This window comes from Pseudomonas mosselii (assembly GCF_019823065.1).
GTDB lineage: Bacteria > Pseudomonadota > Gammaproteobacteria > Pseudomonadales > Pseudomonadaceae > Aquipseudomonas > Aquipseudomonas mosselii.
The window spans coordinates 5,418,196-5,475,866 of sequence record NZ_CP081966.1; the positions used below are offsets into that span (position 1 = coordinate 5,418,196).

Annotated in this window: 42 protein-coding genes, 1 other RNA gene and 1 pseudogene (2 of these 44 only partly in view); 21 read left to right on the forward strand and 23 right to left on the reverse strand. The window is 59.9% G+C overall.

What is annotated here, in order from left to right:
* From K5H97_RS25210 to K5H97_RS25225, 4 genes are all read right to left on the reverse strand, one after another.
* Positions 1-79 carry the 5' portion of a DUF6482 family protein gene (locus tag K5H97_RS25210; protein WP_028691181.1) on the reverse strand. The gene continues 227 nt to the left of window position 1, outside the view, so the window shows 79 of its 306 coding nt (coding positions 1-79); the start codon lies at positions 77-79; the stop codon falls past the left edge of the window.
* A gap of 165 nt (positions 80-244) precedes the next feature.
* Complete coding sequence (locus K5H97_RS25215; RefSeq protein ID WP_023631146.1) at positions 245-733, reverse strand: TIGR00645 family protein; 489 nt, start codon at positions 731-733, stop codon at positions 245-247.
* Positions 734-976: 243 nt separating this feature from the next.
* Positions 977-1,315 carry a PA4575 family protein gene (locus K5H97_RS25220; RefSeq protein ID WP_023631147.1) on the reverse strand — a complete coding sequence of 113 codons (339 nt, stop codon included), beginning with the start codon at positions 1,313-1,315 and terminating at the stop codon, positions 977-979.
* A 163-nt stretch (positions 1,316-1,478) separates the two neighbouring features.
* Entirely contained in the window at positions 1,479-3,917 is a 2,439-nt protein-coding gene (locus K5H97_RS25225; protein ID WP_028691182.1) for a Lon protease family protein, read from the reverse strand.
* Positions 3,918-4,171: 254 nt separating this feature from the next.
* Here K5H97_RS25225 and K5H97_RS25230 point away from each other — a divergent pair, with 254 nt between their 5' ends.
* The 4 genes from K5H97_RS25230 to K5H97_RS25245 all read left to right on the forward strand — a co-directional run bounded on the left by K5H97_RS25230 (position 4,172) and on the right by K5H97_RS25245 (position 7,628).
* The gene (locus tag K5H97_RS25230) at positions 4,172-4,660 is read left to right on the forward strand and encodes a DUF3015 domain-containing protein (RefSeq protein WP_028691183.1); all 489 of its coding nucleotides are present in this window, start codon (positions 4,172-4,174) and stop codon (positions 4,658-4,660) included.
* Positions 4,661-4,738: 78 nt separating this feature from the next.
* Entirely contained in the window at positions 4,739-6,592 is a 1,854-nt protein-coding gene (locus K5H97_RS25235) for an Lnb N-terminal periplasmic domain-containing protein (RefSeq protein WP_028691184.1), read from the forward strand.
* Positions 6,593-6,704: 112 nt separating this feature from the next.
* On the forward strand, positions 6,705-7,061 hold the full coding sequence (locus K5H97_RS25240; RefSeq protein WP_028691185.1) for a hypothetical protein: 357 nt from the start codon (positions 6,705-6,707) through the stop codon (positions 7,059-7,061).
* Between the two features lie 69 nt (positions 7,062-7,130).
* Complete coding sequence (locus tag K5H97_RS25245; RefSeq protein ID WP_028691186.1) at positions 7,131-7,628, forward strand: GreA/GreB family elongation factor; 498 nt, start codon at positions 7,131-7,133, stop codon at positions 7,626-7,628.
* A gap of 40 nt (positions 7,629-7,668) precedes the next feature.
* On the opposite strand, the gene pbpC is transcribed toward K5H97_RS25245, so the two are convergent.
* Entirely contained in the window at positions 7,669-10,017 is a 2,349-nt protein-coding gene (gene pbpC, locus K5H97_RS25250) for a peptidoglycan glycosyltransferase PbpC (protein WP_028691187.1), read from the reverse strand.
* A gap of 68 nt (positions 10,018-10,085) precedes the next feature.
* Here pbpC and K5H97_RS25255 point away from each other — a divergent pair, with 68 nt between their 5' ends.
* Positions 10,086-10,379 carry a hypothetical protein gene (locus K5H97_RS25255; protein ID WP_028691188.1) on the forward strand — a complete coding sequence of 98 codons (294 nt, stop codon included), beginning with the start codon at positions 10,086-10,088 and terminating at the stop codon, positions 10,377-10,379.
* Positions 10,380-10,490: 111 nt separating this feature from the next.
* On the opposite strand, the gene K5H97_RS25260 is transcribed toward K5H97_RS25255, so the two are convergent.
* Positions 10,491-15,395 carry an alpha-2-macroglobulin gene (locus K5H97_RS25260; RefSeq protein ID WP_028691189.1) on the reverse strand — a complete coding sequence of 1,635 codons (4,905 nt, stop codon included), beginning with the start codon at positions 15,393-15,395 and terminating at the stop codon, positions 10,491-10,493.
* Positions 15,396-15,577: 182 nt separating this feature from the next.
* Between K5H97_RS25260 and K5H97_RS25265 the strand changes: the two genes are divergently transcribed.
* The gene (locus K5H97_RS25265; RefSeq protein ID WP_028691190.1) at positions 15,578-16,915 is read left to right on the forward strand and encodes an MATE family efflux transporter; all 1,338 of its coding nucleotides are present in this window, start codon (positions 15,578-15,580) and stop codon (positions 16,913-16,915) included.
* Between the two features lie 128 nt (positions 16,916-17,043).
* Here the strand turns inward: K5H97_RS25265 and speA are convergent, their stop codons facing one another.
* The 4 genes from speA to K5H97_RS25285 form a co-directional block, all read right to left on the reverse strand.
* Entirely contained in the window at positions 17,044-18,957 is a 1,914-nt protein-coding gene (gene speA / locus K5H97_RS25270) for an arginine decarboxylase (RefSeq protein ID WP_028691191.1), read from the reverse strand.
* Between the two features lie 153 nt (positions 18,958-19,110).
* Entirely contained in the window at positions 19,111-19,482 is a 372-nt protein-coding gene (locus K5H97_RS25275) for a translation initiation factor Sui1 (protein WP_028691192.1), read from the reverse strand.
* Between the two features lie 241 nt (positions 19,483-19,723).
* Positions 19,724-20,260 carry an NUDIX hydrolase gene (locus tag K5H97_RS25280; protein WP_028691193.1) on the reverse strand — a complete coding sequence of 179 codons (537 nt, stop codon included), beginning with the start codon at positions 20,258-20,260 and terminating at the stop codon, positions 19,724-19,726.
* A 1-nt stretch (position 20,261) separates the two neighbouring features.
* The gene (locus K5H97_RS25285; RefSeq protein WP_028691194.1) at positions 20,262-21,329 is read right to left on the reverse strand and encodes a DUF2333 family protein; all 1,068 of its coding nucleotides are present in this window, start codon (positions 21,327-21,329) and stop codon (positions 20,262-20,264) included.
* 249 nt (positions 21,330-21,578) lie between these two features.
* On the opposite strand from K5H97_RS25285, the gene K5H97_RS25290 reads away from it, so the two are divergent.
* The 8 genes from K5H97_RS25290 (at position 21,579) to ssrA (ending at position 30,775) form a co-directional block, all read left to right on the forward strand.
* Positions 21,579-23,195, forward strand: a complete 1,617-nt coding sequence (locus K5H97_RS25290; protein ID WP_028691195.1) for a diguanylate cyclase — start codon at positions 21,579-21,581, stop codon at positions 23,193-23,195.
* 395 nt (positions 23,196-23,590) lie between these two features.
* Positions 23,591-25,336, forward strand: coding sequence for a methyl-accepting chemotaxis protein (locus K5H97_RS25295; protein WP_390898248.1), 1,746 nt, complete (start codon positions 23,591-23,593; stop codon positions 25,334-25,336).
* A 128-nt stretch (positions 25,337-25,464) separates the two neighbouring features.
* Positions 25,465-27,222: a protein-disulfide reductase DsbD gene (locus K5H97_RS25300; protein ID WP_028691197.1), complete on the forward strand. Its 1,758-nt coding sequence runs from the start codon at positions 25,465-25,467 to the stop codon at positions 27,220-27,222.
* Between the two features lie 177 nt (positions 27,223-27,399).
* On the forward strand, positions 27,400-27,852 hold the full coding sequence (gene aroQ / locus K5H97_RS25305) for a type II 3-dehydroquinate dehydratase (RefSeq protein WP_011535870.1): 453 nt from the start codon (positions 27,400-27,402) through the stop codon (positions 27,850-27,852).
* Positions 27,853-27,952: 100 nt separating this feature from the next.
* Entirely contained in the window at positions 27,953-28,420 is a 468-nt protein-coding gene (gene accB / locus K5H97_RS25310) for an acetyl-CoA carboxylase biotin carboxyl carrier protein (protein ID WP_028691198.1), read from the forward strand.
* A gap of 17 nt (positions 28,421-28,437) precedes the next feature.
* The gene (gene accC / locus K5H97_RS25315; RefSeq protein WP_028691199.1) at positions 28,438-29,793 is read left to right on the forward strand and encodes an acetyl-CoA carboxylase biotin carboxylase subunit; all 1,356 of its coding nucleotides are present in this window, start codon (positions 28,438-28,440) and stop codon (positions 29,791-29,793) included.
* 190 nt (positions 29,794-29,983) lie between these two features.
* Entirely contained in the window at positions 29,984-30,277 is a 294-nt protein-coding gene (locus K5H97_RS25320; RefSeq protein ID WP_028691200.1) for a hypothetical protein, read from the forward strand.
* A 105-nt stretch (positions 30,278-30,382) separates the two neighbouring features.
* Positions 30,383-30,775: a transfer-messenger RNA gene (gene ssrA / locus K5H97_RS25325) on the forward strand.
* 67 nt (positions 30,776-30,842) lie between these two features.
* Here the strand turns inward: ssrA and K5H97_RS25330 are convergent.
* The 5 genes and pseudogenes from K5H97_RS25330 to dbpB (K5H97_RS25345) all read right to left on the reverse strand — a co-directional run bounded on the left by K5H97_RS25330 (position 30,843) and on the right by dbpB (K5H97_RS25345) (position 35,438).
* A complete protein-coding gene (locus tag K5H97_RS25330; RefSeq protein WP_028691202.1) occupies positions 30,843-31,079 on the reverse strand; it encodes a hypothetical protein in 237 nt (78 codons plus the stop codon).
* A 557-nt stretch (positions 31,080-31,636) separates the two neighbouring features.
* Positions 31,637-33,190, reverse strand: a complete 1,554-nt coding sequence (tnpC, locus tag K5H97_RS25335; RefSeq protein ID WP_036986168.1) for an IS66 family transposase — start codon at positions 33,188-33,190, stop codon at positions 31,637-31,639.
* A 66-nt stretch (positions 33,191-33,256) separates the two neighbouring features.
* Positions 33,257-33,568: pseudogene (gene tnpB, locus K5H97_RS29805) on the reverse strand (IS66 family insertion sequence element accessory protein TnpB); the annotation flags it as partial.
* Positions 33,569-33,913: 345 nt separating this feature from the next.
* Complete coding sequence (locus tag K5H97_RS25340; RefSeq protein ID WP_155952692.1) at positions 33,914-34,351, reverse strand: hypothetical protein; 438 nt, start codon at positions 34,349-34,351, stop codon at positions 33,914-33,916.
* 31 nt (positions 34,352-34,382) lie between these two features.
* Positions 34,383-35,438, reverse strand: a complete 1,056-nt coding sequence (gene dbpB / locus K5H97_RS25345) for a DGQHR domain-containing protein DpdB (RefSeq protein WP_211258415.1) — start codon at positions 35,436-35,438, stop codon at positions 34,383-34,385.
* A 543-nt stretch (positions 35,439-35,981) separates the two neighbouring features.
* Here dbpB (K5H97_RS25345) and K5H97_RS25350 point away from each other — a divergent pair.
* Genes K5H97_RS25350 through K5H97_RS30130 form a run of 7 tightly spaced genes read left to right on the forward strand, consistent with a single transcriptional unit; the run spans position 35,982 to position 41,821 of the window.
* The gene (locus K5H97_RS25350) at positions 35,982-36,554 is read left to right on the forward strand and encodes a hypothetical protein (RefSeq protein ID WP_155952693.1); all 573 of its coding nucleotides are present in this window, start codon (positions 35,982-35,984) and stop codon (positions 36,552-36,554) included.
* Positions 36,551-37,672, forward strand: a complete 1,122-nt coding sequence (gene dbpB / locus K5H97_RS25355) for a DGQHR domain-containing protein DpdB (RefSeq protein WP_028691205.1) — start codon at positions 36,551-36,553, stop codon at positions 37,670-37,672. The genes K5H97_RS25350 and dbpB (K5H97_RS25355) overlap by 4 nt, the downstream gene beginning before the upstream one ends.
* A complete protein-coding gene (gene dpdA / locus K5H97_RS25360) occupies positions 37,669-38,967 on the forward strand; it encodes a tRNA-guanine transglycosylase DpdA (protein WP_081791584.1) in 1,299 nt (432 codons plus the stop codon). Before dbpB (K5H97_RS25355) ends, dpdA begins: the two co-directional genes overlap by 4 nt.
* Entirely contained in the window at positions 38,964-40,019 is a 1,056-nt protein-coding gene (dbpB, locus tag K5H97_RS25365; RefSeq protein WP_028691206.1) for a DGQHR domain-containing protein DpdB, read from the forward strand. The genes dpdA and dbpB (K5H97_RS25365) overlap by 4 nt, the downstream gene beginning before the upstream one ends.
* A 28-nt stretch (positions 40,020-40,047) precedes the next feature.
* On the forward strand, positions 40,048-40,752 hold the full coding sequence (gene queC, locus K5H97_RS25370) for a 7-cyano-7-deazaguanine synthase QueC (protein ID WP_028691207.1): 705 nt from the start codon (positions 40,048-40,050) through the stop codon (positions 40,750-40,752).
* Positions 40,749-41,381: a 7-carboxy-7-deazaguanine synthase gene (gene queE / locus K5H97_RS25375; protein ID WP_028691208.1), complete on the forward strand. Its 633-nt coding sequence runs from the start codon at positions 40,749-40,751 to the stop codon at positions 41,379-41,381. Before queC ends, queE begins: the two co-directional genes overlap by 4 nt.
* 50 nt (positions 41,382-41,431) lie before the next feature.
* A complete protein-coding gene (locus K5H97_RS30130) occupies positions 41,432-41,821 on the forward strand; it encodes a 6-pyruvoyl trahydropterin synthase family protein (protein ID WP_081791587.1) in 390 nt (129 codons plus the stop codon).
* Between the two features lie 135 nt (positions 41,822-41,956).
* Here the strand turns inward: K5H97_RS30130 and dpdD are convergent, their stop codons facing one another.
* The 8 genes in view from dpdD to dpdE are tightly spaced (at most 11 nt apart) and all read right to left on the reverse strand, a layout consistent with a single transcriptional unit that may run on beyond the window.
* Positions 41,957-44,140, reverse strand: coding sequence for a protein DpdD (gene dpdD / locus K5H97_RS25385; protein WP_162175265.1), 2,184 nt, complete (start codon positions 44,138-44,140; stop codon positions 41,957-41,959).
* The gene (gene dpdK, locus K5H97_RS25390; protein ID WP_081791585.1) at positions 44,137-44,664 is read right to left on the reverse strand and encodes a phospholipase D-like domain-containing protein DpdK; all 528 of its coding nucleotides are present in this window, start codon (positions 44,662-44,664) and stop codon (positions 44,137-44,139) included. Before dpdK ends, dpdD begins: the two co-directional genes overlap by 4 nt.
* 9 nt (positions 44,665-44,673) lie before the next feature.
* A complete protein-coding gene (gene dpdJ, locus K5H97_RS25395; RefSeq protein WP_211258417.1) occupies positions 44,674-49,095 on the reverse strand; it encodes a protein DpdJ in 4,422 nt (1,473 codons plus the stop codon).
* Positions 49,096-49,106: 11 nt separating this feature from the next.
* Positions 49,107-49,865, reverse strand: a complete 759-nt coding sequence (locus K5H97_RS25400; protein ID WP_028691211.1) for a hypothetical protein — start codon at positions 49,863-49,865, stop codon at positions 49,107-49,109.
* Positions 49,858-52,938: a protein DpdH gene (gene dpdH, locus K5H97_RS25405; RefSeq protein WP_051555690.1), complete on the reverse strand. Its 3,081-nt coding sequence runs from the start codon at positions 52,936-52,938 to the stop codon at positions 49,858-49,860. The genes K5H97_RS25400 and dpdH overlap by 8 nt, the downstream gene beginning before the upstream one ends.
* Positions 52,935-53,819, reverse strand: coding sequence for a protein DpdG (gene dpdG, locus K5H97_RS25410; RefSeq protein WP_051555691.1), 885 nt, complete (start codon positions 53,817-53,819; stop codon positions 52,935-52,937). Before dpdG ends, dpdH begins: the two co-directional genes overlap by 4 nt.
* 2 nt (positions 53,820-53,821) lie before the next feature.
* Positions 53,822-56,287 carry a protein DpdF gene (dpdF, locus tag K5H97_RS25415; RefSeq protein ID WP_051555692.1) on the reverse strand — a complete coding sequence of 822 codons (2,466 nt, stop codon included), beginning with the start codon at positions 56,285-56,287 and terminating at the stop codon, positions 53,822-53,824.
* Positions 56,284-57,671: the 3' portion of a protein DpdE gene (gene dpdE, locus K5H97_RS25420; RefSeq protein ID WP_315902438.1), read on the reverse strand. The gene runs 1,186 nt beyond the window's last position; 1,388 of the gene's 2,574 nt are visible here — the last part of the coding sequence; the start codon falls outside the window, past its right edge; the stop codon is at positions 56,284-56,286. The genes dpdF and dpdE overlap by 4 nt, the downstream gene beginning before the upstream one ends.

The window sequence follows — 57,671 nt, forward strand, 5'->3', positions numbered from 1 at the left end:
CACCGCCTTCGATGGCGATCAGGTTGAGTTCGTCGACATGGCCAGCCCTGGCCTCGGTATTGAGCTGATGCAGGTTCATGGGCGCACCTCGCTGCGGGAACCAGGCATGAGTGCTCATTTTTTGTACGGCAACGGCGAAAGCACAAGCTGCCGCTGGTCAGAAAGATCGCGGGGCAAGCCCGCTCCCACGCAACCTTAAGGCCTGCGTGGGAGCGGGCTTGCCCCGCGATAGCGCCCAAACGAATCAGTGTTTGGTAATGCGATCCAGGTAACCCATGACGAATGCCGAGATGACGAAGGTCATGTGGATGATCACGTACCACATCAGGTAGTCGGTGGAGATGTTCTGGGCATCCATGAACACCCGCAGCAAGTGAATCGAGGAGATGGCGACGATGGACGCGGCGACCTTCATCTTCAGCGACGAGGAATCCATCTTGCCCAGCCAGTTGAGCTTTTCCTTGCTCTCGTCGATATCCAGTTGCGAGACGAAGTTCTCGTAGCCGGAGATCATCACCATCACCAGCAGGCCGCCGACCAGCGACATGTCGATCAGCGACAGGATCACCAGGATCAGGTCGGCCTCGGCGAGGGTGAAGACGTTGGGCAGGACATGGATGATTTCCTGGAAGAACTTCAGGGCCAGTGCCAGCAGGCCCAGCGAGAGGCCGAAGTAGATTGGGGCGAGCAGCCAGCGCGAGGCATACATCGCGTTTTCGAGGATACGTTCCATGGACAGTAGGGGGACTCGTGAAGTGACTGGAAAAGCGATCGCGAGTATAGCCAGCCACCTGTGACAGCAAAAGCCTGCGGCTGGTTGCCGCAGTGCATCGTGCGAGCAGACTTTGTGGAGGCGACTTCGTGGGAGCGGGCTTGCCCCGCGATGGCGCCAGCCGCCCTGTCACAATGGCCAGGCCGGGCCTTTATCGCGGGGCAAGCCCGCTCCCACGGGAACCTGGTTCCACAGGAAAAACGCTCAGGTTTCCGGATGGAACTGATAGTCCCCAAGATTGCGGCACCGCTCACCGTTGATCCGGCGCAACTGCGCCTGCAGGTGCAGGCACCAGATCTGCGGGTCTTCCGCGACCTGATAGCCATGAAGGGTGAGGCTGTCGACGATGGCGTTCATCACCGACTCGGCCACCATCGGCCCGTGGAACGGGCCCTGGGCCTTGATCGCCGAGGGTTGTTCACCGGCCATGCCGGCGGCGAACAGCAAGGTCCACATGCCGTTGTCCCCGGCCAGCGGACGGATGCTGCATTCGATGCGGGTCACCAGGCCCAGGCACTGGCGGGTGAGGCTGAGGTTGCGCATGGCGGCGTCCCCTCTGTAAAGCCCTGTTCAGCCTGAAACCCTCAGGCTGTTTCCATCCTGAACCCTGACAACGTCCTTAAGTTCCACTTTAGCCGACCTGAGGAAAAAGTTGGAAAACCGGCGCTGAACGGTAGCACATGGCCGCCAGCGCCGATTTTTTGACTCAGGCAGGCTTGGCCTGGGCGATGACCTCCTCCATACGCTCCTTCTCGGCCTCCTTGATCTCTTCCTCGCTGATCATCTCGGCGATCACCCGCAGGCGCTCGACCACCCGGGCGTTGACGCTGCCCTCGGCAAACTCGCCCTTGTCGTCGACCGCGCCGGCTTCCTCGCCGACCAGCAGGCTCAGCGCCTCGTCGGCCTGGCTGACGGCGTAGACATGGAAGCGCCCGGCCTCGACCGCCTGCACTACCCGCTCGTCGAGCATCAACGTAGCGACGTTGGCCCGCGGGATGATCACGCCCTGCTCGCCGGTCAGGCCACGGGCCTCGCAGAGGCGGAAGAAGCCTTCGATCTTCTCGTTGACCCCGCCGACCGCCTGCACCTCGCCGAACTGGTTGATCGAGCCGGTGATGGCGAAGCACTGCTTGAGCGGGGTGCGCGACAGCGCCGAGATCAACGTGCAGGCCTCGCCCAGCGAGGCGCTGTCGCCGTCGACGTAGCCGTAGGACTGCTCCAGGGCGATGCTCGCCGAAATCGCCAGGGGAAACTCCTGGGCATAGCGGCTGCCCAGGTAGCCGGTGAGGATCATCACCCCCTTGGAGTGGATCGGCTGCCCGAGGTTGACCTCGCGCTCGATGTCGACGATGCCGCTGCCGCCCGGATAGACCGTGGCGGAAATCCGCGCGGGCATGCCGAACGCCGAATCACCGACCTCGAGCACGGTCAGGCCGTTGCACTTGCCGATTGCCGCGCCTTCGGTATCGATCAGGATGATCCCGGCGAGCATGTCGTCGAGCACCCGCTGCGAGACCCGCCCGGTGCGCTGGGCCTTGGCCTTGAGCGCCCGCTCGATATGGCCGGCGTCGGTCATGGCCTCGTTGGCCAGCTGGCGGATGAAGTCCGCCTCGCTGACCAGCTGGAACAGGTCGCCGATCCGCGCCGACAGCCGCGACTGGTTCTCGGCCAGGCGCGCGCTGTAGGTGGCCAGGCGCGCCACCGCGTCGCTGGTCAGCGGCGCCATGCCCTCTTCGTTGGTGCGGGTGCGCAACAGCTGGGCAAACTGCTCCAGGTTCTCGTCGACCATCGGCATGTCTTCGTCGAAGTCCACCAGCACCCGGAACATCTCCTGGAAGTCCGGGTCGTGGTCCTGCAGCGCGTAGTACAGCTGGCGCGAGCCGATGATCACCAGCTTGACGCTGAGCGGGATAACCTGCGGCGTCAGGCTGACGGTGGCGACGCGGCCCAGTTCGCCCAGCGGCGACTCCATCTTCAGCTTGCGCGATTGCAGCGCGCGCTTGAGGGCGTCCCAGACGAACGGCTCGCCGAGCATCTTCTCCGCTTCCAGGATCAGGAAACCGCCGTTGGCGCGGTGCAGCGCTCCCGCGCGCAGCTGGCGATAGGAGGTGTACAGCGCGCCCTGGTCGGTGCTGTATTCGATGCGGCCGAACAGGTTGTCGTAGGTCGGATGCGGCTCGAACACCACCGGCGCCCCGCCCTTGCCGGGATGGCCAACCACCAGGTTGGGCGCGTACTGCTCTTCGAGCATCTTGCGCGCCACGGCGTCGGTCTTGCTGTCGTCGACCAGCTGTTCGACCACGGTGCGCAGCAGGTTCAACTGCATCGATTGCAAGTAGGCGCACACCGCGGCGTTTTCCGCGTATTTCTCCGACAGCGGCGCCAGCAGCGGCTGCAGGGCGAGGGTGATGGTCTCTTCATTGAGCTGGCGCAACTGGTTGCTCGACTCGCGCTTCCACTGCGGCAGGCTGGACAGTTCCTCGTTCAGGCGGTCCTCGAGCGCGGCGATGTCTTCATGGAAGCGCTCGCGCACCTCCTCCGGCAGTTGGGCAAACTCGGCCTCGTCCAGCGCCTTGCCGTCGGCCATGGGGGTGAAGGCGACGTTGCTGCTGTCGCGGTACAGCGCCACGTCCTTTTCCAGCGAAGCCCGCTCGATCACGTCCAGCGCCCGGTCGTAGCGCTGGTTGAAGGCGCGGTCGATGGCGCTCTTCTTCTGCTGGTACGACGGGTGTTCGAACACTGCCGGGAAGGTAGCCAGCAGGTTGTCGATCAGCCCGTTCATGTCGTTGATGAACTCATGGGCGCTGCCGGACGGCAGCTCGAGGGCGCGCGGCTCGCGGGAGTCCTCGAAGTTGTTGACGTACAGCCAGTCGGCCGGGGTGTGCTGGCGCTTGCCTTCGGCCTTGAGGTAACGCTTGACGAACGAGAAGCGGCCCGTGCCGGGCTCGCCCATCACATACACGTTGTAACCGGGGCGCGGCATGGCCACGCCGAACTGCAGGGCCTCGACGGCACGCTCCTGGCCCAGGACGCCACGAAACGGCTCCAGGTCGTCGGTGTTGGAGAAAGCGAACTGTTCAGCGGAGAAACGCCGGGTCAGGGCTTCGGGCGCGAGACGCAGGCGCGAGGCGACAGGATCGGGCATTGGGTTTCCTTACTTCGGCGGGGCGGATGAAAGGCATTCTGGCGCTGCCAGCGCGCAGCGGCAAGGCTCCGTGGGACTTTATGTCACAGCCCAACATGACCGATCACGCAAGCAATTTTTCGCAATAAACAACGCAACCTTTGGATCGTGCCTAAACTCCAAGCTGCGCAGGGGGATGGAAATCCTCCCGCCCTGGCAACCGCGTTGCCAGAACCCTGACCATTGGTATGTCACTTGAGAAAGAGAACAACGCTATGAAACGGATTCTTCTGGGTACTCTGTTCGCCGCTGTCTCGATCAACGCCATGGCCGAAGCGCCGGGCGGCCCGAACTGCGGCTGGGGCAACTTGCTGTTCGAGGGCCAGCGCGGCACACCGGCCCACTTCCTGGCCTCCACCACCAACGGCACGTCCGGCAACGCAACCTTCGGCATGACCTCGGGCACCAACGGCTGCTCGACCAAGGCCGCGCTCACCTATGGCGGCAAATCCTGGTTTGCCATGAACGGCATGATGAACGAGCTCTCCGAAGACATGGCCCAGGGCCAGGGCGAAGCCCTGACCACCTACGCCGTGGTCCTCGGTGTGGCCCCTGAAGACCGCGCGCGCTTCGCCGCCGTCACCCACGAGCACTTCCAGCAGATCTTCAGCAGCGCCGACGTGACTGCCGAAACTGTCCACTCCAACACCCTGGCCGTGCTCAAGAGCGACCCACAACTGGCCAAGTACGCCACCGAGGCTTAAGTACCACGCCTCCCGCCCCGGCAGCGGGGCGGGCTTGGCGCTTCACCTTCCGGCATCATCAGGATGTAGTTGCCCGACATGTTCAAACGCCTCGCTCCCCTGGCGCTGCTCGTCAGCGCACCGATTCATGCCGCGCCACAGCTCGACCCGGCCCGCGTCCAGCAGTTGGCGGCCACGCCCTACTGGATCGCCCTCGGGCACTACGAAACCGCCAAGCTCGGCGGCTGGCGCAGCTATGTGGACGACAAACGCTTTTTCCTCGCCGAGGATGGCGCCCACCATCCCGACCAGGAGCTGCAGGCCACCGTCGCCGCCCTGTACGCCCCAGCCAGCCTGGGCGACAAGCATGCCCAATGCGTGTTCCCCGCGCGTACCCGCTGGCTGCGCGAACAGCTGAACCTCAGTGACCTGCCGAGCCCGGACTGCCAGGAGTTCAAGACCTGGTACACATCCATCGACCCGCACAGCGCGACGCTGATCTTCCCGGCGGCCTATCTCAATAGCCCGTCGTCGATGTTCGGCCACACGCTGCTGCGTATCGACCAGTCCAACACCCGTCGCGACGACACCACGCTGCTGAGCTACGCGATCAACTTCGGCGCCTATATCGAAGGCAGCGACAACAGCATCCTCTACGCCTGGAAAGGCCTGATGGGCGGTTATCCCGGGCTGTTCGCGATGATGCCCTACCAGGAGAAGCTGTCCGAGTACCGCAGCCTGGAAAACCGCGACCTTTGGGAATACCAGTTGGACCTGACGCCCGAGGAGACCGGACGCATGGTCGAGCACGTGTGGGAGCTCAAGCAGATCAAGTTCGACTACTTCTTCTTCGACGAGAACTGCTCCTACCGCCTGCTGGAACTGCTGCAGGTGGCGCGCCCGAGCCTGGACCTGACCTCGCAGTTCCCGCTGACCGCCATTCCCACCGACACGGTCAAGGCGGTCAAGCAATCGGGGTTGGTCTCCGATGTGCGCTACCGTCCCTCCCGCGAGCGCGAACTGCTGGCCCGCGCCGAGCCGCTGGACCATGAGGAAAAACAGCAGGTGCTGGCCATCAGCGCCGATACCGCTCAGTTGCAGAGCCCCGACTTCACCGCCCTGCCCCGCGAACGCCAGGCGCTGGTGCAGGATGCCGCCTATCGCCTGGAGCGCTACCGGGCCAACGGCCAGGAACGCGACCCGGCCCAGGCCGCGCGCAGTTTCGAGCTGCTCAGGGCGATCAACCGCAACCCGCCGCCACCGCTGGTGATCGAGCGCCCAGGCCTGCCCGAGGACGGCCATCAGTCGCGCACCTGGCAACTGGGCGTCGGGACCCGCGAGGACCGCGCTTACGCCGAGTACGGCCTGCGCATGGCTTATCACGACCTCAACGACAACCTGTATGGCTTCCCGCTGGGCGCGCAGATCGAGATCCTTCAGCTCAAATTGCGCCAGTACGAGGGCAACGACTGGCAGGTGCAGCGCCTGGACCTGGCCACCATCCGCTCACTGACCCCGCGCAATGAGTTGCTCAAGCCCTGGTCGTGGCAGGTTGCCGGGGGCCTGGAGCGGGTGCCTGGCAAGCACGACGACGAGGTGCTGGTCAGCCACGTCAACGGCGGCGCCGGCGGAACCTGGCAGTTGAGCGACGACCTGCTTGGCTTCGCCCTGGGCACAGTGCGGGTGGAACACCACAACGACTTCGCCGAGTTCATCTCGCCGGCAGCCGGGTTCAATGGCGGGCTGCTGTGGCGCAATCCGCTGGGCAACCTGACGCTGGAAGCCAAGGGTGATTACTTCACCAATGGCGAGGTACGCCGCAGCGTGAGCCTGAACCAGCAGTGGGAGATCAGCCGGGACCTTGGGCTGCGGTTGAGCGCCTCCCGGCAGTTCAGCCATCTGGCCACGGCGCAGAACGAGGTGATGCTGGAGCTGAAGTGGTACCAATACTGATCAACGTGGCCTTCCTCGTGGGAGCGCGTCGCGATCCTTCGACAGCGTTTTGACATCGCGCCGACAATTCACCACCTAGACTTTCCACCATTACGCTAAAGGTCTTGTGGATATGTCGCGGTATTGGTTGGGCGTGTGTGTCGTATTGCTGCTGGCCGGTTGTGAAACCACCCACGAACAGATGGTCAACCAGGGCTATCCCCCCGCCTACGCCGACGGCTTCCAGGACGGCTGCAGCAGCGGTCGCCAAGCCGCCGGGCTGATGGCCGGCGACTTTCGCAAGGATGTCCCGCGCTACCTGCACAACCGCCAGTACGAAAGCGGCTGGGACGATGGCTTTCGCCAGTGCCACGCGATGCAGTCCAACGAAGACCTGCGCGAGTACCGTGAGCGCTACTGGGACGAGCGCGACCGCGACTGGCAGCAGGAAAAGGACCAGGGCGCCGCCCGCGCCTATCGCCGCAAATGACGTCGCAATCGGACAATCATTGAAACCCGCGACCTGCCACCATGGTCTCCAGCACAAAGGAGGCCGCCCATGAGCCGAGCATTCGTCAACGAAGACCAGGCCGCCGCCCAGGCCAGCCAGCCGGTGGAGCGACGGGTCAGCGACCAGCCCAACTACGTCACTGCCACCGGCCTCGCCCAGTTGCAGCAGCGGCTGGCCATGCTCACTGCGCTGCGCAGCGAACTGCAGGCCCAGGGCGAGCGCGCCGACCGGCAGCGGCTGGCCGATACCGAGCGCGACCTGCGCTACTTCAGCGCCCGCGTGCAGAGTGCGCAGGTGGTACCGACCGCCACGTCCACCGAAAAAGTTCAGATCGGCAGCCGAGTGCGGTTCGTCGATGAGGACAACCAGGAGCATCAGGTGCAACTGGTGGGCGAGGACCAGGCCGACGCGGTACACGGGCTGGTCAACTGGGGCTCGCCGCTGGGACGGGCGCTGCTGGGCGCCGGACCTGGGGATGAGGTGCTGTGGCGCAGGCCGGCGGGGGATCAGATGATCGAGGTGGTGGCCATTCTGGGGGAGGTCTGAAACCCTCGACTGGCGTTGCGGCCCTTTCGCCCCAGCAGGATTACTCGCTGACCTGAAACGCCACCCGCGCCGTCTCGCCACTTTCATCCAACGCACTCAACTCGATGCTGCCCGCCTGTTCGAAACGCACCGGCAAGCTGTCCTGCCCCTGGGTTTCGCCCAGCGGCTGACCATTAAGGAACCACCAGCGCCGCCCCGCGCCGCCCAGGGCCGACACCCGCAGTTGCAACGGCTCGTGACTGGTGGCCGGGCGGCGCAGGTTGTCGCCGGCGCGCACGCCGACGATCGACAGCGGCGGCGCGCTGACCACCTGCTGTGGCGGGCAGGCCGGGTCCACCGCGGGCAACCGCGCGGCGCGGCGCTCGGCCCTTGGCAGCCAGGGTTCCAGCGGGGCCGGCCACAAGGCGACGTCGTGGGCCTTGGCCCCGGGGCAAGCGGCATCGACGCGCAGTCCCTGGTCGTTGAGCCACACCGTCTCGCGCAATCCCAGACCCAGGGGCTGGTCGGCCGCCAGCAAGGTCGGCGGGGTGGTGCCGTCCAGGGTCCAGGCAAAGCGCTGGCGGCGGCAGTTGGTGTCCTGGCGGTTCATCGGCTGGCCCAGGGGCCAACAGATGGCCGCCACGCCTACCGAGGCGGGCACAGGCTCGACCGGCACCTCGATGCCGCGCTGGCTGTCGCGATTGCTCAGCAGGTCGTGCACCTGCAGCATCAGCGGCGCCGCCGAGGCCAGGCCGAACTGGCCCGGCACCGGGGTGCCATCGGGACGGCCGATCCATACGCCGATCAAGTAGCGCGGACCGACCCCCACCGACCAGGCATCGCGAAAGCCGTAGCTGGTGCCAGTCTTCCAGGCCAGTTGCGGACGCTGCACCAGTTCGGCATGAGGGTCGCGGTCCGGCCGGGCCAGGCCGCTGAGGATACGCCGGGTGATCCAGGCCGAGCCCGGCGACAACAGGCGGCGCTCCACCAGCGGGTCCTGGGGCTGCAGGCGAATCTTCGCGCTGTTGCCGCCACGGCCGAGCGCGGCGTAGCCACCGACCAGGTCCTCCAGCCGGCTGCCCGCGCCACCCAGAATCAACGACAGGTTCGGCTCGGCCAGCGGTGGCAGCACCAGCGGCATGCCGCCCATGCGCATCTGCGCGGCGAAACGTTTCGGCCCGTAGGCCTCGAGCAGCTGCACCGCCGGCAGGTTGAGCGACAGCGCCAGCGCCGAGCTGGCCGACACCGGGCCGCTGAAGCCCATGGAGAAGTTGCCGGGGCGGTAGTCGCCATAGCGCCGGGGCACATCCTGCAGCAACGATTCGGAATGGATCAGGCCGTCGTCCATGGCCATGGCATAGAGGAATGGCTTGAGGGTCGAGCCGGGCGAGCGCAGGGCGTGGATCATGTCCACATGGCCGAAGCGACGCTCGTCGCTCAGGTCGATGGAACCGAGATAGGCGCGCACCGCCATGCTCTGGGTTTCCACCACCAGCAGCGCCGCCGAGGTGCGCTCGGGCAGGCGCGCGCGCCAGCCCATCAGCAGGTCTTCGAGGCGTCGTTGCAGGGCGGCGTCGATAGTGGTGCGGATCAGCGGCGGGCTGTCCGGCGTGTTCAGCCGCCGAGCCAGCAAGGGCGCCAGTGCCGGTTCCTGGCGCGGCGCCAGCAGCAGCGGCTCTTCGCGGGCCTCATCGATGCGTTGGGCCGGCCACACCTGATACTCGGCCAGGCGTTGTAGCACCTTGTCCCGGGCGCGCTGGGCACGCTCGGGATGACGGTCCGGACGCAGGCGGCTCGGCGCCTGGGGCAGCACGGCGAGCAGCGCGGCCTCGGCCGGGGTCAGGTGTTTCGGCGACTTGCCCAGGTAGGCCCAGCTGGCCGCGGCCACGCCCTGCAAGGTACCGCCGAACGGCGCCCGATTGAGATAGAGCTGCAGGATCTCGGCCTTGGACAGGTGCCACTCCAGCTGCGCCGTGCGCCACAACTGGCGCAGCTTGCCGGCCAGGGTGCGGTCGTGCGGATCGAGCAGGCGCGCCACCTGCATCGACAGGGTGCTGCCGCCGGACACCACCCGCCCGCCGCGCAGGTTGAGCCAGGCCGCCCGGGCCAGGGCCATGGGGTTGACCCCAGGGTGGTGATAGAACCAGCGGTCCTCGTAGGCGAGCAAGGCTTCAAGGTACAGCGGCGAGACTTCGTCCGGGCTGACCGGGTAGCGCCACACGCCGTCAGCATCGGCGAAGCGCCACAGCGGCGTGCCGTCCTCGGCCAGCACCACCCGCGCCAGGTCGTCGCCCGGCATGGGCAACGGCCAGATGCGGTCGGCCAGCCACAGCAGGACCATGACCGCCAGCACGGAGGCGGCGACACGCCGCAGCAGCTTGAGCAGACCTGGGCGCGCTAAGCTTGGCATCGGGAACCGACCGGGCCAGGTGATGGCCAAAGGCTGGGAATCGCCGATTCGTTGATCAGGAAGCGACTATGCATGTAGAAGGTTTTTTCGAGTGGCTGGGCCAGGTACTGGGTTCGGTGATCCGTTTCATCGTCGACGGCCTGAGCGGGTTGTTCAACCTGCTGGCCAACGCCGGCGGCAATTTCATCGATGGCCTGGCGCGCACGCTGGGCATGGACACCTCGCTGGTCAGCATCCTGGCGCTGATCGTCGGCCTGATGCTGCTGTACTCGGCGATACGCGCGTTCATGCGGGCGTCGATCATCCTCGGGATCATCTGGGCATTGCTGGGGTTGTGGGTGTTGAGTTGGGTCGTTCACTGAACCTCGTGGGAGCGGGCTTGCCCCGCGATGGCGTCCGTACGGTCGGCATTGCTGCCTGACCTGACGCTATCGCGGGGCAAGCCCGCTCCCACGAGTCGCTTCCTGCGTTGCCTAGCGGGCGCGTACCACCATTTCACCCTGGCTCTCGCCGATCGCCTGCAGGTTCGGCCGGTACATCGACTCCACCTGCGGCGGCGGGATGCGGTAGCTGCCCGGGGTCACGGCACGTGCCAGGTACAGCAGGTGGGTGGTGCCGTAGCTGTCGAGCTTGAGCGCAGCCACGTAGCGGTCGTCACGGTACTCCTGGTGCACCACGCTGGCATTCTGCATCGACTCGCGCCACTGCTTCACCGCGCTGCTGGCGTTGTCCAGGCTGGCGGCGCTCTGCGCCAGGTTCTGGTTCTCCAGCTCCAGGCCCGCCGGCAGCAGGTCGACCACCAGGGCATCCGGCACCTGATCCTGCGCCTTGAGCGCCAGGTGCACCAGCACCAGGTCACCGCTGCGCAGGTTGCGTACATCCAGCGCCTGGCCGTTCATGCCCAGGTACTCGCGGCGGATCTCCATGCCGTTGCCGCTGGCGGCCGGGGCCTGGCGCGGGTAGCCGGACAGGGTCAGCTGCTGGTACAGGGTGTCGCCGCCCTGGTTCTGCACGGTCAGCGGCGAGGCCAGCAGCGGGCCTTCGAGTTTCATGCCCGAGTCGTTGTTGTCGAACTCGCGCACTTCACCGGCGCTGTCCAGGCGAGCTTTCCAGTTGCCTTCCGGTTTGCCCAGCAGGCCACGGCCGGCGAGGAACAGCGCGTTGCGCTCCTGAGTGGACAGCCAGCGATTGGCGGCCAGCTCGTCGGACAGGCCAAACAGACGCTGGTCGACCTGGTTGCCGGCGAGGTTGTTCTCCTGCAGCAGGGCGAGGATCAGCGCCTGGTCACGCAGGGCACTGCCGTAGTCGGCCATCCAGCCTTTGCTGCGAGTCACGGCCAGGCCTGCCTGCAATGCCTGCTGCGAACGCTGCTTGTCGCCCATCTTGTCCAGCGCCACCGCCAGTTGCACCAGCGGCAGGCCGGAGCGGGCGTCGGCGCGGCGTTCAAACAGGCTGCGCAGGGCGCCCAGCGGCGCCTGTTGGCTCCGCGCCAGCACCAGGCCAGCGTAGGCCTGCACGGCGAACCGGGTGTGGTCGGCGTTCTGGCTGTAGTCGACTTCGATCAGGTTGCGCTCCTGCACATACCGCAGCAGGCGCTCGCTGGCCTTCTTCAGCACTTCGGCGGGTACACCGTAGCCTTGCTCACGGGCGCGCAGCAGGAAGTCGGTGACGTAGGCGGTCAGCCAGTACTCCTCCTCGCTGTCCGAGCTCCATAGGCCGAAGCTGCCGTTGTAGCGCTGCATGCCCAGCAGGTGCTCGATGCCCATCTCGATCTTGCGCTTGCGCACATCGGCCGGCTCGCCCTTGATGCCCAGGCGCTTGAGGCTGTCGGCATCGGCGTACAGCGACGGGTACAAGCCACTGGTGGTCTGCTCCAGGCAGCCGTAGGGGTAAGCTTCCAGGGCGCGGATCTGCTCGCCCAGGTTGAGCGGCGGGCGGCTCGACAGTGCAAGGCTGGCCTCGAGGCCCGCCGGTTCGAACTCGGCCAAGTCGCTCTCCGGCAGGCTCCAGGGCTGGTCCTTGAGGGCCACGCGGTAGTGCTTGAGCATCGCCGGGTAGGCCGGGCGCACACCGAGGGTCCACTCGCGCTCGAAGGTGTTGGCCGGCTCGCCCGGCAGCTGCAGGCCATTGACCTGCACCCGCACCTTGCCCTGTCCCAGGCCGCCCTGGGCCTGCACTGGGATCATCAGGGTGGTGCGCTGGCCTTCGGCCAGGGTGAAATTCTGCTGGGCACCACCGACCAGGCTCAGCTGGCCTTCGGCGATCAGTTGCACGCTCAGTTGCTGGTCGCGGCCGGACAGGTTGGCCAGGTCCAGCGCCAGCCGGGTGCGGTCACCACCGGCGAGGAAACGCGGCGCGGACAGCTCGGCGATCAGCGGCGCGGCGACCACGGTCTTGCCTTCGGCCATGCCGAAGTGTTCCTCGGTCCAGGCCTGGGCCATCAAGCGCAGTTCACCGTTGAAGTCGGGGATATCGACGGTGGCCTGGCCTTCGCCTTTCTCGTCGAGGGTCACTGGCAAGCTTTGCTGGGCAACGATGGTCACTGTGGTGTTCGGCCGCTTGCCGCCCTTGGCCATGGCGGCGTCACCACCGAAGGCGAGACTGGCCAGGCGGCCCTGGCCGGCCTCGATCAGCTGGCCGTAGATGTCCAGCTGGTCGGCGCCATAGGCCTTGCGGCCGAACAGGCTGGCGAACGGGTCGGGGGTCTTGAAGTCGGTGATATTGAGGATGCCCACATCCACGGCTGACAGCAGCACATGCACCTGCTTCGGCACGCTGCCGTCGGCGTTGACCGCCTTGAACTTCACGGTCAGCGGTTGCTTGGGTCGCATTTTCTCCGGCGCCTGCAGCGACACGGCCAGCTTGCGCTCGGCGCGGTCCAGCGGCAGGTGCAGCACACCCACGGCGCGTTTCGGCGTGGCATTGGCCTTGCGCTCGCCCGGGCGGATCACCAGGGCGCTGATGTACAGGTCGTGGCGCGCCCACTTCTTGTCCAGCTCGACGTCGAAGGTCTTGCCCTCGGCGGGCACGTCGATTTCCTGCCACCACAGCGGGCCGTCGGCGGATTCGATCATCAGGTAGCCGCTGCCGGCGGCCGGCGGGGTGACGGTGACCTTGGCGGTACCGCCGTCCTTGTAGGCCGGCTTGTCCAGGGCGATCTTGACCTGGTCGGGGCGCACCGCGCCGCCTTCGGCGTTGTCCTGGGCACGGTAGCCGGCCCAGAAGCGCGCGCTGGAGACCAGGCCGGTCTGCGGATCTTCCACCTCGACGCGGTACGGGCCCCACTCCACCTGGAAATTCAGCTTGGCGGTGGAGCCGGCCTTCACGCTGACGGTCTCCTCGGCCTGGGTGAGGAATTTCTCGTTGTAGTTGTAGCTCCAGCCGTCGCTCTGCGAGTAGTTCCAGTAGTAGTCGCGGCGCTCGCGGATCAGGCGCACCTTCAGGTTGTCGGCGGCCAGCTTCTTGCCTTCGCGGTCGGCCACCAGGAACTCGAATTCCACCGGGCCGTCACCGTCGGTCTCTTCGCCGTCGAACAGGCCGCGCAGGCCCGGCAGGCGGTCGGCGGGCCAGATCGGCTGCTCCAGGCGCCGGGTGATCGGCCGGCCGCCGGACTCCTGCAGGCTGGCCTGCACAGTCAGTTGCAGTGGCGAGCGGGCTTCGGCCCAGCGGCTTTCTATATCGATGCGGGCCTTGCCGTTCTGGTCGAGGGTGACTTCGTCCAGCTCCAGGTCCTGGTTCAGGTCGGTCTCGGTGACCGCGCCGAACTGGTAGCCCGGCAGCGCCTTCACCGCTTCGCGCAGCGGGCGCACGTAAGCCTGGCCGCTGAGGCGGTTGCCCGCGGCCGGCGCACCGTAGAGGTAACGGCCATTGACCTGGATGGTGGCAGTCTCATCCGGCGCCAGCGGCGTGCTGCTGCCCTTGAGCTCCAGCGCCAGGCGCTCGGGGAGGAAGTCCTCGACGAGGAATTCGTAGACCTGCTTGCGACCACCGCCCAGGTCCAGCAGCAGTTGCCAGCGGCCGGTCGGGGCCTCGGTGGCCAGTTGCAACTGGTACTGGAACAGGCCGTTCTTGTCGGCCTCCCAGACGAACTTGCGGCTGACCTGTTCGTCCGGACGGCGCACTTCCACATTCACCGGCTGGGCCTTGACCGGCTTGCCGTCCTGGTCACGCAGCAGGCCGTTGAGCAGCACAGTCTCGCCCGGGCGGTAGAGGTCGCGCGGACCGAAGATGAAGAACTGCAGCGGGTTGGCCTGGGGGCCGGTGATGTCGAACTCGGCCAGGTCCAGGGCCGCGGTGTTCAGGCGCAGGAGAGTGGTGTGCACGCCCTGGGTGGCGATCAGGGTGTCGGCCTTGGCGGTGATCGGCAGCTGGGCATGGCCGTCGCCGTCGGTCTTGGCCTGGGCCAGCAGCTTGCCCTTGTCGTCGTGCAGTTCGAGGGTGACGTCCTTGAGCGCCTTGCCACCTTCCAGTGCCTGGGCGAACACGTCCAGGCGGTCGCGGTAGCGGTGCGCGGAGACGCCGATGTCGCTCAGGGTGAACAGGGTCGCCGGCTGCGAATAGTCATAGGTGCCCGAGGCGCGCATCACCGCCAGGTACACGCCCGGCTCCTGCAGCGGCTTGATTCCGGCGATCGGCAGCAGCACGGTCTCGCGGGTGTTGCGCGCGGGGTTGAGGTCGAAGCGGCCGCTGTAGACCAGCTCGGCCATCTCCAGGGTTTCCTTGGACTGGTAGTAGTAGAGGCTGGAATTGCGGCCCCAGTTGACCAGGAAGCTGGAAAGCATGTCCGGCTTGATGCGGAAAAACTCGACATCGACCTTGTCGACGTTCAGGGCGATCACCGGCAGGCCTTCGGCCAGGCGCGTGGGCAGCAGCGAACCACGGCTGGCGAAGCCCACGGTGGGCTGCATGTCGCGGGTCTCGAAACGGCTGACCGATTCGGCTTCAAGCTGGTTGCCGTTGACCGAGAGCAGGCCCTTGTCGATGGTCAGGACCATCTTGCGCTGCGGCTCCAGGTGGCGCAGGCGCAGCTCCATCTGGTTGTCGGAGAGTTCCCAGGCACCGTCGACCTTGCCCTTTACGGTGTCGACCAGGTGCAGCTTGGCGGCAAAGTCCTGGTTGGCGTCCAACGGCGCGGAGACGCTGACCGACAGGGTGCTGGCACCGTCGAGCTGGACTTCCGAGACGTCCAGCACAGTCAGCTCGCGGCCCGCGTAGCGCTTGGCGAGCAGCGCCGGGTCTTCGCGCTTGGCCGCCTTGGTTTCGGCGGGCGCAACGGCGGTGGCGGCATCGGCGGGGGCCGATGGCTTGTCCGGCGTGGAAGAATCACAGGCACTGAGCAGGGCCAGCGCGCAGGCCAGCAACAATCCTTTGTTAAGCATTTGAGAGGGGACTCTTCGGCAGCGTGTACGTGAGGGAGGCAACTATAGCGCAACGCCGCAGGGCTTACCTGGCGATGCGCGGCAAGTGAGACCCTGTTCGCGCCGATTGGTTGCCTGGTCGGTACAATGGCGTATTTGATCTTGCAAGGGGGCGCGAAGCGGCCCTGCAACGAAGGATTCGCATGTCTTCACTGTCCACCGCCTGGCGCGACCGCCCCACCCACCACAAGGTCTGGGCCCTGGCCGCGCCGATGATCCTGTCCAACATCTCGGTGCCGCTGGTGGCGCTGGTCGACAGCACGGTGATCGGCCACCTGCCCCACGCCCACCAGCTGGGCGCGGTGGCCGTGGGCGCCACGCTGTTCACCTTCATGGTCGGCCTGATGGGCTTCCTGCGCATGGGCTCCACCGGCTTCGCCGCCCAGGCCGCCGGCCGCGCCGACGGCGCCGCGCTGCGTCAAGTGCTGGTGCAGGGGCTGCTGCTGGCACTGGCCTTCGCCCTGCTGATCGGCCTGCTCGCCCTGCCCTTCAGCCAGTTGGCGCTGCACGCGATGCAGCCCAGCGAGGCGCTGCATGCCTCCACCGAGGCATTCTTCCATACGCGCCTGCTCGGCCTGCCGGCGGCGCTGGCCAGCTACGCCCTGGTTGGCTGGTTCCTCGGCACGCAGAACGCCCGGGCGCCGCTGGCGATCCTGCTGACCACCAACCTGCTGAACATCGCCCTGAACCTGTGGTTCGTGCTCGGCCTGGACTGGGGCGTGGTCGGCTCGGCACGGGCCTCGGTGATCGCCGAGTGGTGCGCCGCCCTGCTCGGCCTGGCCCTCACCCGCCCGGCGCTGCGCGCCTACCCCGGGCATATCGCCTGGGCCGCGCTGAAGGGCTGGCAGGCCTGGCGGCCCTTGCTGGCGGTGAACCGCGATATCTTCCTGCGCAGCCTGGCGCTACAGCTGGTTTTCCTGCTGTTGACCGTGCAGGGTGCACGGCTGGGTGAAGCGACGGTGGCGGCCAATGCCTTGCTGCTCAACGGGCTGATGCTCACCGCCTACGCCCTCGATGGCCTGGCCCATGCGGTCGAGGCGCTGTGTGGGCACGCCATCGGCGCCCGTGATCGCGATGCCCTGAAGCGGGCGCTTGCGGTGGCCTGCGGGTGGTCGTTGATCGTCAGCCTGGGGTTTGCGGTGCTGTTCCTGCTGGGCGGCCATCTGTTCATCGACCTGCAGACCGATATCGCCAGTGTGCGCGAGGCGGCGTATCCGTACTTGCCTTATCTGGCGGTGCTGCCGTTGGTGGCGGTGTGGAGTTATCTGCTGGATGGGCTGTTCATCGGCGCCACCCGGGCGCGAGAGATGCGCAATGCGATGCTGGTGTCGGTGGTGATCGCGTTGCCTGTGGCGGTTGTCATGCGTGGGTTCGGCAACCATGGGTTGTGGTTGGCCTTCTTGCTGTTCATGGCGCTGAGGGCGGTGACGCTGGGGTGGGTGGGGTGGCGGTTACAGCAACGGGATCGTTGGGTTCGGTGAAGCAGGGGGCGCTTTGCGCCCCTTTCGCGACACAAGGCCGCTCCCACAGGTACCGGGATTCCATAAGGAATTGCAATACCTGTGGGAGCGGCCTTGTGTCGCGAAAGGCCCGCAACGCGGGCCCCAGCTTACGAAGACAAGTACGAAGACCGGGTCAACCCAAGCCGCAACGCATCAAGGAACTGCGTGCGCTCGCGCGCGGTGATCCGTGCGCTGGCCACCTTGTCGCGGTAGTGGGTCATCAACTCCTCCGGCGACAGGTGCACGTAGCGCAGCATGTCCTCGATGGTGTCGTGGGTCTCGATGCCGGCGTGGTACACGCTACCGTCGGCGTTCTGGTAGATGTTCACCGAGTCGGTGTCACCAAACAGGTTGTGCATGTCGCCGAGGATTTCCTGGTACGCGCCCACCAGGAACACGCCCAGCAGGTAGTCCTCGCCTTCCTTGACCGCGTGCACCGGCATGCTGGTCTCGATGCTCTGCTCGTCGACGTACTGGTTGATCTTGCCGTCGGAGTCGCAGGTCAAATCCTGCAGCACGGCGCGGCGCAGCGGCTCTTCGTCCAGACGGTGCAGCGGGATGATCGGCAGCACCTGGCCGATGGCCCAGGTGTCCGGCAGGCTCTGGAACACCGAGAAGTTGCAGATGTACTTGTCGGCCAGCTTGTCGTTCAGCTCGTCCAGCACCTGGCGGTGCGAGCGCTGGCGGGCCTTGAGCGAGTTGTGCAGGCGGCGGCACACGGCGAAGTAGCACTGCTCGGCCAGGGCTTTTTCAGCCAGGGTCAGCTTGCCGTCGGCGTACTGCGCGGCCACGTCGCCCATGTAGTGGGTGGCACGCCAGTAGGTCTCGGTGACCATCTCGATGTCGGTGGGGCCGAGCAGGTCGGCCAGCCACTGCACGGTCTCGGGCAGCGACTCCTTGTTCTCGATGGTCGGCATCTCGTCGTTGTGGCTCTCGACGTCGGTCACCTGGATCACCAGCATGGCGTGGTGCGCGGTCAGCGAGCGGCCGCTCTCGGAGAAGATGTGCGGGTGCGGCAGGCCCTGCGCGTCGCAGAACTCCTTGAGCATCCCGACCACCACGCCGGCGTAGTCGTCCATGTCGTAGTTGATCGAGCTGGCGTTGCGCGAGTGGGTGCCGTCGTAGTCCACGCCCAGGCCGCCGCCAACGTCGATGTGATCGACCGGCAGGCCCAGGGCGCGCAGCTCGCCGTAGTAGCGGATGGCTTCCTTGAAGCCGTGCTGGTAGTCGGCCAGGTTGGCGATCTGCGACCCCATGTGGAAGTGCAACAGGCGGATGCCCTGGTCGAGCCCTGCGTCACGGAAGCGCTGCACCACCGAGATAAGCTGGGCGGCGGACAGGCCGAACTTGGACTTCTCGCCCCCGGTGTCGGCCCACTTGCTCGAGGCCAGCGACGACAGGCGCACGCGCAGGCCGACCTGTGGCTTGACCTTCAGCTCCGCGGCTTCCTCGATCACCAGGGCGACCTCGGATTCCTTCTCGATGACGATGAACACGTTGTGGCCGAGCTTCTGGCCCATCAGCGCCAGGCGGATGAACTCGCGGTCCTTGTAGCCGTTGCAGACGATGGTGCCGCCCTTCGGCGCCAGCGCCAGCACCGCCAGCAGCTCGGGCTTGGAGCCGGCTTCCAGGCCGATGGAGACGTTCTGGGTGGCGATGATGTTCTCGACCACCGCTTCCTGCTGGTTGACCTTGATCGGGTACAGAGCGGTGTACTGGCTCTGGTACTCCAGGCGCGCGATGTTGGCGTCGAAGGCGCCGGTCAGCTGGCGCACGCGGTCCTGCAGGATGTCGGGGAAACGCACCAGCAGCGGCAGCGACAGACCGCTCTGGCGCAGCTCCTGGACCTGCTCGAACAGGTCGATCGGCGCGCTGTCCGGGCCGTTGGGGCGCACTTCGACGCGCCCGGCTTCATTGATGGCGAAATAACCAGCGCCCCAATGGCGGATGCCATAAACACTGCGGCTGTCGGCCACGGTCCACTGGCTACCATCGTCTTTGCGTGTGCGTCGTACGGACATTCAAGTCCCCTGTATGAAAAGTCGATAACACGGCCCCGCTAAGGGCGCAGGCAGTGTAGATACTGAAAATGACGATTCTTCCGTGTCCAGGCATAGACCCTGGCCACCGGAACGAGTTTAGAAAGCACTGGGCAAAAAATCGCGCGGCGGCACTTAGCCGCCGGATTTCTTCGCCTTGAAACCCTGCTTGATCAGCTCGGCGAGCAACAGCTCGACGTGGTCGCCCTGGATTTCGATGACGCCGTCCTTGAGCGCGCCGCCGGTGCCACAGCGACGCTTGAGCATGCTGGCAAGTTCCTTGAGCGGCTCCAGCGCCAGCGGCACACCGGTGATGGTGGTCACGGTCTTGCCGCCACGGCCTTTGCTTTCACGGCGCACACGGGCAATGCCGTCGCCTTCGGGGATGACCTGCTGCTTGCAGACACAAGCGTCCACCGGCTGGCCACAGTCGGGACAGTGCCGACCGGCATCGGTGGAATATACGAGACCGCCAAGGGCGGCGAGGGAAGAAGCTTTCTTGGCCACTTTTGTTCCTCGGTGCTGAGGACAAAAACTGGTCGGCGGGAGCCGACCGCGAAGCCCCACTCTGGCAGGGGCGGCGCTACTGCCGCAAGGTCATGCGACAGCCCGAAAAGGGCGCGCAGTGTAACGATAAATCTGGCTGTTGCTAAGTACAGGATTGCGCCATTTTACGAAAGTTTTGCGACCTTCCGGCCACTGGGGCCCTTTCGCGACTCCGGGCGCTCCCCAGGGGCAGCGCAGCCCATCAGATCAGGCCAGCCTGGTACCGCTGCAACGCCACCAGCGAGTCCGGGCAATACGGTCGCTGCGCGCTTTCGGCCTGGGCCTGCTCGACGCTGATGAACCGTGCCTCGATGACCTCCTCGGGCTGCAAGCGCAGCGCCCCGTCCCACACCGCCGAATACACCGCGCACCACAGGCGGTTGCCCGGCTGCTCGAAGTAGAACGTCTCGTGAAAACGCAACTCGACGCCGCTCACCCCCAGCTCCTCGGCCAGCTCCCGGGCCGCCGAGTCGGCGTAGGACTCCTGCCCCCCCACCATGCCGCCGGCCGCCACATCCCAGTACCCGGGATACAACGCCTTGCTCAGTGTGCGCCGGTGCACACACAGCTCGCCGGCACCGTTGAACAGAAGGATGAACGTGCAGCGCCCGATCAGGCCGCGCTCGCGCAGCTCGGCCCGTGGCAGGGCGCCGAGCAGTTGGTCATGCTCGTCGACCCACGCCACCAGTTCGGCGTCGGAGGCCGCGCGGTGCGCGACCTCGGCAGGATTGACCGGCATCTCAGCCCTGGGACAGCAGTTGGCGCAGGTCGATGACCGCGGCGTTGGCCCGGGAGATGTAGTTGGCCATCACCAGCGAGTGGTTGGCCCACATGCCAAAGCCGCTGCCGTTGAGCACCATCGGGCTCCACAGCGCTTCCTGCGAGGCTTCCAGCTCGCGGATGATCTGCCGCACGCTGACCGTGGCGTTCTTCTTCGCCAGCACGTCGGCGAAGTCGACCTCGATGGCGCGCAGCAGGTGCGACAGCGCCCAGGCCTGGCCGCGGGCTTCGTAGAACACGTTGTCGATCTGCAGCCACGGGGTCTCGACCACTTCTTCGTCGACCTGCGGCGCCTGGCCAGGGACCACGGCCTCGGTCTTCAGGGTGTTGTTCAGCTTGACCCGGCCGACGCTGGCCGACAGGCGCTGGGACAGCGAGCCCAGGCGGGTGGCCACATCGCCCAGCCAGTTGTTCAGGTTGTCGGCGCGGGTGTAGAAGATCGCGCCCTGGTCACCCTTGGCCAGACGGGTCTGGTAACGGTTCAGCGACTTGATGCCCTCTTCGAACTCCGACTCGCTCGACGGCAGGATCCAGCTCTTGTTGTCGAAGTTGAAACGCGGCTCGGCCTTGGCCAGGTCGGCGTCCTCGGTCGACTGCGACTGGGAGCGGGCGAAGTCCTTGCGCAGGGCACGGGACAGGTCGCGCACCTGGACCAGCACGCCGTACTCCCAGCTCGGCATGTTGTCCATCCACAGCCCTGGCGGGAAGCGGTCGTTGGAAATATAGCCGCCCGGCTTGTCGAGCAAAGTGCCGGCGACGGTCTTGAGGGTCTCGACGGTGGTGTAGCCGATGACCATCTGCTGGCCGTTGCGCTCGGCGGCGGCCTGGGCGTTCTGCTGCACCGGGAACAGCTCGGGCTCCTGGCTCCAGTACCAGCCCAGGCCGATGCACACCAGCAGGTAGAGGCCGATCAGGGTCCCCAGGGCACGGCTCCAGAGGCCGCCAAGGTAGCTACGGGTGGCAGCGCCGCGGGTTTCGACCCGCTCACGGGGCTCGGCCTTGGCCTCGCGGTTTTTCCAATCCAGCATGGCATTGTCCTTAATCAGTCACGAACGGTTCAGGGCTTGGACCACAGGCCTCGGCCAGGGTGCCACGACAAGCCCGCATGCCAGCACTATAAAGCAGACGCCGCCATTCGTATAAGCGACCATCGGGTCGGCAACTGAATGACGGTCCTTGAGCACTTTGTTGACCCCAGGCACTCGCTTGTCGGAAAAGGGGTGCTAGCATAGAGCCATCATTGAACCTGCGCCCTCCCACTCATAAGTAGTCAGGACATGACCCAGCCAGCCGAGCCGAGCCACGAACGCCTCAAGCAGCATTTTGCCCAGCGGGTGATCCACCAGGCCCGGCAGATCCTCGAGATCTGGCAGCGCCTGCAGCGTGGCGAGTGGTCCAGCGGCGACCTGGGCGAGCTGTGCGAGGCCAACCTGCGTCTGCAGCGCTACGCCGAACGCTTCGAGCAGCCTGAGCACGGCAGCCTGTCGACGGCCATCGGCCAGACCCTGCGCGCCATCGAGGCCAACAGCGCGCGGCTCAACTCCGAACTGATCAGCGAACTCAACCGCCTGATGCAGCGCCTGTCGCGCACCGGCCTGCGCAAGGGCGACCAGCTCGACAACGTGCCCCTGCCGCCACTGCGCAAGCCGGTGTACATCGTCCTGCAGGACCATGAACGCGCCGAGCGCCTGGCCCAGCAGCTGGAGTTCTTCGGCCTGAGCGTGCAGGCGCTGTGCAGCGCCGAGGCGTTCCAGGCGTCGATGAGCGAGCGCCTGCCCTCGGCCATCGTCATGGATGTGGACTTCACTGGCGCCGGCGTCGGCCTGCAGCTGGCGGCCCAAGCCCAGCAGGGGCTGGAGCAGCCGGTGCCGCTGCTGTTCTTCTGCTTGCACGAGACCGACACCCCGACCCGCCTGGCCGCAGTGCGCGCCGGCGGCCAGGAGTTCCTCACCGGCACCCTGGACGCCTCCAGCCTGCTGGAGAAGCTCGAGCTGTTGACCAGTGCCACTCAGTACGACCCGTTCCGCGTGCTGGTGATCGACGACTCCCGCGCCCAGGCCCTGCATACCGAGCGCCTGCTCAACAGCGCCGGGATCATCACCCGCACCCTGACCGAGCCGATCCGCACCATGAGCGAGCTGGCCGACTTCCAGCCCGACCTGATCATCCTCGATATGTACATGCCCGAGTGCACCGGCCCTGAGCTGGCCAAGGTGATCCGCCACAATGACCGCTACGTCAGCGTGCCGATCATCTACCTGTCGGCCGAGGACGACCTGGACAAGCAGCTCGACGCCATGAGCGAAGGCGGCGACGACTTCCTCACCAAGCCGATCCGCTCGCGGCACCTGGTGACCACCGTGCGCAACCGTGCCGCCCGTGCTCGCCACCTCAAGGCGCGGATGGTCCGCGACAGCCTCACCGGGCTGTACAACCACACCCATATCCTGCAGCTGCTCGAGGACTGCAGCTTCCGCGCCCGCCGCGAAGCGCAGCCGCTGAGTTTCGCCATGCTCGATATCGACCACTTCAAGAAAATCAACGACCGCCACGGCCACCCCATGGGCGACCGGGTGATCAAGAGCCTGGCGCTGTTCCTCAAGCAGCGCCTGCGCAAGACCGACTTCATCGGCCGCTACGGCGGCGAGGAGTTCGCCATCGTCATGCCCAATACCGGACTGGACGCGGCGCACAAGGTGCTCGACGAAATCCGTCGACGTTTTGCCGAGATCCATTACCCGGCCCAGCCCCACGACCTGCAGTGCACCTTCAGCGCCGGGGTGGTGCAGCTGGACGAGCAGCTCGACGCGCTGACCATGGCCAGCGCCGCGGACGAAGCGCTGTACCGCGCCAAGCATGCCGGACGCAACTGCGTGGTGCGGGTCGAGCCTTAGCCCCCTGTGGTAGCCGGCTTGCCGGACAGAGGCCGGCGCAGGAAAACCACAGCAGAAGCCAATACCGGCACTGTGCCACTTTTTTATGGCGCCAGCCCTCCGTCGTCATCACCCCGTCACAAAATCGCAATAACTTCAGGGCCGACTTCTCCACTCCCCTCCGCAGGAAGTTCGCGGCTATGCGCCTGAAGTGGCTGACCAATTTCAACACCCTGTTGCTGGTGACCGTGTGTATTGCCCTGGGCGCGACCCTGTGGTGGTCGCAACGCGCCCTGGAACGTCCCTATCAACTGATGGAGCGCTACCTGGGCCTGTCACAGCAGTTCCAGAACGATGCCGCGCGCAACATCCAGGCCTACCTGGGCAGCGGCGACGCCCTGCGCCACGCGGCGGCCATGGAGGCCAACACTCAGTTGCAGGCGGCCCTGGCCGACTGGCCAGAGCCTTTGTCGGCCAAGCTGCGCCCGAGCCTGGACAGCCTGCAGGGCTTCACCGCCAACGAACTGCTCGCCGCCGGCAAGTTGGCCGGCGATCCCCAGGCCCTGCTGCTGCAAGCCGAGCGGGAGCTGGGGGCGAACCTCGAACAACTGGCCAGCTACGCCCGCGACAGCGCCAGCAGCGACGCCGGCCGCTACCTGACGCCGCTGCTGGAGGCCTCTGTGCACCTGGGCCGGCTGTCCCTGGCCCGGGACAAGCTGGTCAGCAGCGGCCGCGCCGAACTGGCCGCCGAGGTGGAGCGCGAACTGCAACTGATCACCGCCCAGGCCCAGGCCATCGATGACCTGCCGCTGCTGGGGGTGACCCGCGCCGCCGAGTCCAACGCCGATGACTTCGCCGCGATGATGGGCCTGGAATCCCAGGCCAGCAGCCAGCAGGAAGACGTCGCCGTGGGCCTGAAGCGCGAGCTGCACAGCCTGCTCGGCCGCTACCCCGGCGAATTGCAGCGCACCCGCCAACAGATCGAGCGCCGCGCCGCCCTGGCCGCCAGCACCGGCGAGCGCCTGGAAGCGGTGCAGCAGGCCATCGCCGGCCTCGAGCCCGAGGTGCGCGGCCTGCACGCCACCATCGCCGGCGAAGTGCGCCTGATCCAGGGCCTGATGATCGGCCTGATCCTGCTGATCGCCCTGCTGATCGACACCCTGCAGCGCCGCCTGGCACGCACCCTGACCAGCCTGGCCCCGGCATTGTCGCGCTGGGCCGAGGGCGATTTCGCCCAGGCCATCGCCCTGGGCCGCACCAACCGCGAGCTGCACGATATCCAGGAGTCGCTGAACCGCCTGCGCCAGTACCTGGTGGAACTGGTCGGTACCATCCGCCACAACGCCGAGCAGGTGGCCGGCAGCAGCCATGCCCTGGCCGGCATGAGCAGCGCCCTGCACGACGGCGCCGAGCGCCAGGCCGGCGACACGGCGCAGATCCGCGACGCCCTGGGCGAGCTGGAGGCGACTATCCAGCAGGTGGCCGGTGACGCCAGCGCCGCCGCCGAGGCCAGCCGCGATGCCGGCCGGGCCGTGGAGCAGGGCCAGACGGTGATCGGCCAGAGCCTGTCCGGCCTGCGTTCGCTGGTCGACGAGGTGCAGGGCAACGCGCGGATGATCGAGCAACTGGCGGAAGAGTCGGCGACCATCGGTGGCGTGCTCACGGTGATCAGGGCGATTGCCGAACAGACCAACCTGCTGGCCCTCAATGCCGCCATCGAAGCGGCCCGGGCCGGCGAGATGGGCCGTGGCTTCGCCGTGGTCGCGGATGAAGTGCGCTCGCTGGCCCAGCGCACCACCGGCGCCACCGGCGAGATCCAGGCGCTGATCGACCGCCTGCAGCAGGCCGCCCGCAGTTCGGTGGACGGCATGCGCACCCAGCTGGAACACGCCGAGGCCACGGCCAACCAGGCGCAGTCGGCCGATGGCGCGCTGGACGCGATCGTCAGTGCCATCCGCACCATTGCCGACACGGCGGTGCGGATCGCCGATGTGACCGCGCAGCAAACCGGGGCGGTGAGCGAGATCCGCGACCACAGCGAACGGATTCATGAGCTGGGCGAGGACAACCTGCAGCGCATTGGCGAAGGACGTGAGCAGGGCGAGCAGTTGCTCAAGCTGGGGGGCGAGTTGAATACGGCGGTGCGGGCGTTCAGGCTCTAACCCCTGCTTGATGGCAGAGGGACGCGAACCCTCTAGGAGCGGCCTTGTGTCGCGATGGGCCGCGCAGCGGCCCCAATTTCGGCCAACTCCGCTATCATGCCCGCCACGTTCCACCTCGCGAGTCCGCCATGCGCCGCCTGTTTTTCCTGCTGCTCCTGCTGCTGGCCAGCCCCGTCTTCGCCACGGGCCTGCTCGACAACCGCCCCAGCGCCACCCTCGGCGCCGCCTCCAACAGCGCTGACTTCCTGCCCGTGCACGAAGCCTTCAAGCTCAGCCTGGTCCAGGCCGACGCCCAGACCGTCAAACTGCGCTTCGTCGCCACCGACGGCTACTACCTCTACCGCCACCGCTTCCAGTTCCGCACCGAACCCGCGGACATCCGCCTGGGCGCGCCGAACATCCCCAAGGGCGAGGCCAAGCACGACGAGTTCTTCGGCGATGTCGAGGTGTACCACGGCGTGCTCGACATCGAGCTGCCGCGCAACGACCCGCGCGCCTTCACCCTGCTGGTGGGCTACCAGGGCTGCGCCGACAAGGGCCTGTGCTATCCGCCGGAAACCGCGCGGCTGAGCATCGACGGCCAAGGCGCCCCGCTGCCGGCAACCGCCGAGCAGGGCTGGACCTGGAAATCGCTGCTGCTGTTCTTCCTCGCCGGGGTCGGCCTGACCTTCACCCCCTGCGTGCTGCCGATGCTGCCGATCCTTTCCGGCGTGGTCCTGCGCGGCCAGGTCGGCGGCCTGCGCGGGCTGTCGCTGTCGCTGGCCTATGTGCTGCCGATGGCGGCGAGCTTCGCCGTGCTCGGTGCGCTGATGGGCCTGTTTGGCGCCGGCCTGAACCTGCAGGCACGTCTGCAGTCGGCCTGGGTGCTGGTGCCGTTCGCCGCGTTCTTCGTGCTGTTCGCCCTGGCCATGTTCGGCCTGTTCGACATCAAGCTGCCGCAGGTCCTGAGCAGCCGCCTGGACAACCTCGCCCACCGCACCAAGGGCGGCTCGCTGCTCGGCGCGGCAGTGCTCGGCGTGCTGTCCAGCCTGCTGGTCTCGCCCTGCGTGTCGGCGCCGCTGGCCGGCGCCTTGCTGTATATCAGCGCCAGCGGCGACGCCCTGGGCGGCGCGCTGAAACTCTTCGCCCTGGGCCTGGGCATGGGCGCGCCGTTGCTGCTGGTGGCCACCGGCGGCGCGGCCTGGCTGCCGAAGAGCGGGCCGTGGATGAATACGGTGAAGAACGCCATCGGCGTATTGCTGCTGGGCCTGGCCATCGGCCTGCTCAGCCGCGTGCTGCCGGGGCCAGCCACCCTGCTGCTGGTCGGCCTGCTGGCCGCCGGCGTGGCGCTGTTCCTCGGCGCCCTGGAGTTCGTGGTCAAGACCCCGCGCCAGCGCCTGGCGCAACTGCTGGGCCTGGCGCTGCTGGTGTATGCCCTGGCCTGCTGGTATGGCGCCCTGAGTGGCCAGGGCGACCCGCTGCGTCCGCTGCCGCCACCCACCGTGGCCGGCAGCCCCGTAGCGGCCAAGGCCGACGCCTGGCAGACCATCACCAGCCCCGCTGCCCTCGACGCCGCCCTGGCCGAGGCCAAAGCCGCTGGCCAGCCAGTGCTGCTCGACTGGTACGCCGACTGGTGCATCAGCTGCAAGGTGATCGAGCACGAAGTGCTCAACGCGCCGCAGGTCCAGCCGCAACTGGGCGCCTTCCGCCTACTGCGCTTCGACATCACCGAGAGCAACGCGCAACAACGCGCCCTGCTCGACCGCTACCGGTTGTTCGGCCCTCCCGCGCTGATGTTCTTTGCCGCGAACGGCAGCGAAATGACCACCGATCGGGTCATCGGCGAGATAAACGCCGGCGATTTCGCCCAGGTATTGACGCGCGTGCGCGGCCAACTCGGGCTATAACTTCCCGCGTCCAGTGAAAAAACCCCGCAGCAGTGACCAGACTTAACCATCTGGTCACATACTTTGCGCGAATCTCGGACATCGTGCTGGCTATTGCCGGGAACTGGACACTCAGCGCCGCTTGCGGCATAGTCGCCGCGCTATGTCGAATTGCCCTACAAAACCAAGGAATCGCAGATGGCAACCCTACTGGTGCTGCACGGCCCCAACCTGAACCTGCTCGGGACCCGCGAACCGGGCCACTACGGCGCCGCCACCCTGGCCCAGATCAATCAGGACCTGGAGCAACGCGCCCGCGCCGCCGGCCACCATCTGCAATACCTGCAGAGCAATGCCGAATACGAATTGATCGACCGCATCCATGCCGCGCGCAACGAAGGCGTGGACTTCATCCTGATCAATCCGGCCGCTTTCACCCACACAAGCGTCGCATTACGTGACGCATTGCTTGCGGTGAGCATCCCATTCATCGAAGTGCACCTCTCGAACGTGCACAAGCGTGAACCGTTCCGCCACCACTCCTACTTTTCCGATGTTGCCGTAGGGGTGATCTGCGGCCTCGGTGCCACCGGTTACCGGCTGGCCCTGGAGTCCGCGCTGGAACACCTGGCTGCCAACGCACAGCCCTGATGACACAAGGCCTTGGCCCTTCGGGCCGAGGCTCATGAAGAAACGTTTTAGACACGTTTTAAAAATACGTCCCCGACCGAACCTTGGGAGTTGATGATTAATGGATATCCGTAAAGTCAAGAAGCTGATCGAACTGCTGGAAGAGTCTGGCATCGACGAACTGGAGATCAAGGAAGGCGAAGAGTCCGTTCGCATCAGCCGCCACAGCAAGACCCCGGCCGGCGCCCAGTACTTCGCCGCTCCGGCACCGATGGCCGCTCCGGTTGCCGCCGCAGCACCTGTTGCCGCCGCCGCCCCGGCCGCTGAAGCCGCCGCCGCCGCGCCTGCCCTGAAAGGCACCGTTGTTCGTTCGCCAATGGTCGGCACCTTCTATCGCAAGCCTTCGCCAACCTCGGCCAACTTCGCCGAAGTCGGCCAGGCCGTGAAGAAAGGCGACACCCTGTGCATCGTCGAAGCCATGAAAATGATGAACCACATCGAAGCCGAGATCGGCGGTGTGATCGACGCCATCCTGGTGGAAGACGGCCAGCCGGTTGAGTACGACCAGCCGCTGTTCACCATCGTTTGATTCGCGGAGAACCAACGATGTCTGGGAAGCTTGAAAAAGTCCTGATCGCCAACCGTGGGGAAATTGCCCTGCGGATCCTGCGTGCCTGCAAAGAGCTGGGCATCAAGACCGTCGCCGTGCACTCCACGGCCGACCGTGAACTGATGCACCTGGGCCTGGCAGACGAGTCGGTCTGCATCGGCCCTGCATCGTCCAAGGATTCGTACCTGCACATTCCGGCGATCATCGCCGCCGCCGAAGTGACAGGCGCCACCGCCATCCACCCGGGCTACGGCTTCCTCGCGGAAAACGCCGATTTCGCCGAGCAGGTGGAAAAATCCGGCTTCGCCTTCATCGGCCCGAAAGCCGATACCATCCGCCTGATGGGCGACAAGGTGTCGGCCAAGGACGCGATGATCAAGTCGGGCGTACCGACCGTGCCAGGTTCCGACGGCCCGCTGCCGGAAGACGAAGAGGTTGCCCTGGCAATCGCCCGTGACGTCGGCTACCCGGTGATCATCAAGGCCGCCGGTGGCGGTGGTGGTCGCGGCATGCGCGTGGTGCACAAGGAAGAGGACCTGATCGCCTCGGCCAAGCTGACCCGCACCGAAGCCGGTGCCGCGTTCGGCAACCCGATGGTCTACCTGGAGAAGTTCCTGACCAACCCACGTCACGTGGAAGTGCAGGTGCTGTCCGACGGCCAGGGCAACGCCGTGCACCTGGGCGACCGTGACTGCTCGCTGCAGCGCCGTCACCAGAAAGTCCTGGAAGAAGCACCGGCCCCGGGCATCGACGAGAAGGCCCGTCAGGAAGTCTTCAAGCGTTGCGTCGACGCCTGCATCGAGATCGGCTACCGCGGTGCCGGTACCTTCGAGTTCCTGTACGAGAACGGCCGCTTCTACTTCATCGAGATGAACACCCGCGTCCAGGTCGAGCACCCGGTCTCGGAGATGGTCACCGGCATCGACATCGTCAAGGAGATGCTGAGCATCGCCGCTGGCAACAAGCTGTCGTTCCGCCAGGAAGACGTGGTGATTCGCGGTCACTCGCTGGAGTGCCGGATCAACGCCGAAGACCCGAAGAAGTTCATCCCGAGCCCAGGCAAGGTGAAACACTTCCACGCCCCGGGCGGCAACGGCGTGCGCGTCGATTCGCACCTGTACAGCGGCTACTCGGTTCCGCCGAACTATGATTCGTTGATCGGCAAGCTGATCACCTACGGCAAGGACCGCGACGAAGCCATGGCGCGCATGCGCAATGCCCTGGACGAGATCGTCGTCGACGGCATCAAGACCAACATCCCGCTGCACCGTGACCTGGTGCGTGATGAAGGTTTCTGCAAAGGCGGCGTCAACATCCACTACCTCGAGCACAAACTGGCCAACCAGGAGTGATCGCGTTAGTGTGATGAAAAAGCCCCGGCCCCGTGCCGGGGTTTTTTATTTCTGCACATCTCAAAACCTTGGGACCGTGGGAGCGGGCTTGCCCCGCGATTCAACGGCACCAAACCCAATGGAACCCCGCCCAAACCCACGCAGTCCACCGATCAGGCCCACCTTCCCGAGGCCTCACAAGGAGACTCCCATGAAAGGCACTGCGCTATCCGCCCTGTTCGCGGCCGCCACCCTGCTGGCCTCGCCTGTGTTCGCCGCCGACGACCTGTGCGCCATGAACCTGCAGAAGATCGACGACAGCATGGCCACCGCTGGCGCCACTTCCGAAGGCCTGGACAAGGCCATCACCGAGCATGTAGACCAAGCCAAGGCCGCCCAGGCCAAAGGCGACACCAAGGAATGCATCGCCATCACCAGCAAGGTGCTCGAGCGCCTGGACAAGACCGAGAAAGGCAGCGGCTCGGCCGGTGGCAGCGGTACCTAGACCCTGAGCGAACGTGGGCGGCCGAACCTTCTGTCGACGCCGCCCGCGTAAGCGCGTATACTCGGCCTTGCGTGCTGAAAGGCACGTTCAGCTAGAGCTGAGTGTGGGGCCGATTAGGATTCGACGCCGGTAGCGAAACTCTAGGTGCATGCCGAGTTGGTAACAGAACTCGTAAATCCACTGTTGCAACTTTCTATAGTTGCCAATGACGACCACTACGGGGAAGTAAAGTTCGCTGCTTAATTGCAGCTGACCCTTCCTCCTGGTAGCTTCGGCTCCAGCAATCATCAGGGGATGCCTGTAAACCCGAAATGATTGTCATACAGAACAGGATCGTCGTGCAGCACGTTGGGGGCGAAGCGACTAAAACTTACCCAACTCATCCAAAGCACCCTGCCCGTCGGGCGGCTGCGGATTAAATCAGTAGACACGGCTAAGCATGTAGTACCGACAGCGGAGTACTGGCGGACGGGGGTTCAAATCCCCCCGGCTCCACCAAATCCTAAAAAGAAGACGCCCAATGGGCGTCTTTTTTTGTGCCTGGCATTCAGTGCCTCAGCGGCACCTACACCACCCCGTCACCTCTCCCCTCCTCCTTCATCGCCTCCAGCTTGCCGAACTGCTCGCTGGCCAAACGGCTGATGATCCGGATCGCCTGGTGAATCCCCGCCGTGTTGCGGAAACTCAGTTGCGGGTTGTGCTCGCACTCCAGTACCTCGTCATGCTGGACCAGCGCCTCGCCGAGCAGTTCGAGGGTCCAGACGTAGCTCTGGAGGGTAGTCAGGCGTTCATGGTCAGACATGGGGCACCTCCCGGTTGCCGCGGGTGGCGAGGGAGTGGCTGTCGATCGGGTAGAAGGTTGGGGATGGGGTGGCCGCGGGGGCTGGGCGGCGGAGAGCGGATGCGAGGATCCTGCTCAGAATGCGAATAAGCATGCATGAGACTCCAAGTTTGAGATTGGAGCTACCACGATCCTTCCTACGGGATTGGGTGGCAGCTATGTGTGGGGTAGGAATACCGGGAAACTTGGAACCCGGCCAGGCCGAAGCCTGCCCACACACAGCCGCCATGACATCGCAGCAGACGCAAAAAAGGCGCCAGCCGTTGTGATGGGGCGCCTAGTGCGAGCGCCAAGTTTACCAGCAGGTTCCTACACCTGGTCGCGGAATTTGCTGCGACTTCAGGAATGTAGCCTTAGGGCGGATCTGTTCGCAACAGATCGCGTGGAAGGAAATTTCCTAAAAGGGGGTGAACCTGGTCGGGGTGCGCACGCTCGACCATATCGTGGTTGCCCATGAAGGCTGTGTGTCGTTGGTAAGCGATCCATGAACCCCACCTACCGAGAATAGGAAGTCGCAGTTATCGTGGCATCTCCGGCGAGCAGTTCCACGGCAGTAGCGCTTCATAGTCTGCTACAGACTGCGCGTGGGGCAGTCGCTCCAGTACGTGGCGCAGCCACGTATAAGGCTCTTGGCCGTTGATCTTTGCAGTCTCGACCAAGCTGTAGATCTGGGCACTGGCCGTGGCGCCCTTGGGCGTGTCGCTGAACAGCCAGGCCTTGCGACCGATGACAAACGGCTTGATCGAGCGCTCAGCCAGATTGTTGTCGATTGGTAGATAACCAGCCTCGACGTAACGCACCAACCGGCTCCAGTTATTCGCCAGATAATTCACGGCCTTGCCCAGCACGCTTTGCGGCGTCACTTGGGATTGGGCCTTGTCCAACCAACTTTTCAACTGGGTCAGGACTGGCAGGCTTTGCGCCTGTCGCGCTAGATAACGCTGCTCGTCACTGGCGTCTTTCAGTTCGCGCTCGATGCCATACAGCTTGTTGATCATTGCCAGTGCGACATCGGCCCGTCCGGTTTTGCCTTTAGGCTGCACTTTCTGAGCGTCGACGAATTTGCGCCGGGCATGCGCCATGCACGCCAACCGTTCCACGCCAGGCCGCAGCGCCAACGCGTTATAGCCGGCGTAATCGTCCGTCATGACATACCCGCGATAACTTTCCAGCAGGCGCAACGGCACTTCCTGCGCCCGACTGGAGCTGTAGTCGAACAGCACGATTTTTCGGTCAGGCGGTCCGCTGACTTGCACCCACATCCAGGATTGGCTGGTCGGGTCACGATCCGGTTCTTTCAGTACCTGGACACGGGTTTCATCGCAATGGATGACCGGACTTTCCAGTAATCGCTCACGCATCAAATTCAGCAGCGGCTGGACATGTTCGCTGCATTGGATGATCCAGCGCGCCAGTGTCTGACGTGGAATGTCGATCCCGTGCCGGCTCAGGACACTTTCAAAACGGTGCAGCGGCAAGCCATCGACATACTTGGTGGTCAGCAACATCGCCAACACGCTCGGGCTGGCCATGCTCTTCTCGATCAGTTGAGCCGGTTTGTCTGCCGTGATCGGGGCAACTTCACATCCCCGGCAGCCGTAGACCTTACGGACATGTTTGAGCACGCGGATCTGCATCGGCACGATATCCAGCTGCTCGCTGATTTCCTCACCGATCTCATGCTTGCGGCAACCGCATGCACAGGTCAGTTCGTGTTCAGGCAGTTCGTGGATGACTTCGATACGCGGCAGATCAGCCGAGAGTGGCTTGCGTTTTCCCCGGCGTGGCGCTGGTGTGACGATTTCTTCATCCGGCGTCTCCACCGTCAACAGAGGCTCGCTCTCTGCCTCGTTGAACATCGCCAGTTGCGGCGTGTTGGGGTCGATGGCCTGCTCGGACTTGCGGCCGAAAAGACGATCACGCAGCAACTTGATCTGTTCTTTCAGATCAACGATGTGGGTGGCGTAGGCTTCTTTGACTTCCTGCTCACGCGAGCGTGCTGCGTAAGCCTCAAGGAGCATTTGCTTGAGCAGGACAGGGTCATCGGGAAGGTCATCGGGCATGGAATTCATGCCGAGGATTATACCGATTGAGGCAACGAAACGAGGGGTCAAAACCTGATGCGGACGGTTGCGCCAGAGGTCGAAGCCGTCGAGTAGCCAGTTCAGCTCCTGAACAGTCAGGACAATGGCTTCGTCAGTGATGTCGGGCGAGGTTTTGAAGCGTTCGGATTCCAGGCGCTTGAGCCAGAGACAGAAACCGTTGCGCTCCCAATAGAGGATCTTCACGCGATTGCGCGGTTTGTTGAGGAACACGAAAAGAACCGGGTCGAACACGGCCACCTTGATATCCAGTTCAACCAAGGCTGCGAGGCCATCGATGGATTTTCGAAAGTCGACGGGCTTGGGGTAGAGATAGACTTTTTCGACTTTGGCGTCGGGGCGCATCATCGTCGGCAGGCTCCAGAAAGAAATCGGGAGCACAGCATCGGGGATCAGGTAAGCGCTTTGAATGTGGGGTTCATGGAGCGCTTATATCATTCCGATCACAGCCATTACTATTATCGGCTCACTGCCCTACTGGTATGCAAACGCCTAGGCAAAGATCGAAAGAAACTCCTATGACTTACTGCACTTGAGCTTGCTTGATTTAGCCACACTCAATCGATGAGTCAAAGTAAAGTCTTCGCCGCCAGCAAGATCATGTAATTGAGAAAGCCTATAACCACCTTAAAAATTTGATATATAGACAAGAACCCTCAAGAACAGGCCCACCTTTTCCTGCAACCCGCCGCGTCAAGCCTTCCATGAATCAAGATCACAACATAAATTATCGAACAAGAACTCTACAACTTTAGCTCGCCCATCACCCAGTGCTGAAGCAATAGTCAGCACGGAAACCAACATAGAGTTAACGACATGTAAATCTTTTACATTTCCAAGGCAACTCAATACTTCTTCAAACTTCTCAAGCATAGTCGATTGAGTAAAATTCAAACCTTGGACCACATGCGTGGAAGGCGTTAAGTAGAGAATGTTCGCACGCGTCCGCAAGCCATACGCTTCAGTCAACATACCATAACCCTCGGAAGGGAAAGCCGCATCTTGCCCTGCCAGCCTTCTCAATGCCTCCTGAAAAGCCATGGACAAATGAAGAATTAGCTCTGAGAATTCCTTAACACTGACTTCACTGGCCAGTGCAGCAGATTTACTTGAGGATTTTAACACGGTCATAACACCTCCGAGAATTGGCAACATCTACTCTTCAACTAGCTATTAGTTCCGAACTCCGGAGCACCCTAGTCAAATGATCAGTCAGCAGATGAATGTCACCATGTAGATTTTGGACTCCATTCCACGGCCGGTTGCCAGTTTTGAAAAACCAATCTCCCGAACCAGACGTCCAAGCAGTATAGCCTTGCAGTTTTTTCAGACCCAACTTAAACACTGGGGCCAATGGCGCTCCTGTAGCACACAACTGCTCCATGACGAACCCCATAGAGATAATCCCTGCACTATGGACGAGGCGCGAACTTTTTGGCGTATGCCCATGCCAAGCATCTCCAAATACTTCTTGGACCGCCTGGAAAAATTCGCTAATAGCTAAAAAACAAAGATCTTCACCTCCCGACAACTCAATAACTTCTCGGCAGTAACCGTCAGAAAGGGAGTTCATCACCAACTTTTGAAGCGAAGTATCGCCCAATACGCCCAGAGGGTTTGTATGCTGCTTTATTTGCCCTTGCAACGAAGATCTATCGTCATAATTCAGCATTTCCACGATACGGGCAGCTCGGGAGCGAGAAGTCATTCTAAGTGGAAGACCACTCACCCCTGGAAGTAGTTCGTAAACCAAAGATTTTGGCAGTGGACTTGTATTATTGACTAGAATAAATTGCCGACGAAGTTCTTCCTGGCTCTTACAGACAAGGGCGGAAACGAGTAACTGGAACGAACTTCCTTCGATCCCAGCCAACGCAGAAAGACGCTGCTGCCCATCTACAACGAACCCAGGCGGACCGGATGAAATGTCCACCTCAATTTCTGCATAAGCCCCAGTCCCCTCAACCACCTTTACTCCACCGGTGAACGCTAGCACCACTGAATTGGGCATTACCGCATCTGGACGAGTCAGGTAATCGCGGATCTCTCGTATGTGTTTGGACACCTGAGGCCGCTGGAATCCATTAAGAATTCCACGATCATCACGCTTGACTCGGTCGATGCTAGCGATCGCCAAAATCTGCTCAACCGTCGCCGCAAACGATACCACCTGGTGGCTTTGGCTCTGTAAGGCCTTGATTGCGCTGAACTTAAGCAATGAAACTATTCCTTCTTTGAGCGCCCTCCAACAGAGGGGCAACAGCACTTTTCAGGCCCTTATACCAACCTAAACGCACAAAAACCAGACAATTTTCATGGCCTAAGCAGTTATTCAATGCTAAATTAGCGACCCCAGATAAATGTAGAACCATCACCACAAAGGTTTGCAGTTTTTCGTATGAGAACCGTCATCATTACCAACTGCACCAATCGAAAGCGCCTTGATGGCCTGCCCTCGGTGGTGCTGAGCGACGAATGCTACCCATCGCTTGCAGCTATGGCGCAAGCGTGGAAGGAGCGAGTCGACGAGCGTCCTGCCACGCAGACGGCATCTTCACTTTACCTGGGTAGGAGCGTTTCCGACGCGAAGTGCGTCGCTACGCGGCTGGGAGCGAGGCTAATGTTCGCGTCGACAGGCTTAGGGTTGGTTGAGAGCGATCATAAGTGTCCGCCCTACGACCTGACTGTGTCTCAAGATCCGAATTCTATCATCCCACACCTCCAAAAATGGGGGCTCCGCGCGTCAGACTGGTGGGAAGCCGTGAATGGCACCCGTGAAAGAGCAAGCGCCCTAGCTGATCTCGTCAGCCATCCAGACATCGATTTAACGCTGATCGCACTTACTTCAAGCTACGTTCAGTTGATAGCTGCAGACCTCGAAAAAATAGAGGATGCACACATCGACAAGGTCAGGATATTCACTTCGCGCCCAGGCATTGAGATGCTTCCCCGTCGCTTGCGAAGCATGGCGATGCCCTATGACGAACGCCTTGAAGGCTCAACACTACCAGGCACTCGCAATGATTTCCCTCAGAGAGCCATGCGTCACTTCGTTGAGGTTCTTGAACTGTCGAGTGCTCCTGCAGAAGTCGCTCGTAAGGCCGTCTCCGAAGCGATGAATGATTTGTCGCCAGCCAAAATGACTGTCCGACGGCGAGCATCGGACAGTGAAATTGCCTACATGCTCAAGTGTGTGTGGGCCGACTACAAAGGCAGTTCCACCCGCTTGTTACGCTACCTAAGGGATGTGGCCCAGGTCTCGTGCGAGCAATCGCGTTTCCGGAAAATCTGGCGCGACATCAAATGCCAGGACAGCATAGAGAGCAAAGCATGACGAGCGAAAATGCGATTGTGGTGCGTGCACTACGCACCACTCAAGGCGACAACCTTGATGTGTACGCATTATTCATCAAAGGATCTGACCTGGTCCGGATTGCTGACATCACCCGCCTTTCTCGCGAAGACAGTAGCCCCCTCAAGGGCTTCCAGCGCCCCGAGATTAAAAACCATGTCAAAGGGATTACCGAGTACCTCAATCAGGGAAACGTGCTCTTCCCCAACGCAATCATCCTGGCGCTGTCTCCGGACCTACGCTTCGTTGCCGCACGCGGGAGCAAGCCGACCGGCGACGCGGGGCTTTCGCAAGCGGGTACCCTGACGATCCCTATTAGGGAGGAAGGCTTGAGATCTGCCTGGATCGTGGACGGGCAACAGCGCTCGATAGCGCTAGCGAAAGCAGCCAATTCAGATCTACCAGTTCCAGTGATCGGTTTCGTATCTGATAGCCTGACCACCCAGCGCGAGCAGTTCATTTTGGTCAACAAAGCAAAGCCCTTGCCTACTCGACTGATCAATGAACTACTACCAGAGACGGGCGGTATTCTTTTACCCCGCGAACTGAGTGCTCGCAAAGCTCCGGCTGAGTTATGCGGGCTTCTTAGCCGTGATCCTAACTCTCCTTTCTATAAACTCATAAAGCGGTCGTCCGAGCACAATTGCAAAGCAGTTATCACTGACACTGCTGTCATTACGATGATCCGGAACAGCATTAGTAATCCGCTGGGGGCATTGGCTCCGTACACCTCAAGCAGAGACGGTGCAGCTAACGTTGAGTCCATGTATCACCTGCTGACGACCTTCTGGCGAGCTGTCCGCGATACGTTCCCAGAGGCGTGGGCACTTGAGTCCAAGAACAGTCGCCTCATGCACTCTGCAGGGGTAATTGCCATGGGCGTCCTTATGGATCGGATCTACGCCAAAATCGGAGGGCAGCACGAGACCTACGACGCCATACTAAATGAACTGAGCAGAGTCGCCCCCTACTGTGCATGGACATCAGGTCATTGGCCGATTATTAATGCCCAGTGGAATGAAATCCAAAGCACCCCCCAAGATATCAAGGTACTGCAAGAAACCTTGATCCGCCTCTATATGACCAGCGCTCACCAATGAAATTCTTATACGCCGACACCCAAGACTATGTAGACCCGGACTACGACTTCATCAACGATCGAAATGCGCCGGGCCGTAAGAGATACTGGGATGACCGTTATGCGCACGAAATGATGTCCCCTATCCCTTATGACGGACTCTTGGTTTCGATGAGCGCTGTGCGGCCCGCAAATGGGGTCGCTAATTCAAAGGTTCGGTATTCAACCTCCGAACAGCAGCGTTTCCTGAGAGAGGGTGTGCGCAAATTTCTACGACTCGATGGCGTCCAGTTCAAAGACACTATGGTTTTGGGTGACTGTGGGGCTTTCGCCTATGTAGAGCATCCGACCCCTGCGTATAGCCCAAGCGAGGTAGTAGAGTTTTACTCAGATGCAGGATTCACCCACGGTTGCTCGCCGGACCACATCATATTCGACTGCGACTGCAGCAATCCTCCAGCGGAGAGTCAGTCGGAAGATGTGCTGTTTCGGTACGAAATCACACTAAAAAATGCGCAAGAATTTCTGCGCCTGGTGAAAGAGGCAGGATGGCCCTTTGAGCCTCTAGGAGCAGTGCAGGGTTGGTCTCCACAGAGCATGGCGAGCGCTGCTAAACAACTTGAAGGCATGGGATATCGCTACTTGGCAATCGGAGGATTAGTCCCTCTAAAGGTCGATCAAATTCATGAAGTTCTGAAAGCGCTTCGTGCAACTCTTAAGCCAGAAACAAATATTCACCTCCTGGGATTTGCCAAAGCCGAAAACATACATGAATTCACTGGATATGGCATTACCAGTTTCGACTCAACGTCCCCCCTTATACGCGCATTCAAAGATGCAAAATGCAACTATTACATGGGCACCACAACAAGCAAACTGGATTATTACACCGCCATCCGCATCCCTCAGGCAATTGAAAACCCACGCCTTATGCAGGGAATAAAAAAAGGGAAGCTGAGCGCAGAAGAACTACAAAAAAAGGAAAAATCGGCATTATCAGCAATTCGTGAGTACGACAAAGGCCTGCTCGACTTTGACTCAACCCTAGGAGTGTTAGTCGACTATCTCCGGCTAACACTGTCGGGATCGATATCATCACCAGCAGAAATGGAAAAAGAAGTAGCAAAACATATCCGGCTAATCTCACCCACACTGAGAGATAAGCCGTGGCAAAAATGCCAGTGCTCGATTTGCCAGTCAACCGGCATCGAAACCATTATATTTAGAGCAAGTAACAGAAACAAAAGACGCGGGTTTCACAACCTGGGCGTTTATCACCGCCACCTTCAGAAAACTCTGGAATCTTCGAAACAATGATCTATCGATTCAAGGGTGTGCGCGCCCAACAGGCATCCGGGCATGACGTATTTTCTTTCGCGGCCACTCCAAATGACATTTTAGAATTTTCTGAAATTGAGAGAGTCGGACGCAATGAGGACGGTCATCTTAAAGGTTTTCAGCGCCATCAGGTTGCCTCGCACATTAGAGATATTCGCGACTACCTTCAACGCGATGATGCATTGCTCCCTAACGCGATCATCTTAGCCTTTCTAGATGGAGTCACGATTAAAGACCTCGGTGAAGGCATCGTAGAAATCGTTATTGAGACTACTGATTCCAAGCCAGGCTTTGTGGTTGATGGCCAACAACGACTCAGTGCCCTTGCGACGATGGAAAAGCCTGGGTTCCAGGTATTTGTGTCTGCATTGATTTGTAAAGACTACAACGAACTACGACAACAGTTTGTGCTCGTTAACAATACGCGACCGCTTCCAAAGTCACTGATTTATGAACTTTTACCAACTGTTGACGGCTTGCCTGAACGATTTACCAGTCGCAAATTCGCAGCTCACATTATTGATTTATTGAACTTCTTGCCAAACTCCTCTCTGTTTGGTGAGATCAAGCAACATACAAACCCCAAGGGAGTTTTAAGCGACATGGCGATGCAGAAGTTTGTAATGAACTCTGCTAACGACGGCGCCATTCGTAGCTTTATGAAATTCGATGACTTTGAGGGGCGCAGCATCGAACTCATCAACAATTTCTTTCACGCAGTGCGTGTGGTTTTCAGATCGGAGTGGGAAGGACTAGCGCCCAGAAATTCACGCTTGAAGCACGGGGCGGGCCTAGTATCGTTGAGTTTCGTTATGGAAATGCTTTATTCCGAGCAAGGTTCGGCCAGCAAAGAAGATTTCATCGAAGGCCTCAAACTTTTGAAACCTCATACCGCATGGACAAGTGGTGAATGGCATATTTCAGAAACTGACCAACGCCCCTGGAACGGTATCCAAAACACTCCTACTGATATCGGACTACTTACGAAGTACCTGACCGAAAAGCTTAAGCAAGAACTGAAGCGTCGCTAAGTACACGCCCAGTTCCGAGGATGGGAAGATGCATAAAAAAGCCTTAGTTTTATTTTCAGGCGGGCAAGACTCCACAACCTGCCTTGCCTGGGCGCTAGAGCGCTACGAGTACATTGAGACTATTGGCTTTGATTATGGCCAGAGGCACGAAATAGAACTCCAGTGCCGGATAAACATCTTGCTGGAAATACGTAACAGGTTCCCGAACTGGGCTAAGCGACTTGGTGATGATCACGTACTTGATCTCAAATTACTCGGCCAGATCAGCGATACAGCGATGACAGCCGAGAAGAAAATAGAATTTGAGAAGAACGGGCTTCCCAACACTTTTGTTCCTGGACGCAATCTGCTGTTCTTCACCTTTGCTGCCGCCATCGCGTATCGACGAGGACTTAGCGTACTAGTGGGCGGAATGTGTGAAACGGACTACTCAGGCTATCCAGATTGTCGAGACAACACGCTGAAGTCGCTGCAGGTGTCTCTCGGCCTTGGCATGGATTTACCGTTGGTTATCGAGACACCCTTGATGTGGCTGGATAAGAAACAAACATGGGACTTGGCCAAAGACCTTGGCGGGCTTGGCTTTGTCGAGTTTGTTCAGGAGGAAACCCACACCTGTTACCTAGGCGATCGTAAGCGTCGACATGAGTGGGGATATGGGTGCAATGACTGCCCAGCTTGCGAATTGCGCCGAAACGGCTTCGAGGCATTCCAGCGGGATAACGACGTATGACCTACAGCGTTAAGGAAATTTTCTACACCCTGCAAGGAGAAGGGCTTCGAGCGGGCCGGCCAGCAGTATTCTGTCGCTTTGCTGGGTGCAATCTCTGGAGCGGCCGGGAAGCCGACCGCTCCCAAGCGGTATGCCAGTTCTGTGACACCGATTTTGTAGGTACAAATGGAACCTCGGGAGGTAAGTACCTGAGCGCGGAGGCCTTGGTCGAGCGGATTAGCTCGCAGTGGCCAGTTGGTCAAGCGCACCGTTATATCGTGCTCACAGGAGGTGAACCGTTGCTACAGGTCGATGAGGACCTGATCAATGCACTTCATAACCAAGATTTCGAGGTAGCGGTTGAGACAAATGGGACCATCGCAGCGCCTGCCGGTATCGACTGGATCTGTGTCAGCCCCAAGGCTGGCACGGAATGGGTACAGCAAAGCGGTGACGAATTGAAACTCGTCTACCCACAACCGGGACTGCTGCCCGACACCATTACCGCCACTGACTTCAAGTACTACCTATTACAACCAATGGATGGTCCATTGCAACGGCAAAACACTCGATCCGCAATTGCCTATTGTCAAGCCAATACCAAGTGGCGACTGTCAGTGCAAACACACAAAATATTGGAGATCCGCTGATGCCCACACCTCCAATTGCCCCTCCGTCCCCTTCGCCCGCCGCTGAGTCCATGCTCAACTCGAATAGCAACACGGTTTGCGAATTGTCGCAGCGGTTCTACTTTGAGGCTGCCCATACATTGAATCGTGGCATAGAGACCGAAAGTAGCCGCCGCATCCATGGGCACACCTATGAAGCGGAGGTAACCGTCGCAGGCCAACCAGATGCCACCTCCGGCATGCTAATTGACCTAGGCTACCTACGAAGCGAGATTGCACGTGTTCGCGAGATGCTTGATCACCGGCTACTTGACGAGGTGCAAGATCTGGGGCCGGCCACAATCGAAAACCTGTGTACGTTTATCCGTAAGCAACTCGAAGATTCAGTACCTAGTCTTTGTGCCGTGATGGTCGAGCGTCGCCTCAGCGGTGACCGCTGCGTGTTACGCTGGACGCGGTAGACATTGATCACGTAGGTAATGCTGACGGATTGTTCACTCGACAACCCGTCAGGCAACACGCATGTCGAGTCGAAGCAACTCTGCATGCTCGCCGAACGATGACGCAGAACGCTTGACCTTTATAAATTCACCTAATCACTCCGAAGTAGAATTTACGCAGCTTTTGCAGAATGCTTCGATGATGCTCGATGCGCCTTTTCCTAAGGGATAGATCAAATCCTGTCTTATCCGACTCACGGGATAGAAGGCTTGATGCTTCGCGCTACCGGCAACAAACAAAAAGTAATTAGCTTTTTTGGCTAAATTCTGCAGAGTTGGGGTCGCAGTGTGATCATGATTGAGTTCCACTCGCAGCCCTTCGAACATGCCTTCCAGTACCGTTTTAGCCCGTCGCGCGGCCCCTTCAGTGAGGCTGTAGATAGCCAGCAGCCTACCCGATAGCTTTCTTGTTTGGACGTCAAAATCAGCATCGCCTTCTTCAGCAACTAGTGGCGGATAACACGCTTCATTGCTCTCACCAAATATCTCTCTGGCGAGGCTTCTGGTGAGAAAACGCTGCGCTAACTCGAGACGAGTCCAGCGACTCAAGGCAAATCCTTGAAGTACCAACCAGAGCTTTTGCAACTCTTGCTGCTCCGGTTGAGTCTCGTCAAGGAGCAACTCGACAATCTCGAGCATTTCCGAATAAGCACTGACCGAACCGCCCTTTTCCCATAACAACTCCAAGGCTTCCCCTAGGCGCGCACGGTCGCCGATATGGCTAGGGCGGGACAAGAAGCGTCGCACAATCTGCCCTGCCAATTGTACGTCCGACGGATTAACCAAATCATCGAGCGCCAGCAACTCCAGCCATTCCAGCCAGAAGTGCCCGGAGCAGAGGATTTGACGACGATCCAGCCAGTCAAGCAGCAACGGCAAACTGTCTCGCAACAATAGGGCAGTACTCGCATCGCCATGCAGACACTGACTCAACTGAGCCTCCGAGAAGGACTCTATTGACCAGCTCTGGCTCTCCTCCTGCAACTCATGAATCAGGGCATCTGGGTCAGTAGAAGCCTCCTTCAGGCGTTCTAGCCATCCCTTCCAACCAAGTTCCCTACTACCATCAAAGACCTGACATATGCCTTGCCAAACCGACTGCAGGCGTGGATAAACGTAGAGTTCATTTTTTAACTCTTCGGGTGCTTCCTGCACTGCGACCCAGATCTCGCGTAACTCTTCCATGGAGGCAGATAGCGAGCCTTCGAGGACTAGTCGCAGATCGTTAAAGGTCTGGGGAGATCCGACTTTTTGCAACGAAGGGATTGGCGCTATGGTTGGCGCTACCGGGGTCTTGGTCGGCAAATTGGCCCAGACGTGCAATCCGCAAATCCAGGCCGGATCGATGAAGTCAGGAAGACCATCAAGGCCATCGGAGAAGCCCAATGCCCCGGCGCCTATCGCCCAGAGTTTCCAGTCGGATGCAAAGCATTCGCGCGTCTCCAGGGGAGGCCGATTGGCAAAAAGAGGGCTGATCGGCTGACATAGAAGACGTATATGCTCTAGGGGGAGTTCGCCAAACGCTGCTGGTTCCAGCAAGCGATCACCGCCTAAATTACCTATGGCACGCAATAGAACCCGAACCAGTTGGGCAGGCATTCTTCCGCCCAGCATATCCACTAGTCGGGGATGTCCTAGAATGTCCGACCAACGACGCTCAGCCTCCCAGGCCTGCAACTCCAGAGAAATCAGGTTCCGCTGACTGAAATTGCCTGTCGTTTTGAGTTCGTCAAAAAAGTGCGATGTTTTCGAACCATCCCTGGACTGACAAGCAGCGAAGAAATCCCGCAGGATCCGCCCAACTGGCCGCTTCACCACAGCGGTTACTGGCGGCCGTTGCTGATAGAGGTCCAGCACCGATGCCAACGCTTGAAACACACGTTTACGTAAAGCGAAGTCGCTCTGCGACTGGCGCAACAAATCAACTTTGAGAAGCCCTGAAGGTGCCTGCTGTAAAAGAATCTGTTCGATTTTTTCCCGGGCTACCTTAATAAATGGAAACTCTGAATACGTATCCGCTGCTCCCAGCACCGCTTGCAGTATCTGCCGCAACTCCTCCAAAGATCGCCTGTCGCGTTCAGCACCATAGAAATAAAGTTCGCCGCCACGACTAACCGGAAGCAGCAACGGCCATTTTCCCTCGATTGCTGAAGACACGAGTGGCTTGAGTAGATCCTGAAACTTTGGATCGTACGGGTTATTCAACGAAAGTACTCGATCAAGATCGATTTGATTGTCTTCAGCGAAAAAGTTTCGAAGCCAATCTGGTGGGATATTCATCTATCGACCTCGAAACGATAATGATTTTTAAATTCAAGAAACGCATCGGATATCACCTGCGCGTCTTGTGTCAGAGTCACATGCTCATCGTTTCGTTGCGTACCACTGAATGTGTAGTTCAAGGAGCCCTTAAGAAACCCCGATCGGGTCAAGAAGCCCTTCGAATGCAGGGTGTCACTGATCAAGTAGTGAAAGTCCGGATTGTCGCCGAGACGATTTTCAAGACCACGGACAAAATAGCGACTGGAGTCTACATCTCGGGTTGCAATTCGCAAGGAACACCCCCCCGTGACCGCCCGTGCCAATAACTCGCTGAACGAAACGGTTCGACTACCCCACTTGGGTTCCAATGAATTCCATTGACCTGAGCGATTATCCAATAAAGGAAAATCGCTCAACCAAGGTGATACAAGCCAGATCTCGTCTGGATTGATCAGCAAAGACGCCAGCATAGTGCTTAGCACTTCACGAAACTGCCTACGCCCCAGAGGTCCATGCAGAAAAATCTGCCGCTGCTCATTCATAGCGCGCCCTCACTGCAAAGCCTCCGCCAACTCTATGACCAGCACCAGGGAACCGTCTTCTCTCTGTAGTTCGCCCACTCTGGGGTAAAGTAACAAACCCAGATAGTCAACCGGATACAACTGTACCTCGGTAATAACTTTGGACACTCCCCCCTGCTGGTCGCGGGGAATCACCAATTCGACGCTACCCTCTTCTCGCAAGAATTTGTGCAATTCACTAAAATAGGAATTTGAATACACTATCCGAGGTCTACGCCCGGCGAACAAACCAGCGCCCAGCATTCGTTCCGTGGCTGCACTCCCATTACTAAAAGGATTGTAACGATTCAATTCCGATTGGCGAATTGTATTACCTCGCGGCCACAATAACCCCTGATTCACACAATAAGCACGAAATAAATCAGAGACAGTCGCATTCGCTCTCATCTTCTGCGCCGCCAACGTGTGGGAAACGATATTAAGGGGCCACTCAATGCCACTCCTAACCTCAAGTTCTCGCCATTGCTTGAGCAATGTAAGCAGTTCAGCATCCGTTTGCCGACTGCTGCTCGGCTTGAGTATGCGAGAGTGCAATACACTGAGAAAACTGTGGCTAAGTACAAACCCCGCCCGCGAGAGACTGGAATGCATGGCTGCACCGGCCTTGCGACGCTGCTTATGATCGGCAGCTGCACGGACATCCGTTAGAACCCTCTCGACTTCCTCATCAACAGAAGCTTTCTCCAGCAATTCGTAGAGATCGAAGTCAATTTGCTCGTAGTCACCAGGGCGCAAACTGCACGCCAATACATTCAGAAATCGCAAAGGATCATCGAAGTAGTCTTCGGCCAAGCGACTAATGATTCCACAACCACCCGCTTCGACCTCGCTGAGCCATACTTCCAGGTCACCGTCTTGCCAAAGCGCATCGGCATTCACCGAGCGTTCATTAACGTCCCCAAGCAAGGTACATAGTGTTTGCTGGGTTGCTGCTGCCAACGTATTGGCCAGCAGTTCTTTTGTCCATTCCACGATATCTGGCAAGGCATGAATATCCCGCCACAGAGGCTCGGCACAATCTGCTAGTTGGGCTAGCACTTCAGAGCATCCCAGGAGTCCGCGCAGGTCGGCCTGTAATTCCTGCTCTCTGGAACTTTCTTCTTGCACATCAAGTTGGAAAAGGCTTTGCGGAATAGCGAGCAAGCGCTCCTTGCCCTCGTCGGAAAGTAGACGGCGCAAGGCTCCATGCATCACCGATGGCTCGGACGGGTCTACGTCTTTCAACTCAGCGCCCAAAGCGGCAAGGAAGCACTCGCATACCCAATTGGCTGTAAAGGGGTCACCGTCGAAACGGCCTAGTTGCTCGACCCGCCGCCGGAACAACAAAGGACGCAATGCGGCCGATATGGCAAGGGTCCCCAGGAGATCGGCAATAGTTTCATCGCCGACTCGAAAACGAAGGCGCATACCATCCACCCACTGACGCGCACCTACAGCTATCGGCTCACCTTGGCTTTTCCATGCAAAATTCACCCGCGCGATTTGGCCGCTGCGAAAACGCAGCGTGGCGTCAGCTCCTTTGCTATAGCGCACCACCTCAAGCGGCGTCATCTGCTGGTGGAGGCAAAACGCCACATCAATCAGGTGCTTCCCCCAACTTCCCATCGGTGGCTTCTGAACAGATGTATGTTCAGCCAAGATGAATTCCGAGTCCCAACGCAGGCGGGAATTACTCTTTTCCGTCAACCCACTCGCCTTGCGCAGAGCGCGGGTATGTATTTCCCGTGGGCGCACTACAGACAATTCTGCATCGGATCCCGCGGCCACCTCCCCTTCGTTCTGTAGGTACTCTCCGAATGCTTCTGCAATCTCAAAGTCAACTTGTTGTAGGGTATCGGCAATCGGCTGAAATCCCTCCGGGATCAACCAATCAGCCAGGTCATACTTGATAGCAAAACGCTTGGAAATCCTGCCGGGGGAGAACTCGCGCAAAGCCTGATAAAATGGCAGTCCTTCCCATTTTGCATCACTACCCTCCCCACGCTGCAAAGACACGAATAGGTTAGGAATATTTAATTCGGCGAACATTGCCTCTGGAATGAAAGCCGGCATCGGAGAGCGGCCTCGGGGTAATTCTTTCCACTTTTCTCCATACTCGCACCACAGCGTTTTCAATTGCCGCCGAAGCGTCGGCAAAAAAGACAACATCAATGATCGCGGTGAAGCCCACAGCACTTGCTGCAAGGCTGCCTCATCTATGCGCAACGCGTCCTTCAAATAACCAACATATCGGTCCTGCATTCCACCTGGTTGCAGTACTTGCTCAACAAACGAGAGTAAGGTCGTCAGTTGTGCAGACGATCCTTTGGGATACTTCAGGATTCTCCAAACCGCCCCCTCCTTCAGCAGCATCGCTAACCAATCCAGCGTCGCCATTGCCCCCTGCATCTTCTGGATATGCCCATTCTGAAGGGGCAACCTCTGTCGCTTGATTTCAGGGGTAAGCAACTCCTCGTAACGCTGGAAAGCAACTCGATCTCGACCGAACTCAGAAAGCACAACGAGGGTCCATGGGCGCATCCCGCGGGGGCGCCCAGCACGTCCCTTGCGCTGCAGATAGGACGCAACGCTTCGCGGCGCCTTATGCTGCAAAACCGCCCCAACCGATGGATCGTTAAAGCCGACTTCCAGCGAAGCAGTAGCCACCACTATCTCGGAGTTAGGGTCGACGCCAGAGTCCTGACTAGAGGTCCGGCCTACCCGAGCACGATCATCATTGTCGAGCGAATGCCCGATATCCATGCCTATTTGCCAGTCTTGGCCTAACTGAATACGTTTAAGACGGCTTGGATAATCCAGATAGCGACCACCTCCCCTCAAGCTTGCCAGCGGTTCATGATCCGGCACCAACTGAGCGCCCCTGGTTTTCCAACCTTCAGCATCTGCCAGTTGGTGATAGAGTCGATTGTTGACATCCAGATCATCGGTAAAGACGAAAGTTTTACTTCCCCATGTTCCACGCGATCTCTTGTCACGATTATCTAGGATACGCCGAGTCAACATGGCGGCCTGAATGGTGGTGGAAAGCAATGCAGTTTGAGAAACCGGATCCCCGCGCAACAACATGAGATACTCGGCGCCCTCATCCATCATCTCATCCGCAAGAGGCTCGATCAACTCCACATGACCTTCTTTCGCCCCAATTAACTCGGAAAAAAAAGCAGGTGCGTCGCTCAAAGTAGCGGAAAGTCCAACGAAGTGTGGCCGGCATTCACTTCGCTTCATCCAACGCCGTAGCAGATAGGCCGTCTGCGCTCCGCTACTACCTTCATAAGTATGCACCTCATCCAGCAGCACCAGTGTGGGCCCCTCGCAGTTACCTACCCCGAATAAGTGGTGGAATGCATAGTTCCCAAGATGCTGATTCAGCATTTCAGTCGTCGTGAAGAGGATATCCGGTGGCGCAGCAGCCAAAGACCGCCGAGTCAATCGAACCTCATCATGAGGTACATAATGATCACAGCGACTGCAGTGCAGTTCTTCGCGTTGCGCGACAGAACCCTCCAGACGCCATTCCATTTTTCCGGAGCAATCCTTCGTTGGGCAACGCAACAAGTCGAACGGCAAATTGCCCCTGAACTTTTTTGCGGCTTCATGGGCAGTACTGGTGTTCTCCAGCGTGTCGCCAAAAAATGCCCCAATGGAAATTTTTCGGTCTGACTGCGACTTGACCAATTCGTCCAATTTTCGGCATTGGCTCCAAGTCTCCATGAACTGATCTTTCAGCAGTTCACGCCGCGGGTAGATCGCCAGAATGCGTACTCGCGAGGAAGCATCCTCAGCCAATTGACTGCATAAGGCAGCTAAGGCTGGTAAATAGAAAGCTAAGGTCTTGCCGCTACCAGTGCCGGCACAGACTATGCTGCCGGCAGCATGGATGGACCGATCCTTAGACGCCTGCAGGACTCGAGTAGTAGCACGCACCTGAAAGCCGGCCAGAAGCAGGTTCTCCTGTTGTCCCAGTAGAGCGCGGATTGGCAGGTGGAATCGCGCAGAAGCGCCCTCGCCCAAGCCATCTAGCAGTTTCTGCAAACTCTGATCGCGGCAGGGGTAACTACGCGGCCGCCGAACGAAACGAAAATCGGAAACTAGCGTACGGGCCTGGTCGACCGGTTTGTTTAGGAACCACTGGCGAAGATGGCGGTACAGATGCACAGCCTCTCCCATTCGCGTCCTGTAGCGCTTGGACAATCCCTCGGGGTGGGGAGCCTCGATCACCATTGCGTGATCGCAGAGTCCGAGCAGAACTTCATAGGGATCGTCCTCGGGAAGCACCTCTTCGAGTGTCGCAAGTATCTCGTCTTCAGTGAAGAAGCCACCGGTGTCCCCCCAGGCCAGCAAACTTGTCTCCAACTCCTCCAGGCGATCGAGGGCAGTACACAAACGCTCCATGGATATTTCCATCAAAATAGCTTCCTACTGCGTTCGACGGAGAACTGACCTAGCAAGTCGTGCTCAAGCAACCAACAGAAGGTGTCCTTGTCCATCTCCGACAATGGAACACCCGTAGACCTTCCGCGCTGGTTCAATAACTTGAAGAAACGCTTAACGTTCTCAGGAAGATCGAGTTGCATTTCCCCTCTAACCTGCTCCATACGATTTTTAAGGTCCATCAAATCGCGAAGAGGCCATACGGTCTCCGGTACTTGCTTTGCTAGATCTTTAAACCTTCCCTGCAACTCGATATAGTCGCTGTATACGCGTTCGGAACCCGGTATCTCGCGTTGACTATCCAGTATCACCTTCTCGACCATGCACTGGCTGTACAGTTGTTCCGTCCACTTTTTCCAGCAGGAGTCGATTTTGCTCTCCAATCGAACAACCAGACTTTCAAGTGCAACTCGCGAATTCTCGAGAGAATCGTCCTGACGAGAAACTTGTTTATTCTTTCGCCAAACCTCAAAAAAAACTCCCAAACTTGTCAGAGACGTGGACACCTGCTCTTTAAACTCTGCTTTCAAATCCAACAATTCTGGAGCGTCAACCGGTAAAGCGCCAATGCTCGATGATTGGCGCTGCAGCAAATCAAGCCTTTCGGAAAGCGACACAAATCTCTCGTAAATCTCCTGGCAATCATCAATGGCGGTGCGCAGTTCACCGGCCGAGCGATTTAGTTCAAACTGCTCGCGCAAAGCATAAACTTTTTGCTCAAGACTACTCACGGCACGCCTCCAACAAGTCATTCAAAGTGCCCGTCAACCCCTTCAACAATCCGGTGACCCTCTCCTGCGACTGCCCCAAGACGTCCAGGCCAGATTGACGATTCTCATTCTCCAGACGCGGCAATACATAGGAGTAGAATTTATCCCACGCCCCCAGTGTCTGAACGGCCTCTTCCAATTTTTGACCGTCGACCTGATTGATCAACTGCAACTTCTTGGACAAATCAGATTCGTTCCAAGATGAGAGGAAAACCTTGACTGCCGCCCAAACCTCGCTCGCCTTTAGAGAGTTCAATGCCTCACGCATTCTCTTGGCATTCGGCACGTCTGAAAACTGAGCGGGATAATGCAACCCGCCTTCACTTACACCACGAACAATTTCAGACATTTGATCCAGCAAGAGGCAAAATTGCTCGTGCCGAGAATAGCCATCTAGAACGGACAGCACATTGAACGACGACTGCAGTGCCTGGGTTATTTCTCTGTCATACCGGGGCAGTTTCTGCTTAAAATCAGTCTTACTAGCCTCTTTGAATGACCTGAGCGCCAACTCTCCGTCCATACCATGGTCATTGGCAGCCACAAACTTCAACCATGCATCTCGCTTCCCTTCCCACTCATCCAACGCACTTTTGCGGAGTTCTAGCAGTACAGGAGAAGCAGGTTTTGGCAATGACTCCAGAATCCTCTGTGCCGGAGTGAGCAATTCATTGAGTCGTTGGCGATCATTGGACGCGGTCCTCCATAACCCCAAGATGGGTACTAGACTCAATTGTTCCTGGATCACCTCATGAAGCTTTGAGCGCTCCATCAGCGAAAGTGTTTGTAGAACCTGAGGAACCCAATGTGAGGCGAAATTCTGGTAGCGCAAGTAATCATCGAATCCACCAGTATATTGCCAACCTATCCCATTGGATCTCCGATTGACGCTCTCGTAACGCAGAAGCGCCAGCGCAACCCCCTTCAAAGCAACTGCCTTTTGAGGATCCTCAAAGTCCGTCTCCTGGCAAAACCACACGAGATTAGTGGCTTTGTTACCGGTAATGGAGAATGGAATATTGATATTAACAATCGCCCCACGCAGTAATTCCGGCCGCGCCCCTAAGCCGAGCCATTCTGGGTGAGCATATTGCTGATACATCTTATTCAGGGCGTTTCTTAGGTCCCTGGATTCGTTTTGCTCCAATTTTCTTCTGCGCTGAAACCACTCTGAAACGATCTCTTCCAATCGGTGCTGATCGGGATCGGGATCTGTTTTCACTCCTCTTGGCTCTACAGTCGGTCTGGCTTTCTTCGGGCCAGTGTCTGTCCGCGTTGGCGGGCGAACAAAGCCAACGGGTTGAACCTCTTCCAACAAAGACGCCAATGCGTTTAGACCGAAGACGTTTGCTATGCGCCAATCCAAGTTCTGCTGCAACTCTGCGATAGATCGGCAACCGTACCCCCAGATAGCAGCCAAGGATTCGCAGCGCGCTGGTTCGTCGAGTCTATACAGGTCAATCAGTCCCGCACCGGCCTTGATACTGGCGAAATCTGCCGGCGGGAATCTCTGCTCCTGGCACGCCTGCCGATGATCACGTAGTACTCGCAACACCACTTGGTTCAACACTTGGCGGGGGTTGAAATTCAACTCTTCATCGTTGCTGCAATAGTGATCCGCCAGCGCATTGATCGCGTTGCGATTGAAAGGGAAGAGCGGCACGCCAGAAGGCGAATGGCCGAATGCCTGGAGTTCCTCCGGTGGGCCTTCAGGATCTTGCCAGATTAACGGCCAACTGACGTCTGTCGAACGCTCCAACCAGGACGCTTTCAGTTTTGAACTACCGTGACGGGCAGCGTTCAGGTACCGACCGCAGAAATCAACAATGCGCTCCAGCGTTTGCTCGCGACTCTGGCCATGATCGCGTATCAACCACTCATACTGTGCACGTGTTCTAATCGTGTCCTGCCGCCGCAGATATCCTTGATAACCATCTGTTACCGCGATAGCCGAGCGAAGCGTACACAGTTCTTGCTTTTCATCCCTAACGGCCTCTTCCAGAAGGCTGTCGATCAGCACGTCCTCGATAGCAGAAATCGCCGCCATATCCTCCACCAGTACCACCAGAGTGCGATCCTGATGTTTCAAGGTACGACGGATGTCTTTAAAAAGATCTAAAAAACTACCGCCATTAAAACTGAACAAATGACGAAAAGCAGTTCTGGTGGACTCACCCAAAACTTCGTTTAATACGCCTGCTGCGGACTCTTGGGCTTGCCGATTGGTATTTAATTGGGCTCGACTGACATACTGCCGAGCGCTTTGCGACAGGTCATCGAGGTTGAAACTGAAGTCCAGGTCCTCGGCCCTGATCTGGTAATCGTTTCGACTTAACTCTTGATCGGTAGCGCCCTGAGTCAACCGACTTGCGAACTGATAAATACAATGCTTCGGATCAAGCAAGCTTCTCTTGAAATTAGGGTCGGTAATCAGTTCGGAAAGACCACACCCCGGCGTGGTATGCGCGTTAACATCTCGCCAACGCTGCTTTTCTTCAGCAGACAATTGTTGACTGGCCTGCAGGTTTCCTCGGTAATAGCTAATTTGCTCTGCGACGCGGGCGTTGAGTCGCTGCAATTGCTGTGACATGAAGGTCAACAGCAAGTCAGCGACCTCTCCGGTCCTCAGCATCTCACCTACCGACCGAATCCGTAGACGTGCACTCTCGAATTCTTCTCCTTCCAAGCCATCCAGAAGGATTTCCAATACCTGGCGCAAACTTGCATTCTTCGGAATGCGAACGATATGCCAACTGGCGGACAGCGACTGCAGTTTTAGTTGAGCTTCCAACCAGCGAATCAGGTGGGATTTTCCAACGCCGGAACGCCCGACCAAGGGAATCGGTCTCTCCACCTCAAGAAAGTGCGCTAGCAGATCGGCCTCAGTACATTGCTGCTCTGCTCCGTTACCTACCCGAAGCAACTGCATAGGCTCATGCACCGCTAAGAGTACGTGCTCAGCTAACTCCTCTGCCTCCGTACGGATGCACTGGGAAATGTGTTCCGAACTTGGCCAGTAATTGATCAGATTCATACAGCAACCTCGGTACGGTATTGAATCTCACCTACGGAGCGTTGAACACCATTTGGCAACAGCAGACGCATACTCAAACTATCGTCAGAGGACTTTTCCAAGCGCAATCGAAACAGACTTTCCAGACGGACTAGAGCGTGACTGAGTGCGGCACTTACTTCATATGGTGCGTCTGGCTTCCAATTTTCCATGCAAGGTTCCAACAATCGACGATAGCCCCCCTCATCAAGCAGTGGCAGGTACTTTCCCAAACGTTCGACAAATACTCTAAACGGAAGTACTCGCCCGCCTTCGAAAATTCTCTCGAGGTAGGGTTCGATAGCTAAAGTAGGATCTACAATGTAACCCTTTCCGAAGGGCTCCAAGAAGCCAAGGAATTCCCCATAGGCCAAAAAGGTCGAGAGTTCGTTAGACTCATTCAATTCCCGACCCGGTAGATGGCTATTTACCGCCTCGGCGGCATTGAAAGAGCTTACCGACTCCCCTCCCATGAAGGTGTACCGACGCTGCGCTAACAAACAGGTCATTGCACGAAGAAATGGCTCAGTGCGAGTACCGTCCAAGATAGCCGATTCCGACCGCGTGGCTGCATTATCAATAAGCAACTGCAATACACGCGACGAGAGATCATTCTCACTGGCCTGAGGGGGCGCGAAAATCATTCCCTCACTGTCCTGCAACCACAACCCTTCTTCCAACCAGAAATCCAGGTTCGACTCAAAACGTTTTGCTCCTGTCTCACTTTTCGGAAGCAACTCCGGTCGCAATGTCTCCAATAACTCCGCGCGAGCAATTGGTTTTCCCCTGCGAACCAATGCTCGATCAATAAGATTTAGCAGGATCAGACTGCTGCCTGGGTGAGCATTATTCACCATCGACATACTTATATTTCCCTTTCGAAGTCGACCAAATCCTTGCTTTGGGAATCACACTCCCACCAGTTTCGGTACGGGTGATACGGATCACTCAGAGTCTCGGGCGCAACTATCAATCTTGCTGGAACCTCATAGCCACCCGCAGGCAGGTTGCTTTCCTCCGGCATGAGTAAAACCAACTCAGTCCAACTCCCAGCACTGTCGCGCGGTTCCAGGGCACACCAGAACGGTAGTGTTTTTAAACCAGCATCGGTCTGTATTTCATCCAACAAGGCCCGACTGGCACGGACAGCCTGCACCTGCTGGCTGCGCAGAAGAGCGACCATCCATCGCCGCCAGTTATGAATCAGAGCACGGGGAGTGACGCTACGATAACTCTCAGTACTGTAGCGAATCCGCAGTAACTGGGAGTCTGGCATCCACTTCGGCATAGCGGGAGTTACTACACCAGTCACATGGAAAGTCGCGCTCAACGTTGGCGTAAAGGGTCCCCGCCCCTGAGCGCGGCAACCAGGGCAACCGCCGCAACTGCGTTCAGGGCTGATGCCATCCAGTCGATAGAACTCTTCTAACTGGCGGCACAGCGACTGGTCCGGATCATCCAGCCATCTGCGCAAACTGGCGAAACCGTTTGCCATGGCCCGTTGTTCAAGGGCACGTTGCGGATCAACATAGTGCCGCCAAGTATCTGTGGACTGATGCGCATCCATCAGGATCTGTATATCGATGCGGTCAAAATAATTGTCGCCCTGAGGCAATTCCGTATCGACTACCACTGCGTTTTCGTGAGGTACCTCGGGCGGTGAATAGCGCAATCGAATCAGACCAGCACGCTGCATCAGAAGCAAAGTGCGTACATTCCACTCTGCGTTACCTTCGCTGCGTCGCTTCAAATCGCGGCGTAACATAGACAGAGAAACACTGAAGCAACCATCACCGCTACGTCGACGGCTCTGCAGCAAGGTGTTCCAGCGATCCAATCCCACTTCACTGGAAATCAGCCTTGCCCTTGAAATCTGCTCTGCCACATTTATCTGGCCCGGATAGAAAACCAGCCAGGACCAACAGGCGTTACCGTCACGCCCGGCACGCCCCGCCTCCTGATAGAAACGATCCAGATTTTCTGGCACTGCCGCATGCAATACCGAACGGACATCGCTCTTATCCATGCCAACACCGAAGGCGGACGTCGCAACCATGATGTCCAGATGGTCATCCTGCCACTGGCCGATCAGACGCTCGCGCTCCTGGGTGTTGGTTTCGCCATGGAACAGGCCAAGCCGACGGAAGCCCTGCTTGACCAGCATGTCTCGCCAGTTCTGTGCATCCTCCCGGGTCGTTGTGTAAAGAATCAGAGGTCGAGGCAAGCGCCATAGCAAGTCCATGACAACCTGCCGGTGCTCTTCTTCTGCAAGAACTCGGCGGACATTGAAGTTCAACTCTGGGCGCAAAAAACTGCCATTGATCTCGATAGCCTGAGTTCCTTCGGGGACGAAGGCTTCCTTCAACACCTCCAGAGCGGCGGAATTAAACGTAGCTGACATCAACAAGGTGCGGATGGCGCTTGAGGAGTGCTCTCTGAGGGAGTGAAAAAGAGGGGCAAGCAGTTGGAAGTCAGGACGGAACTCCGCCCCCCATTGGCCGACCAGATGTGCCTCATCGATTACTAGCGCACCCAGCAGTCCTTTTCCGGCGAGTTCGAACAACAATGGTCTAAGGCCCGATATGGCGGACTCGGGCGCACAGAACAAGATCCGTTGTGTGCCGCAATGCAGACGCTCACGAATCTCTCGACGCTCTGCTTCCTCCTGGCCCCCGATCCAAACGTAGCTACCGCCGTGATCGCATCCTGCAGCCTCCAGCACTTCTCCAGCACGCGCGGCCTGCTCAATGGCAAGTCCGGTCGTTGGCACAATGACAAGCACCACTTTCTGCCGATAGGCAAACAAACTCAAAGCATGAACAGCCAGCGTCTTGCCGCAACCTGTCGGCAGGTTGATGAAGACCGTGCTGTCATCCGGAGAGGTCAGCAATGTCCGCACTGCAACTTGCTGACCGAGGCCGTTGTAGTTGCTAAATCCAACACGGCCCAAAGCACTGCTCAAGGCCACGTCTATTTTAGGTTGGTGCAGGACTCGGCGACGCTGACGTCTGTAAACCGCCAACTCCGCTTCCTCGAGAGCAGCCTCCAACCTGACCCGGTCGGTTAACGGATCTTGAGTCAGGCCCACTCGGGCTAGGTGTTGCCTTTCAACGGAACCGGCAGGCAGTTGTAGTAGCAAATCAGTGCAGCCATGAGCTTGAGCACAACCGAACGCATCACGACAAGCGACGGCGCGATCGGCCGAGCCCGCCTTTGCGTCGCCGAATACCATCAGCAGGCGGAGAAAGTACGGCTCGACGACTGTCTGCTCGGATTGGTGCTCTGGCACCAGCAGAGCCCTCTGCAAGGCATTCCATTGGGCCTGAATCATTCATTCCTCCACAGATCTTTCGAGCACAGGATCTGGGCGCGTACCGCCATAAGGTGCACGTGCGGTTCAAGGACGGAACCTCGCAGAGCACCTATCTCCTCTACGATCCTCTTTCGGCTCAACTCAGTGATACCCAGCACCATGCGTTTCCATTCGCCCACAGGTAATAGAAACTCCAACTCGGACCAGACATCATGACGCAGATTGATATCCTGGAAGATGGCGCCCGCGGGCTTCTTGTAAGGCCATTCCAGGGATTTCAATGTGCTTTCGGCCTTTACCAGCCTGCCGTCTTCAGCGAGCCAGTGGCCATACACCGCAGGTGCCAGTAACTCATCGGCGATAACCTGTTCCTGATACGTGCAATCCGGCCGGGCAGCCGTTACCAGCCACTTGAAATGAAAGAAAATCTTTGGCGCCTGCAGTGCACTGCTATTAAGAATTCGCAAGAATGCGCAGGTTGCCCCCCGCGAATCACCAGCGGCCAGTTCATATATGGAATCCACGAACGGCTGACCGTAACGGAAGGGGTACACGCCCGATTGAGCTGAAGCCTGCTGCCGCAAGAAGCTCATGGGAGCAGTGTATGGCGGGTTACCACTTTCCGGATCAATACCCGTGATGCAACCTTCGATAAAGGTCTTCACGTCCACCAGGGTCCGACCGCCACGCTCAGTTGGGTCAAGGCCGAAGCCCAACCTGAATTGCTGCTGCAGATCGCCCTCTAGCCTGAAGTTCAAGCCGCGCGTCATCCAGGCACACATGCGGCCAATCTGCTCCTCGGCTATTTCGTCCGCCTCAGAAATTTTTTCGGCGAAGTCCCGTGCCTTGGCGACTTCCTCGTCCAATGCAAGCAATTCTTCCTGTACTTTCACCCGACGGCGCTCGCGGTCCAGCAGGCCGCCCTCGCCGCTCAGTTGCTTGGCGCAGACAAGCAACTCTTCATCGCCGGATCGCGCGACTGCCTGCCAAGTTTTTTCGAGGTACTCTTCTAGTACGTACTGCAAGCTGGCCACCGTCTGATTGAACACACCTACCGATGTGTCAAGCAGATCTAGCCACCGTCGGAACAAACCATCATGGTCAGACATCAAAACCAAACTTTCCACAGGCCTGATGCCACGCAGATTTGCGCTGTAACGGTTCAATCGTCCCAGACGTTGTTCAACGCGACTGAACGATCTCGGTAGGCTGTAATGCACGGCGAGTTTCTGCCCCCCATGCAGGTTAAGACCATCTTCACCACCTTGATCGCAAACCAATACCCGCACAGAACCGCCCGACTGCAAGAAATGCAAGTCGCGGTCGGAAGCATTGCGCTCTATACCTACAGCCAGAGAGTCACCGAGCGTAGCAGCAACATGATCCGCGACTACTTCGTCAC

Bases quoted from the DNA above. Each gene is read 5' to 3' on its own strand.
- K5H97_RS25340 (WP_155952692.1), bottom strand. From the start codon at position 34,351: ATGACCGTGTTAAAATCCTCAAGTAAATCTGCTGCACTGGCCAGTGAA.
- dbpB (WP_028691206.1), top strand. From the start codon at position 38,964: ATGATCTATCGATTCAAGGGTGTGCGCGCCCAACAGGCATCCGGGCAT.
- K5H97_RS25260 (WP_028691189.1), bottom strand. From the start codon at position 15,395: ATGCTTAACAAAGGATTGTTGCTGGCCTGCGCGCTGGCCCTGCTCAGT.
- dpdH (WP_051555690.1), bottom strand. From the start codon at position 52,938: ATGAATCTGATCAATTACTGGCCAAGTTCGGAACACATTTCCCAGTGC.
- K5H97_RS25215 (WP_023631146.1), bottom strand. From the start codon at position 733: ATGGAACGTATCCTCGAAAACGCGATGTATGCCTCGCGCTGGCTGCTC.
- dpdG (WP_051555691.1), bottom strand. From the start codon at position 53,819: ATGTCGATGGTGAATAATGCTCACCCAGGCAGCAGTCTGATCCTGCTA.
- K5H97_RS25285 (WP_028691194.1), bottom strand. From the start codon at position 21,329: ATGCTGGATTGGAAAAACCGCGAGGCCAAGGCCGAGCCCCGTGAGCGG.
- K5H97_RS25245 (WP_028691186.1), top strand. From the start codon at position 7,131: ATGAGCCGAGCATTCGTCAACGAAGACCAGGCCGCCGCCCAGGCCAGC.
- K5H97_RS25265 (WP_028691190.1), top strand. From the start codon at position 15,578: ATGTCTTCACTGTCCACCGCCTGGCGCGACCGCCCCACCCACCACAAG.
- K5H97_RS25280 (WP_028691193.1), bottom strand. From the start codon at position 20,260: ATGCCGGTCAATCCTGCCGAGGTCGCGCACCGCGCGGCCTCCGACGCC.
- dpdF (WP_051555692.1), bottom strand. From the start codon at position 56,287: ATGATTCAGGCCCAATGGAATGCCTTGCAGAGGGCTCTGCTGGTGCCA.
- K5H97_RS25220 (WP_023631147.1), bottom strand. From the start codon at position 1,315: ATGCGCAACCTCAGCCTCACCCGCCAGTGCCTGGGCCTGGTGACCCGC.
- dpdD (WP_162175265.1), bottom strand. From the start codon at position 44,140: ATGAATATCCCACCAGATTGGCTTCGAAACTTTTTCGCTGAAGACAAT.
- dpdK (WP_081791585.1), bottom strand. From the start codon at position 44,664: ATGAATGAGCAGCGGCAGATTTTTCTGCATGGACCTCTGGGGCGTAGG.
- speA (WP_028691191.1), bottom strand. From the start codon at position 18,957: ATGTCCGTACGACGCACACGCAAAGACGATGGTAGCCAGTGGACCGTG.
- accB (WP_028691198.1), top strand. From the start codon at position 27,953: ATGGATATCCGTAAAGTCAAGAAGCTGATCGAACTGCTGGAAGAGTCT.
- K5H97_RS25320 (WP_028691200.1), top strand. From the start codon at position 29,984: ATGAAAGGCACTGCGCTATCCGCCCTGTTCGCGGCCGCCACCCTGCTG.
- K5H97_RS25225 (WP_028691182.1), bottom strand. From the start codon at position 3,917: ATGCCCGATCCTGTCGCCTCGCGCCTGCGTCTCGCGCCCGAAGCCCTG.
- dpdJ (WP_211258417.1), bottom strand. From the start codon at position 49,095: ATGGAGCGTTTGTGTACTGCCCTCGATCGCCTGGAGGAGTTGGAGACA.
- K5H97_RS30130 (WP_081791587.1), top strand. From the start codon at position 41,432: ATGCTCAACTCGAATAGCAACACGGTTTGCGAATTGTCGCAGCGGTTC.
- K5H97_RS25255 (WP_028691188.1), top strand. From the start codon at position 10,086: ATGCATGTAGAAGGTTTTTTCGAGTGGCTGGGCCAGGTACTGGGTTCG.
- dbpB (WP_028691205.1), top strand. From the start codon at position 36,551: ATGACGAGCGAAAATGCGATTGTGGTGCGTGCACTACGCACCACTCAA.
- aroQ (WP_011535870.1), top strand. From the start codon at position 27,400: ATGGCAACCCTACTGGTGCTGCACGGCCCCAACCTGAACCTGCTCGGG.
- queC (WP_028691207.1), top strand. From the start codon at position 40,048: ATGCATAAAAAAGCCTTAGTTTTATTTTCAGGCGGGCAAGACTCCACA.
- K5H97_RS25330 (WP_028691202.1), bottom strand. From the start codon at position 31,079: ATGTCTGACCATGAACGCCTGACTACCCTCCAGAGCTACGTCTGGACC.
- tnpC (WP_036986168.1), bottom strand. From the start codon at position 33,190: ATGAATTCCATGCCCGATGACCTTCCCGATGACCCTGTCCTGCTCAAG.
- queE (WP_028691208.1), top strand. From the start codon at position 40,749: ATGACCTACAGCGTTAAGGAAATTTTCTACACCCTGCAAGGAGAAGGG.
- K5H97_RS25300 (WP_028691197.1), top strand. From the start codon at position 25,465: ATGCGCCGCCTGTTTTTCCTGCTGCTCCTGCTGCTGGCCAGCCCCGTC.
- K5H97_RS25240 (WP_028691185.1), top strand. From the start codon at position 6,705: ATGTCGCGGTATTGGTTGGGCGTGTGTGTCGTATTGCTGCTGGCCGGT.
- pbpC (WP_028691187.1), bottom strand. From the start codon at position 10,017: ATGCCAAGCTTAGCGCGCCCAGGTCTGCTCAAGCTGCTGCGGCGTGTC.
- dpdA (WP_081791584.1), top strand. From the start codon at position 37,669: ATGAAATTCTTATACGCCGACACCCAAGACTATGTAGACCCGGACTAC.
- K5H97_RS25290 (WP_028691195.1), top strand. From the start codon at position 21,579: ATGACCCAGCCAGCCGAGCCGAGCCACGAACGCCTCAAGCAGCATTTT.
- K5H97_RS25235 (WP_028691184.1), top strand. From the start codon at position 4,739: ATGTTCAAACGCCTCGCTCCCCTGGCGCTGCTCGTCAGCGCACCGATT.
- K5H97_RS25295 (WP_390898248.1), top strand. From the start codon at position 23,591: ATGGAGGCCAACACTCAGTTGCAGGCGGCCCTGGCCGACTGGCCAGAG.
- K5H97_RS25230 (WP_028691183.1), top strand. From the start codon at position 4,172: ATGAAACGGATTCTTCTGGGTACTCTGTTCGCCGCTGTCTCGATCAAC.
- accC (WP_028691199.1), top strand. From the start codon at position 28,438: ATGTCTGGGAAGCTTGAAAAAGTCCTGATCGCCAACCGTGGGGAAATT.